Here is a 41350-nt window from a genome sequence, read left to right as displayed (position 1 = left end):
TTTCGTCGATGCCTCGCTGGGCTTCGGGTTCCTCAAGGCCGCCCAGATGCCGCTGACCAAACGCGAACTGAGTGTGCTGTCCCTGGCGGCGGCCGGTGCGACCATCGCGGAGATCGCCGGAAGCCTGCACCTGTCCTACGGCACGGTCCGCAACTACATGGCGTCGATCACCCGCAAGACCGGCGCGCGGAACCGCATAGACGCCATCCGCATATCGCGGGGCGAGGGGTGGGTGTGACCGGGCCGGCCGGGCCTAGCGGGGCAGCGGCGCCGGACGCGCCGCCCAGCCGCCGGCCAGGTCCCGGTACAGGGCCGAGGCGCGCAGCAGCTCGGCGTGGGTGCCGCAGACGGTGCGCGCGCCGTCCATGACGAGGATCCGCTCGGCGCGGCGGGCGGAACTGATCCGGTGCGCGACGACGATCAGCGTGCCGCCCGGACGCGCCGCGAAGGCCCGCTCGGCGCGCGCTTCCGCCGCCGCGTCGAGATGGCAGGTCGCCTCGTCCAGCAGGGCCAGCGGGGCGGCGGAGAGGTAGGCGCGGGCCAGCGCGATCAGCTGCCGCTGGCCCGCGGACAGCTCCGCTGGGGCAACCGTGGCGCCGGGTCCGCCCAGTGTCTTCAGCAGCGGGGTCAGCCCGACCGCTTCGGCGGCTGCCATGAGTTCGGCCTCCGGCACGGGATCGTTGCGGAAGAGGGTCAGGTTCTCGGCCAGCGTGCCGGTGCTGACGTAGGCCTCCTGGGGGATCAGCACGGTCGCCCGCGGCGCGGGGGCGGGGTGGCCGTACACCCGGATGGTGCCTTCCTGCGGGGTGAGCAGGCCGGCGACGAGGCTGGTGAGCGTGGACTTTCCGATGCCGCTGGGGCCTACGACGGCCAGGTGGGCGCCTGCCGGGAGGGTGAGGTCGAGGCCGTTCAGGACGGGTTCACTGGCGGGGCCGTAGGCGAAGGTCACGGAGGTGAGGGAGAGGGCGGGTGGGGACTGGGGGATCGCGGTCGTCGGGCGGGTGCGGGTCGTGTGTGGCTGGGCGCGCCCCTTGGGGTGTTGCACGGTCAGTCGGCGGAGTACGACCGCCAGACGCGAGCCGCTGGTGCCCAGGCCGTGGACGAGGTTGTTCAGGGCGGGGAGCAGGGACTGGGTGACGTAGGCGAGCGCGCCGACCAGGGCGCCCGGGGTGACGCCGTGGCCGAGCAACCAGGGCGCGGTGACCAGGAGCAGGACCGCCGGTAGCTCGCCGCCCACCGCCAGCGCGGCGACGCGGGCCGCGCTCCAGCGGGCCAGGGCGCGGGCGGCCCGCAGTTCCGCGTCGGTGCGCCGGGCCACGGCAGCGGCGACGCGCTCCTCGGCACCGGCCGCCGTGACGTCCCGCAGCCCCGGAAGCACCTCGCCCAGCTCCTGGGCCAGCGCCTCGTCGGCGACGAGGAACGCCTCCTGACGGCGGGCCAGCGGACCGAGTGCCGCGGCGAACAGGGCCACCCCGGCGAGCAGCGGAGGCAGCACGACCACGAGCAGCAGCGGGGCCAGCGAACACAGGCCGATCAGGGCGCCGGCGGCGGTGAACAGGAACGAACGGGTCACCATCACCACACCGGCGAGCGTGTCCCGGGCGATCTCCACCTGCTGGGTGAGCCCGGACAGCGCACCCGCGTCCGCCCCCCGGACCCCGCGCGCGACCACCGCGGTCACCAGCCCGTCCCGGACCGGTTCGACCAGCGCGGCGACCACGCCGTACACCCGCCCGGTCCCGTACGCCCCGGCACACACGGCGAGCCCCGCGGCCCCCAGCCACAGCAGACCGGTGCGGGTGTGACCGGTCAGGAACCCGGCGTCCAGGGACCGGGCGAGGGCGTAGCCGACGAGGAAGGTCTGTGCCGCCTCCAGCGCCGACCACGCGCCGAGCCGGACCAGCACCCGCCACCGCGCCCGCAGAAACCGGCAGGCCTGCCGTCGCAGCGGCGTCGCACGACCGCCGCCCGGACCACTCTGTCCGACCCCGTCCACCGCCCCGGAACGACGCTCCCCGTCACCCACGCCCGTCACCTCCCGCTCCCGGCGACGCATGGCCGCTCCCCGGTGTGGTTGTGGGTACGTCCGCCGAACCGCGGCGGGGTCGTGCCCGAGGCCCGGTGCGTGGCGGCGCTCGCCTCGCGGCGTATCGGGTCGCGCCCCGGCCCGGGCCGTCGCTCGGCCATCCCTCGGCACCGTCATCCGCCCCGCACCTCCGTACCGGCCCCGCTTCCCACCTCGCCAGCGCCCCCGGTCTCGTCAGCGTCTTCGCGCCCGGACTCGTCCTCGCCGGTCCCGGGCTCCTGTTCCTCCCCTTCGGCCCCGAAGACCGCCCGGTACTCCGCCTCCCGCCACAGCTCACGGTGGGTTCCGAGGGCTCTGACGCGGCCGGCGTCCAGCCAGGCGACCCGGTCCGCGCGGGCTGCGGTCGTTGCGCGGTGGGCGATCAGGAGGCGGGTGCGGTGACCGTCGGCGGCCAGCAGGGTCTCGGTGATCCGGTGTTCCGTGACCGTGTCGAGGCTGGACAGGGCGTCGTCGAGGATGAGCAGCCGGCCGCCGTGCGCGAAGGCGCGGGCGAGTCCGAGGCGCTGGGACTCGCCGCCGGAGCGGGGCGCGTCGGCGGTGCGGGTGGCGTAGCCGTCGGGGAGGCGGCGCACGAAGTCGTCGGCGTGGGCGCGCCGGGCGGCGCGGCGGACGGCGGCGGGTGTGGCGGCGGTGAGCCCGAAGGCGATGGTGTCCTCGATGGTCGTGCCCCGCAGGGCCGGGCGCTCGAAGGCGTAGGCGACGGCGGTACGCAGCTCGGCGTGGGCGAGGTCGCGCAGCCGGACGCCGTCGAGGAGGACCTCGCCCGCGTCGGGGTCGGCGAGCCGGCCGGCGATCTGCGCGAGCAGGGACTTGCCGGCGCCGGAACGGCCGACCACGGCCAGGGAGGTGCCGCCCGGGACGGTCAGGTCGACGCCGTCCAGGACGGTGCGTCCGCCCCGGAGCGCGGTGACCGCCCGCAGCTGAAGCCGTCCGGTGCCGGGCGGCAGCCGTCCGGTGCCGTGTCGGGGCGCGGGCTCGGCCAGCACCTCGGCGAGCCGGCCGGTGGCCGCGCGGGCCCGGCCGAGCGCGGCCAGCTGCCCGATGAGCGCGCCGACGCCGGTGGCGAGCGCCGCGTACCGGGAGGCGGCCAGCACCTCGCCCACCGACAGGCGGTGCCGGGCCAGCAGCAGCCCGGCCACCGCCAGCACGCCCAGGTTCAGCAGCGGTGCCACGGTGACCGCCCGCGCGGCGGCCCGCCCCTGCACCCGCCACATGCGGTGCCCGGCGCGCGACAGTTCGGGCAGCGGCGCGAGGATCCGGGCGGTCTCGCGGTCCTCGACGCCCGCGGCCCGGATCGTGCGGAAGCCGCCGACGGCCTCCGCCAGCGCGCCGGCGATCCGCCCCTGCACCCGCTGGTAGTCGGCCACGCACGCCGTGGTGTCCCGGGCGAAGGCACGCAGCAGCAGGGCCAGGACCGGCGCACCGGCGAGGAACACGGCCGCCAGCCACGGGTCGATGAGGCCGAGCGCCACCACACCTCCGACGGGCCCGGCGAGCGCGGCGAGCAGCGCGGCCAGCGCGCCCGGTGCCGTCCCGGCCTGTACGGCGTTGCCGACCAGCCGCGCCACCAGGTCCCCGGCGCCGAACCGGGCCGCCGCACCCGGGCCCAGCGCCAGGACGTGCCCGGTGAGACGCCGGCGCAGCCATGCGGTGGCCTGGGCGTCACAGGTGCCGGTGAGCACCCCGGCGCAGCCGTCCAGGACGGTCAGCAGCAGGACGACGCCGGCGCAGCCGCCGACCCAGCGGGCGGCCGGGGCGCCGGCCAGCAGCAGGTCCAGGGTGCGGCCGAGCAGGGCGGGCAGCAGCAGGCCGGCTGCCGTGGCGGCCGTACTCACGGCGCACAGTGCGGCACAGCGGGCGCCGCCCTGGCGCAGCACCGCGCGCGACAGGGCCCGGCCGGACGGGGAAGCGGCGCTGCCGGGGCGGGAGTTCATCGGCTGGGGCCTCGCTCGGGTCGGACATGCACGGGAAGGCTCCGGACGGCCCCACCCATGCGGGAGGGGGCTGTCCGGAGCCGTGGACTCACCGGCCCGGTCAGAGACAGATGAGAATGCTCGCCGCGGAGACACAGGAGAGCAGGCTCACGGTGCTCGCGCCTGTGTGGCCGTCCGTCTCGGAGTCGAGGGTCTGCAGGTCGAGAAGTGCCATGATCGTTGTCCTTTCCCTGGTTCGGGGACGGGGTTGTGTCACGACTCCGTCAGGTCGCGGAGCCGCATCTGCGGGGCCGCCGGTGGCGGCGGGAGGAAGGGCAGGTGCGCGGTGCGGGCGCCGTCGCGTGCCGCGGCGAGCGCGAGCAGGCAGCCTGCCGTGCCGGTGGCCAGGTCCATGGAGAGCCGCATCATCTGGTGCCCGGGGAAGGCCAGTTGGCCCTGGTAGTCCATCGCGAACCAGCCGAGCCCCGCGATCTGCTGCTCCAGCCGCTCCTGCCCGGCGCCCGGCGCCGAGGTGCGGGCAAGGTGCAGGATCATTCCGGCGCGGCCCTGGAAGAGGCCGGGCTGGGCGTAGAAGCGGGAGGTGGCGGCTCTCAGGATGGCGGCGCGGGCGCGTTCGAAGTCGGCGTCGTCCGCGCGCGCCAGGTAGTCGTCGAGGACCAGCCCGATGCCCGCGCTGCCGTCGCCGAGGTAGGGCAGCGTCCGCCAGCCCTCGTCCACCTCCAGGCCGCCGCCCGCCTCCTGGAGGACACAGCGGTCCAGGTCGCGGCGGAGTGCCTCGCCCGCCGCGCTCAGCCAGCGGCCGTCGCCGGTCCGCTCGTACCGGCGCAGGAGGAACAGCGCGGGCCCGGTCGCGCCGCGCAGCAGTCCGGCGCGTCGGCGCGAGGTGTCCGGGACCGGTTCGGCGAGTCGCTGTACGAGGATGTCGGCGGCCTCTGCGGCGTGTTGCCCGAGGGCCGGCTCGCCGGCCTGGTCCGCGAGCCGGTCGAGGACCAGGCCGAGCCCGGCGAGTCCGCCGTGCAGGTCGGAGGCGAGGTTGCGCCAGTTCTCCCGCAGGATGCCGTCGACCAGGTCCAAAGCCCGCTGTCGGCGCCCGAGTCGGTCCAGCACCAGGGCGACGCCCGCGAGACCGTCGTACAGGCCGAGCGGGGTGCCGGGCGGCGGCGGGGCGGTGTGGGCCAGCAGCCAGCGCTCGCCCTCGTCGTAGCGGCCGGCCCCGGACGCCTGGAGCGCGTACAGCACCCCGGCCGCGCCGTGCGCGAGCCCGAGTCCGCCGCCGTCCGAGAACTGGGCGATGTCACCGGGGAAGAGCCGGTCGTCGCGTTCCGGCGTGGCGGAGGCGAGGATCGCCTTCACCATCGAGTCCCGGCTGTAGGGCCAGTCGCCGGGCACCACCGGCGGGGCCGGCCTGATGCGCGTCCCGCTCGCGCCGTCCCGGGTGATCTCCGCGACCGCCTCGTCGAGGAAGGCGCGCGGCACGCCCGGGAACTGCTCGGCGATCACCTCGGCGAGATGTGCGGCCTTGCCCCGGTCCACCACGAACAGCGTGGTCACCGGCAGGAACAGGGCGAGCCGCAGACAGGCCAGCGCGTAACGGTCGACGTCGGTGCCGCGGCGGTCCGGCGGGGCGAAGAATCCGGGGTGGGCGACGGTCTGCCGGGCGTTCTCCTCGGCCATGGCGGCGGCCTCGAAGTCGATGAGATACACCGACTGTTCGTCCTCGGCCACCATGATGTTGAAGACATGCAGGTCGTTGAAGACCAGCCCGCGCTCGTGCACCGCCGCCACCGCGCGCTCCACCGCCGCGTTGATCCGCAGCGCCCACGCCGTGTAGGCGGCGACCGCGTCCGGGGCGGGGTCGGGGGTGAGCAGCGGATGCCGCTCGGCGAAGAAGGAGTTGAGGGTGCGGCCGGCCAGCTGGTCCATGACCAGGAACCGGTGCTCGCCGAGGGTGAACCAGTCCCGCACCTCGGGCACCACGCCGGTTCCGGCGACCCGTTCCAGAGCCGCCTTCTCCCGCTCCAGCCGAGCCACCGCGTCCGCGCCGTCGGCGGCGAGCCCCGCGTGCGGCCGGGCCTCCTTCAGCACCACCCGCCGTCCGTCCCGGCTGTCGGTGCCGGCGTACACCCCGCCGCCGTTGGAGAAGTGCAGCGCCTTGTCGATGCGGTACGGCAGGTCGCCGACCGTCGTGGTGTTGCGGGCCGCCAGATGCGGCTGCAGGAACTCGGGCAGCGTCACCCAGTCGGGCACCTGGAAGGACGGGGCCCGCCGGTCCGGCACCAGCCGGCCCGCGCCGTCGGCGACCGCGAGGACCAGCGAACCGCGCTCGTCGACGACGTACCGGCGGGCGAAGGCGCCGTAGCGGACATAGAGCGGACCGTCGTGCCAGCGCAGGTCGGTGAGGATGTACGGACCCTCGAAACCCTCCAGCAGCGCGCCCAGTTCACGCAGCGTCCGCTGCAGCTGCTCCTCGTCCGCCGGATAGACCGTGACGAACTTGCCGCTGGTGTCGCGGCCCGCGTACTTGGCGTTGCGCAGGTGCAGCAGATGCGGGCCCGGCACGAACTTGAAGGGGATACGGCGCGGCACGCAGTAGTCCCACACGATGCCCGCGATCCGCTCCGCGTTCGCGGCCGTCGCCGAGGAGTGGATCTTCCAGCCCTGCGCCGGCGAGGGAAGCGGCGTGCCGTCGGTGTCCACCGGCGTCAGCGTCAGCCAGTCGCCGGAGCGCGCCGCGTGCCAGCCCTCCGGGACCTTTCGGCGCGCCGTCGCGAACAGCGGTGCCGCCTCGCCGCCCGCCCCCGGGAGCCGGTCCGGCGTGTCGTAGAAGTGCCCGTCGGCGAGCGCGTACACCTCGTACCGCTTGTCCATGCGCCTCCCGCCCCTTCTCGTGTGACCGGAGAAGACACTCGCAGGAGCCGGGTGGTCGCGGACAGTCACGACTGTCACAAGGACACCGTGCGGAACTCATAGGTCAAGATGCGTTCGGCGACTTTCGAACGAACCGGGCGCACCGGAGCACCCGCAGCGTCCACAGGGGCTGCGCGGCAGGCCCGCACGCGCTGTAATGGCGAAGTGGTCAGTGAGGGCGCTGCGATCAGCGGAACGAGAACGGCGCCGGAGCGTGCCGAAGCCGCCCTGGACACACTCACCGCGGCACCCGCCACGCCGGACCGGCTCCGCCGGGTCCTCGAACAGGCGCTGGTGTTCGCCGCGGCGGCCTTCGCCGGGGTGTACACGCCCGGCGACGACCCGTCCCAGCTGTGCCTCGCCGAGTCGGCGGGCCTGCCGCGCACGCTCTACGGACTCCGCGACGGCTATCCGGCCGCCGGCGCCTCCCCGGTCGCCGAGGTCCACCGCACGGGACGCCCGCGCTGGCTCGGCCCCGAGGAGCTGGCCGGCTTTCCCGAGGCACGGCGCACCCCGTCCGCGGACTTCTCCGTGGCCGTCCTGCCGCTCGGCGCGGCGGGCGGCGGCTGTCTGCTGGCCGTCAGCGAGCACCCCGGCGGCTTCGGCAGCGACGACCGCACCTGCCTGGAGCTGATCACCCGCGCGGTCGCCGTACCCTCGCCGGCCGCATCCGCCGGCGAGGGCGGCGAGCTGCCGCCGGACGCCTTCAGCCTGGCCATGGACAGCGGCCGGATCGAGGTCGGCGAGGAGATCCTGCGGCTGTTCGGGATCGGCCGGGACACCTTCGACGGCCGGGTCGAGACCCTGCTCGGGCACGCCGTGCCCGAGGATCTGCCCGCGCTGATGTCCGTCGTGGAGGCCGACCACATGTCCATCGGCGACCGCGAGCTGGAGTTCCGCATCCTGCAGCCCTCCGGCCCGCCCAAGTGGCTGCGGCTGCGCGGCCGGCTGCTGCCCGGCGGCGACGGCCGCGCAGCCCGGCTCGTCGGCACCGTCGCCGACGCCTCCACCCTGCGCTCCGACGTCACCGACGTAGCCCGGGTGCAACGCCTGGCCGCCGCCCTCGCCACCGCGGGCACCGTCAAGGACGTGGGCAAGGCCGTCGTCGCCGCACTGCGCGGGCCGCTGCAGGCCGACCGGATCGCGCTCGCCGAACTGGAGAACGACCGGCTCGTCGTCACCGTCCTCGACCCGCCCGAAGCCGAGGCCTGGCCCGAGCTGTGGCGCAGCGAATGGCGCACCGAGTGGCCCGACGCGCCGGTGCGCGCCATGCCCACCCTGGCCGCCGCGCTGCGCGAGGGTCGCGCCCGGATCTGGCCGGCCGGCAGCCCGCTGGAACCCGCCCTGGCCGAGGTCGGCCCCGGTGGCCTTGCCGTGCTGCCGCTGCCCGCCGGCGGCCGCATGGCCGGCGCCTGTCTGATCGGCTGGGACCGCCCGCACGACTTCGGCCCCGACGAACGCGCCCTGCTCACCGCCTGCGCGGGCCTGGCCGGCCAGGCCCTGCTGCGCGCCCACGCCTTCGACGCCGAGCACGAACTCGTCGGCATGCTGCAGCGCACCCTGCTGCCGCGCCGCCTGCCCCGGCTGCCCGGCGCGGTCGCCGTCGCGAGGTACCTGCCGACCACGGCCGGTCTGGAGGTCGGCGGCGACTGGTACGACGTGATCCCGCTCGCCGACCACCACGTCGCCCTCGTCATCGGCGACGTGCAGGGCCACAACGCGGGCGCCGCCACCCTGATGGGCCAGATGCGCACCGCGCTGCGTGCCTACGCCACCGAGGGCCACACGCCGGACGTGGTCGTGGCGCACGCCAACCGGCTGCTGCTGGAGATGGAGACCGACCTCTTCGCCACCTGCGCCTACGTCGACGTCGACATGGAGGAGGGCACCGCCTGGTGTGTGCGGGCCGGCCATCTCCAGCCCGTGCTGCGCCACCCGGACGGCACCGCCGAGATCGTCCGGGCCGAGGGCGGACCGCCGCTCGGCGTGCTCGGCCAGGCCGAGTTCCCGATGACCCCGCTGCGGCTGCTGCCCGGCACGGTGCTCGCGCTGACCACCGACGGGCTGGTGGAGTCGGCGGACGCCGACATCGACGTCGGCATGGACCGGTTCGCCGCTCAGCTGGCCGCCGCCGACCCGGTGCACCTCGGGCTGGTCGCCGACGCGCTGCTCACCGGCGCCCACCGCGGCGACGACGTGGCCCTGCTGCTGATGCGCTACGACGGCATGGCCGTACGCCCGTTGCGCGAGAGCTGGACGGTGTGGCGGGTGCCGGAGGCGGTGCGGCACGCCCGCCGCTTCACCCGGCGCACCCTGCGCACCTGGGGTGTCTCGCAGGACACCATGGACACGGCCCTGCTGGTGGTCTCCGAACTCGTCACCAACGCCCTCGTGCACACCGACGGCCAGGTCCGCCTCGACATGAGCCTGATCAACCACCGGCTGCGGCTTGCGGTAGCCGACTCCTCCCCGCGCAGCCCCGTCAAGCCCACCAGCATCGGCTGGGAGGCCACAGGCGGCCGGGGCATCCTCCTGGTCGAGGCGGTGTCGGCGGCCTGGGGCACACTCCCGGTCAGCGGCGGCAAACAGGTATGGGCAGACGTCGTACCCACCGGCTGACGACCAGGGCCTGGCCTCGTTTCGGCGTCTGGCTTCCCTCGTCGGTCTTGTGTCCGGCATCAGCCTCGTGGGGTCGGCTCGTGTGGGGCGGTGGCGGCGGTGGCCGGTCTTGTTCGCGTCGGCTGATGGCCGGGGCCCGCTGGTGCGGGGCGGCTGGCGGTCGCGGTCGGCCTCGTTTCCGGCGTCTGGTACCCGCCGTCGGCTCCGTGCTCGGTGGCCGGTGGGCTTCGTGCGTTGCGGCTGACGGCCACACGGGTGCGTTCGTGGGGGCGTTTGAGCAGGTTGGAGAGGCATATCCGGAAAGCGGTGCCTAGGGTCGATCGGTGTGGCTCACACCTTCGAAGAACTCGTGCAGAAGCAGCGCGCGGCCGACGCGGCCCACACCACGGTCGAGGAACTGCGGGACGCCTACGGCCCGCCGGCCGAGCGGGGCATGACCGGCGCCCAGTCGGGCACCTACGAGACCGCGCTGCGCGCCTGGCGTGACCTGGCCCGGGACGTGCAGACCGCGCTGAGCGAGTACGCGAAGGACACCGGCCGCCCGCGCCCCGAGGTCGAGGCCGAGGTGGCCCGGGCCGCGGCGGAGCCCGAGGACGCATGAGCCGTGCCGGCCGCCGCGCCGAGCGGCTCGTGGACGCCGCGGACGCCCGGCTGCCCGTGCTGGAGGGCGGCTCGCTGCTGCGCAAGGCGTTCCCCGACCACTGGTCCTTCCTGCTCGGCGAACTCGCCCTGTACAGCCTGCTGGTGCTGATCCTGACCGGCGTCTGGCTGACCCTCTTCTTCCAGCCGGAGATGCGCGAGGTCGTCTACGCGGGCCCCTACGCTCCGCTGCGCGGAGTGCGGATGTCGGCCGCCTTCGACTCCACCCTGCACATCAGCTTCGACGTGCGCGGCGGACTGCTGATGCGGCAGACCCACCACTGGGCCGCGCTGGTCTTCGTCGCCGCGATCGGCGTGCACATGCTGCGGATCTTCTTCACCGGCGCGTTCCGCCGGCCGCGCGAGCTGAACTGGGTCGTCGGGCTCACCCTGTTGGTGGTCTCGCTCGCCGAGGGCTTCGCCGGCTACTCGCTCCCCGACGACCTGCTCTCGGGAACCGGGCTGCGCATCGCGCAGGGCATCATGCTGTCGATCCCGGTCGTGGGCACGTACGTGGCCTTCCTCGTGTTCGGCGGCCAGTACCCGGGCCACGACATCATCACCCGCCTCTACCCGGTGCACGTCCTGCTGCTTCCGGGTGCCCTCATCGCCCTGGTGGCCGTACACCTGATCCTGGTCGTGCATCTGAAGCACACGCAGTGGCGGGGGCCGGGCCGCACGCAGCGCAACGCCGTCGGCAAGCCGTTCTTCCCGCAGTTCACCGCCTCCTCCGGCGGCCTGGCCGTCATCGTCACCGGCCTGCTGGTGCTCCTCTCCGGCCTGGCCCAGGTCAACCCGGTCTGGAACTACGGCCCCTACCGCCCCGACCAGGTCTCCACCGGCTCCCAGCCCGACTGGTACGTCGGCTTCCTGGAGGGCGCGCTGCGGCTGGTCCCGCCCTGGGAGACGAACGTCGCGGGCCACACCCTCATGTGGAACGTCCTGCTCCCGGCGGTCGTCCTGCCGGGCCTGCTGTTCACCGTGCTGTACGCCTATCCGTTCGTGGAGCAGCGGCTGACGGGGGAGTGGCGGATCGAGCGGCATCTGTGCGACCGTCCCCGCGAGCGGCCCGTCCGCACCGGGCTCGGCGTCGCGGGCGCCGTCTTCTACGGTGTCCTGCTGCTGGCCGGCGGCAACGACGTCATCGCCCAGACCTTCCGTATCTCCGTCAACGCCCTGACCTGGGTGCTGCGCGTCTGCCTGGTCGTGGCACCGGTCCTCGCCTTCCTGGTGACCCGGTGGCTGTGCCGGGCTCTCGCGGCCGCCGAGACCGAGCGGCTGGCCGAGGGCGTGCCCACGGGCGAGATCCGGCAGAGTCTCGCCGGCGGCTACGAGACCGACCACGAGCCCGTCCGGACTTTCAGGCCCGGCGCCCCGCGCAGACCGCTCACCGGTGCGCGTACTGGAACACCAACCCGTACACCCCGCGAGCCAGAACCCCCAGGCCGATGAGGAACAGCCACAGCCCGAACACCACCCCGGCCGCCGTCACCGCGGCACCGAGCGCGGTGACGACCGGCCACAGGCTCTCGTCGGGGAAGAACGCCACCGGCCCGGCCGCATCCGCCACTTCCGCCTCGGTGCGGTCCTGGGCCCGCGTCCCCCGCCGCCGGTACTGGATCAGACAGAAGAACGCGACCAGCGCGGCCATCCCGCACGCCACGACCAGCGCGACCGTGCCCGTCTCGTCCCCCGACCACACCCCGTACAACGCGGCGGACCCGCCGAAGAACACGGCGACCCCGCCGAACAGCATCGCCTCCGCCTTCACCGGGCGCCCTCCTCCTCGGCCCACCGCACGACCTCCGGATGGTGCAGGTCGAAGGCGGGCGACTCCGAGCGGATCCGGGGCAGCGCCAGGAAGTTGTGCCGCGGCGGCGGGCAGGACGTCGCCCACTCCAGGCCGCGCCCCCACCCCCACGGATCGTCCGCGGTGACCCGCTCGCCCCTGACGGAGGTGCGCCACACGTTGTAGAGGAACGGCAGGGTGGAGACGCCCAGCAGGAACGCGCCCGCCGAGGAGAGGGTGTTGAGCAGGGTGAAGCCGTCGGCGGGCAGATAGTCCGCGTACCGGCGGGGCATACCGGCCTCGCCGAGCCAGTGCTGCACCAGGAAGGTCAGCTGGAACGCGGGGAACAGCAGCCAGAAGTGCACCTTGCCGAGCCGCTCGTCCAGCATCTTCCCGGTGAACTTCGGCCACCAGAAGTAGAACCCGGCGAACATCGCGAACACCACCGTGCCGAACAGCACATAGTGCAGGTGCGCCACGATGAAGTAGGTGTCGGTCAGATGGAAGTCCAGCGGCGGCGAGGCGATCAGCACGCCGCTCAGCCCGCCGAGCAGGAAGGACACCAGGAAGCCCAGCGACCACAGCATCGGCGTCTCGAACGACACCGAGCCGTTGGTCATCGTGCCGATCCACGCGAAGAACTTGATACCGGTGGGCACCGCGATCAGGAACGACATGAGGGAGAAGAACGGCAGCAGCACCGCGCCGGTGGCGAACATGTGGTGCGCCCACACCACCGCCGACAGCATGGTGATCGCGATCGTGGCCCCGACCATCGGCAGATAGCCGAAGAGCGGCTTGCGGGAGAACACCGGCAGGATCTCCGAGACGATCCCGAAGAACGGCAGCGCCACGATGTAGACCTCCGGATGCCCGAAGAACCAGAACAGGTGCTGCCACAGCAGCGCGCCCCCGTTCGCCGCGTCGAAGACATGCGCTCCGAACTTCCGGTCCGCCTCCAGCACCAGCAGCGCCGCCGTGAGCACCGGGAACGCGGGCAGGACCAGGATCGAGGTGAACAGCACGTTCCAGGTGAAGATCGGCATCCGGAACATCGTCATGCCCGGGGCGCGCAGGGACAGGATCGTGGCGATGAAGTTCACCGCGGTCAGCGTCGTCGAGACCCCCGAGACCGCCAGCCCCATCACCCACAGGTCACCGCCCGCGCCGGGGGAGAAGTAGGCGCTGTTCAGGGGCGCGTAGGCGAACCAGCCGAAGGCCGCCGCCCCGCCGGGCACCAGGAATCCGGAGACCACCATCAGGCCGCCGAACAGGTACATCCAGTACGACAGCGCGTTCAGCCGGGGGAAGGCCAGGTCGGGCGAGCCGATCTGCAGCGGCATCACGGCGTTGGCGAACCCGGCGAACATGGGGGTCGCGAACAGCAGCATCATGATCGTGCCGTGGATCGTGAAGAACTGGTCGTACCCCTGCTGGCTCAGGAACTGCAGACCCGGCCGGGCGAGTTCCGCGCGCATCCCGAGGGCGAGCAGTCCGGCGAGCAGGAAGAAACAGAACGCCGTGACCATGTAGAGCCGCCCGATCACCTTGTGGTCGGCGGTGGAGACCCAGCGCAGCAGGGTCCGGCCCGGACGCGGGGCGGGTGCCGTGTAGCGCTCGACGACCGTGTAGGTGTCCGACATTTCCGGTAGTTCCGTCATCGCGGGTGACGCTACCCCCCGTGCCCTGAGGCCTCCTGTGCGCCACGCCCTCGCCCCGCCCGTCGCCGCCATCCAGTCGTACAGGCGGAGGCGGGATTCGGCCCAGCGCGGTTAGGGTGGCGCGACTGAAGGCTCCGGTGGTGCGGAACTCCTCGACCAGGGAGCGGACCCCGCCAACGACGACGTTGCAAGGTGCGGATCCGTTCATGAATCTCCTCGTCACCGGCGCCGCCGGGTTCATCGGCTCCCGGTACGTCCGTATGCTGCTCGCCGCCGACCCGCCCGGAGCGCCCCGCGTCACCGTGGTGGACAAGCTCACCTACGCCGGCACCCTCACCAACCTCCCCTTCGGCCACCCCCGCCTCGACTTCGTGCACGGCGACATCTGCGACGCCGCCGTGGTCGACAAGCTGATGGCCGATGCCGACCAGGTCGTGCACTTCGCCGCCGAGTCGCACGTCGACCGGTCCATACAGGGCGCCGGGGAGTTCGTGCGCACCAACGTCCTCGCCACCCAGACCCTGCTGGACGCGGCCCTCAGACACGGCGTCGGCCCGTTCGTGCACATCTCCACCGACGAGGTCTACGGCTCCATCGACACCGGCTCCTGGCCGGAAACCCACTCGCTGGCCCCCAACTCCCCCTACTCCGCCTCGAAGGCCTCCGCCGACCTGCTGGCCCTCGCCCACCACCGCACCCACGGCCTGGACGTCCGTGTCACCCGCTGCTGCCGCTCTACGGCGACGGGCGCAACGTCCGCGACTGGCTGCACGTCGACGACCACTGCCGCGGCATCGACCTCGTGCGCACCAAGGGCCGCCCCGGCGAGGTCTACAACATCGGCGGCGGCACGGAACTGAGCAACAAGGAGCTGACCGGACTGCTCCTCGACGCCTGCGGCGCGGACTGGGACCGGGTGGCGTACGTCCCCGACCGCAAGGGCCACGACCTGCGCTACTCGGTCGACTGGAGCAAGGCCCGCGACGAACTCGGCTACCGTCCGCGCCGTGACTTCACCACCGGGCTCGCCGAGACCGTCGCCTGGTACGAGGACCACCGCGCCTGGTGGGAGCCGCTGAAGGAGCGGAGCCCGCGATGAGGCGGCCGGTCACGCGGTGGGCGTGGCCGCATGCCGACCCGGCGGTCAGGCTCGGGTCTTGGCGAGCAGTTCCAGCACCTCGGCGGTGGTGCCGCTCTCGCCGAGCCGCGGGAAGATCCGCTCGACGCTGTTCGTGTGCGCCTCGGCGTCCGCGTCGGCCATCGCGTCGGTGGCGAGGGTGACGTGGTAGCCGTGGGCGTAGGCGTCGCGCGCGGTGGACTCCACGCCGATGCTGGTGGCGATGCCGGTCAGCACGATCTGGGTGATGCCGCGGCGGCGCAGCTGGACGTCCAGGCCGGTGCCGTGGAAGGCGCTCCAGTTGTGCTTGGTGACGCGGATGTCGCCGGGGTGGCCGGACAGTTCGTCGACGATGACATCCCAGCCCTCGGCGAAGGCCAGGCCCCGTGCCTGGCGCTCGGTGCGGCCGGGGACGGCGTCGGCGCCGTCGGCGGCGAAGGAGACGCGGACCAGGACCACGGGCAGGTTCCGGGCACGGAAGGCGTCCGCGAGTTCGGCGGTGCGGGACACGACCTCCGAGCCGGCGTACGGCTGGGTCGGCATCGCCGTGATGCCGTTCTGCAGGTCGATCGCGACGAGGGCGGTACGGGGGTCGAGCGTGGTGAGCGACATGAGTCAGTCAGGCCTTTCCAGGGGTGGTGGTGCGTCGGGTGGTGAGCCGGCCGAGGGAGCGGTCGGGCAGGGTCGTCGCCAGCAACAGCACGGAGCCGGCGAGCATGAACAGGGCCAGGCCGTGCAGCCCGGCCGTGTCGGCGCGGTGCGGGTAGAACGCCGCGGTAGCGGCGGACGAGCCCAGCGCGCCGAGGTATGTGAAGGTCCGCAGCAGCCCGGCCGCGGAGGCGATCCGCTCCGGATCGGCCTGCCGGTACAGGGCGTTCTGCGCGGCCAGGCCGATGAGTCCCTGCGGGATGCCGAGTACGACGCCGACCGCGAGCAGCAGCCACAGCGGACTGCCGGACCGCACCAGGAGCAGCAGGGCGCAGCCCGCGATCTGCAGCGCGGAGCCGATGAGCAGCTTGGCGCGCACCGCCTCCCGGCGTCCGGTGAGTGTGGACACGGTCAGCGCGGCCACCGACAGCGGCAGCAGCACGAGCCCCGCACCGGAGGCGCTGAGTCCGCGGCCCTGCTCCAGCCACTGGGTGTAGCCGTACATGAAGGCGTAGGAGGTGGTGTAGGCGAGCAGCTGGCGCAGATAGGTGGTCAGCAGCGGGCCGTTGCCGCCGAGGACGCGCAGGTCGATGAAGGGGTCCGGCACCCTCAGCTCGCGCACCGCGAAACCGGCGGCGGCGACGGCCGACAGCACCGGCAGATACCAGCGGCCTGTGCGCGGGTCCATCAGGAACAGCATCAGCGCCACCAGCAGCAGCGCGAACAGGACCATGCCGGTCAGGTCGACGCCGCGCCGCCGGGTCGCTGACCGCGGCAGCCGCAGGGCGCCGAGCACCAGGCAGGCCGCCGAGAGCGGCACGTTGACGGTGAACACGGCACGCCAGCTGCCCAGGCCGATCAGCAGTCCGCCGAGCGCGGGCCCGACGACGGCCACCGTCTGGTTGGCGACGGCGAGCGCCGTCAGTACCCCGGCGGGGCTGTCCTGACCGGTGCGTTCGGCCTCGCTGCGGGTCAGCCGCATGGCCGCCGGGTACGCCGCCGAGGTCCCTAAGCCCAGCAGGACGCGGGCCGCGATCAGCGCGCCCAGTGCGGGGGCGAGCGCGCCGAGCAGGCCGGCGATGCCGACCAGGGCCGTACCGGCGAGATAGAGCCTGCGGGGGCCGTACATGTCCACCAGGCGGCCGATGACGGGCTGCCCGACGGCCGTGGCCAGATAGAGCGCCGAGACCAGCCACGCGGTCTCGGCGGGCGGGGCTCCGAAGGCGACGCCGATCGGCACCAGGGCCACGGCGATCATCGAGGAGTTGACCGGGTTGAGGACCGAGCCGACGAGCATCGGCGGTATCAGCCGGCGGTCGAATCCGGCGGGGGAGGGGCGGGCGGCTCTCCCGGTGCGTGCGGTGAGTCTCACCGTCACTGCTGCGACAGCCGTTCCATCAGCTCCAGCGCCGCGAGGACGGTCTGCCGCTCCTCCTCGGTGTAGCGGTCCTGGAAGGCGCGGGCCAGCCACTCCTCGCGGACCTGCCGGTTGCCTTCTATGCGGGCCCGTCCGGCGTCGGTCAGCGTGACCAGCTGGCGGCGGCCGTCGTCCGGGTCGGGGGCGCGTCGGATCAGTCCGTGCTGGTCCAGGGCGGCCAGCGTGGTGGCCATCGACTGCGGGCGTACGCCCTCGGCGGCGGCCAGGGCGCTCGCCGTGGCGGCGCCGTGCTTGCCGACCAGGGTGAGCGCCGACTCCTGCGACGGGCTGAGGTCGGTGTTCTGCGCGACCTCGCGGATACGGCGCCGCAGCCGGCTGAACACCACGCGCAGATCGCGCGCGGCGCGGGCGGCGGAGTCGGAGATGTCGGCCATGCGTCCCACGCTAGGACCGACAGCCGAAACTGTCCAGTCCAGGCTGTTTAAATTACTTGTTCAGTTCTCCTGTTCAGTTCTCCTGTTCAGTTTTGCCTGGTGAACTGGCGGGTACCCGCCCGTCCTCGGACCGCTCGCAGTGACCGCGTGGGCAAGGGAGGCGACCATGCCGTCCACCGTCGTCATCACCGGTGCCAGCGCCGGGATCGGCCGCGCCACCGCCCGGCTGTACGGTCGGCGCGGCGCGAACGTCGTCCTGGTCGCCCGTGGCGAGGGCGGCCTCGGGGAGGCGGCCGACGAGGTCGCGGCCCTCGGCGGACGGCCCCTCGTCCAGCCCGCCGACGTCGCCGACCCGGCCCAGGTGGAGGCCGTCGCCGAGGCCGCGGAGAACGAGTTCGGACCGGTCGACGTATGGATCAACTGCGCCTTCGCGACCGTGTTCGCGCCGTTCGACGAGATAACCCCCGGCGAGTTCCGGCGCATCACGGACGTCACCTACCTCGGCTTCGTCAATGGCACCCGCTCGGCCCTGACCCGCATGCTGCCCCGCGACCGGGGCACGATCGTGCAGGTCGGCTCGGCACTCGGGGAAAGGTCCATCCCGCTGCAGTCGGCGTACTGCGGCGCCAAGCACGCCGTCAACGGCTTCACCTCCGCCCTGCGCACGGAACTGCTGCACCGCGGCAGCCACGTCCACGTCACCATCGCCCAGCTGCCCGCCGTCAACACCCCCCAGTTCGCCTGGGTCCGCTCCCGGCTGCCCCGGCACCCCATGCCGGTGCCGCCGATCTACCAGCCGGAGGTCGCCGCCCGCGGCGTGCTGTACGCGGCCGACCACCCCCGTCGCAAGCAGTACTACGTCGGCGCCACGACCGCGGCCACCCTCTGGGCCAACCGGCTCGCCCCGGCCCTGCTGGACCGCTACCTCGCCCGCACCGGCTACGAAGCCCAGCAGACCGACCGCATCCCGCCCACCGGCCTCGACAACCTCTTCGCACCCGTGGACCGGGACCCCGCCGAGGACCGCGGCGCCCACGGCGACTTCGACGACAGCGCCCACGCCCGCTCCTGGCAGGAGACCCTGCTCCGGCACCCCGCCGCCACCGCCGTCGGCACCGGCGCTGCCCTGCTGGGCGCCGTACGCGGAATCCGCCGGCTCACCGCCCGGCCCGCCTAGGCTGAGCGCGTGCGCCTCCTCCTGATGTCGGACACCCATCTGCCGAAACGGGCCAAGCGGCTCCCGGACGCGCTGCTGGCCGAACTTCCGCACGCCGACGTCGTGTTCCATGCCGGCGACTGGGTCGACACTGCCACCCTGGATCTGCTGGAGAGCCACAGCCGCCGGCTCATCGGGGTCTACGGCAACAACGACGGCCCCGAGCTGCGCGCCCGGCTCCCCGAGGTGGCGTACGCCGAGCTGGGCGGTCTGCGCTTCGGCGTCGTGCACGAGACCGGCTCCGCCCAGGGCCGCGAGGCCCGCTGTGCCGCCCGCTTCCCCGACCTCGACGTGCTGGTCTTCGGCCACAGCCACATCCCGTGGGACTCCACCGCCCCGACCGGCCTGCGCCTGCTCAACCCCGGCTCCCCGACCGACCGCCGCCGCCAGCCCCACCGCACCTACCTGACGGCCGCCGTCGCCGACGGGGCACTGACCGAGGTGACCCTGCACCGCCTGCCCGAGCGCTAGCGGGCCCGCTTCCCGCGGGGATCCCAGCCGGTGGCTCTCGGCTCGGCGTGCCCTCTCCGCCTGCGTCGTAGCAGCCGTGCGGTCACCGCCACCAGTATCGCGATCGCTGCCGCCACCGCCGCCGCGCGCTCGGCCAGCGGCGGCCCCGCGGCGCGCAGCAGGTCGAGCGGCTGGGGCTCCTCGTCGGCAGGGGCGGCCGGTTCCTCCGTAGCAGGCTGAGGACGCGTGGCCAGCCGCTGCGCCAGGCAGTTCGCGAACTGGCCCACCAGGCGGTCGCCGACCTCCGCCAGCACCCCGCGCCCGAACTGTGCCGGGCGGCCGGTCACCGCCAGGTCGGTCCGGACGGACACCGCCGTGCCGCCGCCGTCGCGTTCGGTCAGCGTGCCGGTGACCGTCGCCCTGGCCGTGCCCTGCCCGCGGGTCTCCCGGCCGCTCGCCACGAGGACCATCCGGTGCGCCGCGGCGTCCTGCTCCGCGAAGAACGCCGTGCCCCGGTAGGTCACCGTGACCGGGCCGACCTTCACCTTCACCGAGCCGGTCACGGTCTCGCCGTCGTAGTCCTCCACCACCGCGCCCGGCAGACAGGGCGCGACCCGTTCGATGTCGAGGAGTGCGTGCCAGGCGTCGTCGACCGGGACCGGGACGGTGAACTCGTGGTGCAGCTCCATGACATGCTCCCTTCGGAGGCGTCAGACGGCGGTCGGGTGGATGGCTCCGACGGTGGTGGTCAGGGGCGCGCCGCTGCCGCCCCAGCGCAGGGCGACGATCTCGGCGGCGACGGAGACGGCGACCTCCTCGGGCGTACGGGCCCCGAGGTCGAGGCCGAGCGGTGAGCGCAGCCGGGACAGCTCGGCCCCGGTCAGACCGGCTTCGGTGAGCCGTTCGCGCCGCTCCTCATGGGTGAGCCGGCTGCCCATCGCCCCGACGTAGGCGGCCGGGCGGCGCAGGGCCTCCTGCAGCAGCGGCACGTCGAACTTCGGGTCGTGGGTCAGGACGCAGATCACCGTGCGGTCGTCGGTCTCGGTACCGGCCAGATAGCGGTGCGGCCAGTCGACCACGACCTCGGCGCCCGCCGGGAAGCGCTTGGGCGTGGCGAAGACCGGGCGGGCGTCGCACACGGTGACCCGGTAGCCGAGGAAGTCGCCGATCCGGGCCACCGCCGCCGCGTAGTCGATCGCCCCGAAGACCAGCATGCGCGGCGGCGGCGCGAACGACTGCAGGAACACCGTGACGGCGTCCTCGCGGCGCTCGCCGTGCGGCCCGTAGTGTCTGAGCACCGAGGCGCCGAGGGCGAGTTCGCCGCGCGCGTCGGCGGTGACGGCGACATCGAGGCCGCTTGCGCCCAGCGTGCCCGCCGCCCGGTTCGGCCAGACGGCGAGCGTGGCACCGCGCGGTGCGGGCCCGTCCACCACCGTGGCCACGGTCACCGGCTCGCCCTCGGCGACCGACGCGGCGACCGCGCCGAACGCCGGATCCGACGCCGGGGTCACCGGCCGTACCAGCAGGGTGATCTCCCCGCCGCAGGTCAGCCCGACCGCGAACGCGTCCTCGTCGCTGTAGCCGAAGGTCGCAAGGCGCGCCTCGCCGTTCGCCGTGACCTCCAGAGCGAGTTCGAACACCGCTCCCTCCACACAGCCCCCGGACACACTGCCCACGACCTCGTCGTCCGGGCCCACCGCCATCGCGGCACCGGGCCCGCGCGGTGCGCTGCGGCTGACCGCGACGACCGTGGCCAGCCCGAACGGGATCCCGGCCGCGTGCCAGCGGGCCAGCGCCGGCAGAATCTCACGCACGATCCGCTCCTCTCACCCGATCCGCATCGGTCACCCGGTCGGCATCGGTCACCCGGTCCGCATCAGTGACTCGGTCCGCGGCCGTCGCCCGGTCCGCACCGCGTACCACCGCCGCCAGCCGCTCCAGCGCCGCCAGGCTGTGCCCCGCGACGAAGGCGTCCACGCTGGGCAGCGCCGCCGCCATCCCGGCGGCCAGCGGCGCGTAACCCGGGCGCGCCTTGCGGGGGTTCGCCCAGACCACCTGGTGCGCCAGGGCGTGCAGCCGGCGCATCTGCTGTCCGAGCAGCTCCGGATCGCCGCGCTCCCAGCCGTCGGAGAGCAGGACGACGATCGCCCCGCGAGCCATCCCGCGCTGCCCCCAGCGGTTCAGGAACTCCCGCACCAGCTCGCCGAGCCGGGTGCCGCCGCGCCAGTCGGGCACGGCCGCCGCGACGGCCGCCATCGCCAGATCGGGGTCGCGGTGCGAGAGTTCGCGGGTCACCCGGGTCAGCCGGGTGCCGATGGTGAACACCTCCGTGCGGCCCGCGCGCACCGCCGCGTGCGCGAACCGCAGCAGCGCGTCGGCGTACGGCGCCATCGAGCCGCTCACATCGACGAGCAGCACCACCCGGCGGGGCCGCTCCACCCGCGCGTGCCGGCGCAGCCGGGCCGGTTCCCCGCCCCGGCGCAGCAACTCCCGCACGGTGCGCCGCGGATCGACCTCGCCGCGCCGGGCGGGCCTGCGCCGCGCCGAACGGCGCGCCTGGCCGCGCAGGGCGAACGCGGCGAGCAGACGGCGCAGTTGGTCCCGTTCGGCGCTGTCCAGCGCGGCGAAGTCGCGGTGCCGCAGCACCTCGGCCGGGCTGGCCTGCGCGGCCACCGGAGGTCCGGGCGGTTCGCCCTCGCCCGGCGCGCCCGCACCCACGGGCGCCGCCCGCGCGACGAGCCGGAGCCGGGGCGGGGGAGCGGGCGGCGCCAGGCGAGCGGTTCGCCCGGCAAAGGACCCGAAGTACGCGGCGAACACCCGCTCGTACCGCTCCAGATCGTCGTGCCCGCCGCACAGCGTCGCCCGCCCCGCCTCGTACACGTCCGCGCGCACCCCCGGACGCAGGGCGGCCACGGCGCGCAGGAACGCGTGCAGCCGCTCGGTGCTCGCGTCGACGCCCGCCGCCCGCAGGGCGCGCACGAACCCGAGCAGCACGGCATCCGCCCCGAGCCGTCCGGCCTCCGCCCCGGGCAGCTCGTCAGGCCGTACGGCATCCGGTCCCGGCGGAGGGCCCGCCCCGCCCGCGGCCGTGCCCACCGCGCTCACCCGCCCCGCGCCGCGAGGACCGCCGCGAGATCGAGCCCCCGCGCCCGGTCCGTGTCCTCCCGGTACTTCAGCACCGAGCCCAGCGTCGCCACCGCCAGCTCGGCGTCCACCTCGCTCGCCCCCAGCGCGTCCAGGGCCTCGGCCCAGTCGAGGGTCTCGGCGACACCGGGCGGTTTGAGCAGGTCGGCGCCGCGCAGCTCCTGCACCAGCGCGGTCACCTGCTCCGCCAGCCGCGCCGACACCCCGGGCAACCGGCGCCGCACGATGGCCAGTTCACGGGCGAAGGAGGGATGGTCGAACCAGTGGTAGAGACACCGCCGCTTCAGCGCGTCGTGCACCTCCCGGGTCCGGTTCGAGGTCAGGACGACGACCGGCGGGTCCTCCGCGCGCAGCGTGCCCAGCTCCGGGATCGTGACGGAGTACTCGGACAGCAGCTCCAGCAGGAACGCCTCGAACTCGTCGTCGGCCCGGTCGATCTCGTCGACCAGCAGCACCGCCGGCTGGGTCTGCAGGGCGCGCAGCAGCGGCCGGGCGATCAGGAAGCGCCGGTCGTACAGCTCGCTCTCCAGGCGGTCCGCGTCCGTGACCCCGGCCGCCTCGGCTGCCCGCAGGTGCAGCAGCTGGCGCGGGAAGTCCCAGTCGTACAGGGCCTGCGAGGCGTCGATGCCCTCGTGGCACTGCAGCCGGATCAGCGGAGCGCCGAACGCGTCGGCCAGGGCGGCGGCGAGCGCGGTCTTGCCCACGCCCGCGTCGCCCTCGCAGAACAGCGGCCGGTGCAGCCTCAGGGCCAGGAAACAGGTGACGGCCAGCCCTTCGTCGACGAGGTATCCCGTCTCCTCGAGGCGGGCCCGCACCTGCTCCGGGTCGTCCATGGTGATGATCGGTGCTCACCCCATTCCGCCGGCGTTCAGCACCGCCCGCCTGGTCAGGACGCGTGCGAGGTGCTCTCGGTACTCGGGCGAGGCGGACACGTCCTGGGCCGGCCGGGTGCCCTCGGCCGCCGCCTCTGCGGCCCGGGCCACGGCCGCGGGGCCGTCCGCACCGGACAGCGCCTCCTCGGTCCGGGTGGCGCGCAGCGGGGTGGAGCCCATGTTGGCCAGCCCGATGCGCGCCTTGGCGATGTGCCCGTCGTCGCGCCGGACCAGGGCCGCGACGCCGACGATCGCCCAGGCCTGGGCGGCCCGGTGGAACTTCTCGTAGTGGAAGCCCCAGCCGCCGGTCTTCGGCACCCGTACCTCCACGAGGAGTTCGTCGGGCGCGAGCGCCGACTGGAGGTAGTCCAGGAAGAACTCCCGGGCCGGGATCGTGCGCCGGCCGTCCGGCCCGGCGGCGACGAGTTCGGCGTCCAGGGCCAGCGCCACCGCGGGCAGGTCGCCGGCCGGATCGGCGTGTGCCAGCGAACCGCCGAGGGTGCCCCGGTGCCGTACGGCGGGGTCGGCGACCGTGGCCGTCGCCGCCGCCAGCAGACCGGCGTGCCGGCGCACCAACGGGTCGCGGATCACGTCGTGGTGTGTGGTCAGGGCGCCTATGACGAGGGTGTCGCCGTCCTCGCGCACCCCGCGCAGCTCCGGGATCCGGCCGACGTCCACGACCAGTTCCGGGAAGGCCAGCCGCAGCCGCAGCAGCGGCAGCAGGCTCTGCCCGCCGGCCAGCACCTTCGCCTCCTCGCCCGCGTCGGCGAGGGTGTGCACCGCCTCGTCGACGCTGGTGGGGCGGGCGTAGTCGAATGCCGGGGGAATCATGCCGACGCCTCCTTCACCGCGCGCCACACACGCTCGGGTGTGCAGGGCATCCGCACGTCGTGCACGCCGAGCGGCCGGAGCGCGTCCACGACGGCGTTGACCACGGCGGGTGTCGACGCGATCGTCCCCGCCTCGCCCACGCCCTTGACGCCCAGCGCGTTCGAGGCCGCCGGTGTCTCCGTCCGGTCGGTCACGAAGTCGGGCAGATCGGCCGCCGACGGCACGAGATAGTCGGCCATGGTGCCGGAGACGAGGTTGCCCTCGTCGTCGTACACGGCCTCCTCGTACAGCGCCTGCGCGATGCCCTGCGCGAGTCCACCGTGCACCTGCCCCTCGACGATCATCGGGTTCACGGCCCGGCCGACGTCGTCGACGCAGACGTACGACCTGATGCGCGTGTGCCCGGTCTCGGTGTCGACCTCGACCGCGCACAGATGGGTGCCGTGCGGGTAGGAGAAGTTCTCCGGGTCCACGACGTGCTCGGCGTTGATCGTGGGTTCGACGCCGTCGGGCAGGTCGTGGTTGGTGAACGTCTCGAAGGCGATCTCCTGGATGGTCCTGCGGGCTTCCGGGGAGCCCTTCACGGAGAACACGCCGGCGCTGAACTCCAGGTCCTGTTCGCTCGCCTCCAGCAGGTGCGCGGCGACCTTCCGTGCCTTCTCCACGACCGTGCGCGCGGCCCGGTGCACGGCCTCGCCGCCGACGGCCAGCGACCGCGAGCCGTAGGTGTCCATGCCCTGCGGGGCGGCCCGGGTGTCGCCGTGCACCACCTCGACGTCCTCGAAGGGCACACCGAGCGTGTCGGCGGCGATCTGGCTCCAGCAGGTCTCGTGGCCCTGCCCGTGCGGGCTGGTGCCGGTGACGACCTCGACTTTGCCGGTGGGCAGCATGCGGATGCTCGCCGCCTCCCAGCCGCCGGCCGCGTACCTGAGGTCGCGCAGCACCCGGCTCGGCGCGAGCCCGCACATCTCGGTGTACGTCGACACGCCGATGCCGAGCCGTACCGGGTCGCCGCGCTCGTTGCGCTCCCGCTGCTCGGCGCGCAGGTCGTCGTAGCCGAACAGCGCGAGTGCCTTGCCGGTGGCCGCCTCGTAGTCGCCGCTGTCGTAGGTCAGTCCGGCGATCGTGGTGTACGGGAACTCCTCGTGCCGGATCCAGTTGCGGCGCCTCAACTCGACCGGGTCCAAGCCGAGTTCGGTCGCCAGCTCGTCCATGATCCGCTCGATGGCGAAGGTCGCCTCGGGGCGTCCGGCGCCGCGGTAGGCGTCGGTGGGCGTGCGGGTGGTGAAGACGCCGATGCAGGTGAACTCGTAGGAGTCCATCTTGTAGATCGCCGGGTACATGAAGGCGCCGAGGATCGGGATGCCCGGGGTGACGAGCATCAGGTAGGCGCCCATGTCGGCGGTGAGGCCGACCTTGAGGCCGAGCAGCCTGCCCTCGCGGGTGGCGGCGACCTCGACGTCCTGGATCATGCCGCGGCCGTGGTGGGTGGCGAGATAGCCCTCGGAGCGGGACTCGGTCCACTTCACCGGCCGGCCGAGCCGGCGCGCGATGGCCAGCGCGAGCACCTCCTCGCCGTACACCTGCAGCTTGGAGCCGAAGCCGCCGCCCACGTCCGGGGCGATCACCCGCAGCTTGTGCTCGGGGATCCCGGTGACCGTGGCCAGCATGATGCGCAGGATGTGCGGGATCTGGGTCGCCGAGTAGACCGTGTACTCGCCGGAGGCGGCGAGCGGGGTGACGACGACCGCGCGCGGCTCCATCGCGTTGGGGATCAGCCGCTGCTGGTGGTAGCGGCGCTTGAGCGTGACATCGGCGCGTTCCCGTACCGCCGCGAAGCTCTCGCCGGTGGCCAGCGGCCAGGTGTAGCAGCGGTTGGTGCCCTTGTCGGCGTGGACCAGCGGGGCGTCCTCGGCCAGCGCGGCCTCCAGGTCGAGGACCGGGGGCAGCGGGTCGTAGTCGACCTCGATCGCCTCCAGGGCGTCGGCGGCCGCGTACCGGTCCCGGGCGACCACGACCGCCACCGGGTCGCCCGCGTAGCGGACCTCGTCGACGGCGATCGGCGGATGGCCGGGCAGCACGATGTCCTCGGTCACCGGCCAGGCGCAGGGCAGCGAACCCAGCCCCTCGGCGAGGTCGGCGCCGCTGAACGCCGCGATGACACCGGGGCGTTCGAGGGCGGGGGAGACGTCGACGCGGGTGATGCGAGCGTGGGCCAGCGGGCTGCGCAGGATGGCCAGGTGCATGAGTCCGGCCACCTGGATGTTGTCGGTCCAGTTCGTCTGGCCGGTGATCAGCCGGGCGTCCTCCTTGCGCAGCCGGCTCCGCCCGACCTCGCGTTCGACGGCCTGGTCGGTCATGCCGAGACCTCCTCGCCGACCGGGGGGCCGGGTGCGGAGGCGGCCTCGGGAGCCTGGTGCCCGGCGGCCGCGAGCACCGCGCGGACGATGTTCTGGTAGCCGGTGCAGCGGCAGAGGTTGCCCTCCAGGGCCTGCCGGACCTCGTCCGGGCCCGGGTGCGGGTTCTCGCGGAGCAGGTCCCGCGCCGCCATGATCATGCCCGGCGTGCAGTAGCCGCACTGCAGTCCGTGCTGCTCGTGGAACGCGTGCTGCAGCGCCGTCCACTCGCCGTCCCGCGCGAGCCCCTGGATCGTCGTCACCTCGCACCCGTCCGCCTGGACGGCGAGCACCGAACAGCTCTTCACGCTCGCCCCGTCCAGGTCGACCGTGCACGTCCCGCAGTTGGAGGTGTCGCAGCCGATCGGGGTGCCGGTGAGGCCGAGGCGGTCGCGGAGGTAGTGGGCCAGGAGGAGACGGGGTTCCACGTCGTCCTCGTACGTGGTGCCGTCCACGTTCACCGAGATGCGGGTCATGTGCCCTCCAGACCGTGCGGGAGAGGGAGATCGGCCACCTGAAGTGATGAAATCAGCCATATGGCGTGATGTACGTCACCCTACGACCGCGCTCTGGCCGCGGCGAGCGCGAGCGCTGTGGCGGGCTTTTGTTGAGCGTTAATCCATTGCGGCTCGTCGTCGCCGTCTGCTGCACTGCGCGGTACCCGTCGTCACACAGAGAGGGCCAGCGATGCGAGCTGCGTGCATGTCCACCCAGGAAGGAATCCACCCCGTGCCGAAGGACATCACGCTCAGTGCATCTGCTCAACCTCGGAATTCTCGCCCATGTCGACGCCGGTAAGACCAGCCTGACCGAACGGCTCCTGCACACCGCCGGAGTGATCGACGAGATCGGCAGCGTCGACGCCGGCAACACCACCACCGACACTCTGGCGCTGGAGCGGCGGCGCGGCATCACCATCAAGTCCGCCGTCGTGTCGTTCCCGCTCGACGGCGTCACCGTCAACCTCATCGACACCCCCGGCCACCCGGACTTCATCGCCGAGGTCGAGCGGGTGCTCGGCGTGCTCGACGGCGCCGTGCTGGTCGTGTCGGCCGTCGAGGGCGTCCAGGCTCAGACGCGCGTGCTGATGCGCACCCTGCGCCGGCTGGGCATCCCCACCCTGATCTTCGTCAACAAGATCGACCGGCGCGGCGCGAACGGCTCCGCCGTGCTGGAGCAGATGACCCGCCGGCTGGCCGTGCCGCTCGTCCCGATGGGCGGGCCTGCCGCGCCCGGCACCCGCGCCGCCCGCTTCGCGCCCGGCCTCACCCCGGCCGCCGCGGAGGTGCTCGCCGACCACGACGACGAGCTGCTCGCCGCCTGCCTCGACGGCCGCGTCGACAGCGGCCGGCTGCACACCGCGCTGGCAGCCCAGACCCGGCGTGCGCTGGTCCATCCGGTCTACTACGGCTCGGCCCTCACCGGAGCGGGCGTGCCCGACCTGATCGCCGGCATCGAGCGCCTGCTGCCCACCGCCGACGGCGACCCCTCCGGCCCGCTGTCGGCCACGGTCTTCAAGGTCGAACGCGGCCCGGCCGGGGAGAAGGTGGCCTACGCCCGAATCTTCTCCGGCACCCTGCACATCCGCGCCCGTGTCCCGTTCGGGACCGGCACCGACACCGACGGCCACAGGGAAGGGCGGGAGTCGGAGGCACGGGAAATGGGCCGGGTCGCGGACGGTCGGGGTCGGGCTGTCGACGACCCGGTGGGGGGTCCCGTCGCCCGCAAGGGTGGTGCGGGAGTGTCCGCTGCCGGTGGCCGTGGGAGCGGGGAGGTTCTCGATGGGCGTCCGGAGGGCTCCGGCGGTGGCGGCTTGCCGGAGGGTGGGGGCGTAAGGCGTCGTCGGGAGAGGCCTGCAAGTGGTGTCCCGGCAGAAGGCCGGGGTGCGCGGGGGTGGTCGGAAGGGCGGGTCACCGGGCTCCGTGTCTTCGAGCGGGGCAGTGACATGCGGCAGGACAGCGCCGGTGCCGGGCGGATCGTGAAGGTGTGGGGGCTCGGTGGGATCCGGATCGGGGATGCGCTCGGCCGGCCCGGGGCGGCGTACGAGCATCACTTCGCGCCCCCCACCCTGGAGACCGTCGTGGTCCCCGGCCCCGGTACGGACCGGCGCTCCCTGCACCTCGCGCTCACCCAGCTCGCCGAGCAGGACCCGCTGATCGGCGTCCGGCACGACGAGCTGCGCGGGGAGACCTCGGTGTCCCTCTACGGCGAGGTCCAGAAGGAGGTCGTCCAGGCGACCCTCGCCGAGGAGTACGGCCTGGATGTCGCCTTCCGCGAGACGACGACCCTGTGCATCGAGCGGCCGGTCGGCAGCGGGCACGCGGTGGAGTTCAACAAGAAGGACGCCAACCCCTTCCTCGCCACGGTCGGCCTGCGCGTCGACCTCGCACCGCCCGGCTCCGGCGTCGCGTTCCGGCTGGAGGTGGAGCTGGGCTCGATGCCGTACGCCTTCTTCAAGGCCGTCGAGGACACCGTCCGTGAGACGCTCGGCCAGGGACTGCACGGCTGGCAGGTTCCCGACTGCACGGTCACCATGACCCACTCCGGCTACTCGCCCCGGCAGAGCCACGCCCACCAGGGCTTCGACAAGAGCATGTCGAGCACCGGTCACGACTTCCGGGGCCTGACCCCGCTGGTCCTGGCCGAGGCGCTGCGCCGGGCGGGCACCCTGGTGCACGAGCCCCTGCAGCGCTTCCGCCTCAAGGTCCCGGCGGACACGCTCGGCGCGCTGCTGCCGGTGCTCGCCCGGCTGGGCGGCGTACCGCAGACCACCGGCGCACTCGGCGCGGCCTGTGTGCTCCAGGGCACGGTGCCGGCCGCCCGGGTGCACGAGCTGGAGCAGCGGCTGCCCGGGCTCACCCGGGGTGAGGGGGAGCTGGAGACCGCCTTCGAGCGCTACGCGCCGGTCACCCGGGGCACCGTCCCCGAGCGGCCGCGCACCGACCACAATCCGCTGAACCGGAAGGAATACCTGCTGAACGTGGCGGGCAGGGCGGGGGACCGCACCGACTGAACTGACGATAAGTTAACTTACTTGTGAGTCAGGTGTATTGACGCTGTCCGGAGCGCGTCGGATTGTGGTGGACATGCCGAATTTCCGGGTGCGTGTGCTGGTTGTCCTGGTCGTCCTCAGTGGATTCCTGGCGGTGGCGGGCTTCCCGCCCGCCACTGCCGCCACCCTCGCCCAGCCTTCCGACTCCCTCTGGTTCGACGGCGCCCCGCTCACCGTGCAGGGCGGCCGCTTCACCGACGGACAGGGGCGCGAGATCGTCCTGCGCGGCTACAACGTCTCCGGCGAGACCAAGCTGGAGGAGAACGGCGGGCTGCCCTTCGCCTCGGTGGCCGACGCCGAGAAGTCGGCGACCGCGCTACGCGCCCTCGGCGGCGGCAACACGGTCCGCCTCCTGCTCTCCTGGGCGCACGCCGAACCCGTGCGCGGCCAGGTCGACACCGGATATCTGGCCGCCGTCACCGCGCAGATGCGCGCCTTCCTCGACGCGGGCATCCGTGTCTTCCCCGACTTCCACCAGGACCTGTACTCCCGCTACCTGTTCAACACCGGCAGCTGGTACACGGGTGACGGTGCCCCCAAGTGGGCGGCCGATGCCGGGAGTTACCCGGCGGAGTCCTGCGGCGTCTGCCTCTTCTGGGGCCAGAACATCACCCAGAACGCGGCCGTGCGGCAGGCCCAGTACGACCTCTGGCACAACGCCCACGGCCTCCAGGACGCCTTCCTCGCCACCGCTCGGACGACCATGGCCTACCTCCAGCAGCACCTGAGCGGGCCCGAGTTCGCGGGCATCGCCGGCTTCGACCCGTACAACGAGCCCTATGCGGGCAGTTACGACTCCGGGCAGACCTCCCGCACCTGGGAGAAGGATCTGCTGTGGCCGTTCTACGAGAGGTTCCGCGCCCGCATGGACGCCGCCGGCTGGCAGGACAAGCCCGCTTTCGTGGAGCCCAACCTCTTCTGGAACGCCAACATCTCCACCCAGAGGCAGGAGGGCGGCCTGCTGGACGCGGGAAACCTGGGCCCGGACTACGTCTTCGACACCCACTTCTACGACCAGAAGGCCATCTCCGGCATCCTGATGTGGGGCAAGGCCGCCGACGGCCAGTACGCCGCCGACTTCGCGACCGTCCGCGACCGCGCCTCGGCCGCCGGCACCGCGGCCGTGGTGAGCGAGTTCGGCCACCCGCTCTCCGGCACGGTCTCCGACAAGGCGCCGACCGTGGACAAGGCCATGTACCAGGCCCTCGACTCCCGCCTCGCGGGCGCGAGTTGGTGGTCGAACCCGTCCGCCTCGGGCCCGGTCCTGTCCGGCACCCAGTGGCAGTGGGACCTCTACAGCGGCCGGCATCACGAGCTGATGAACGGCAACCCCGGCAAGGTGCTCACCTCCGGCGACGCCTGGAACGACGAGGACCTCTCCGCCGTACGCCTGGACGACTCCGGCAACGTCACCCTGCGCCAGGACGCCCGGCTGCTCGACCGCCTCTACCCGAGCGCCACGGCCGGTACGGCCCTAGCCTTCACCTACGAGGACCGCTCCCGCGACGGCTCCACGACCCTCACCTGGAACCCGGTGCCCGGTTCCCTGCCGAACGTGGCACGGCTGGTGGGCTCCGGCCAGTACGGGCTGCTCGTGTGGCGCTCCGGCGACGGCACCGCACCCACCGAACTGCACCTGCCGGCGTCCTTCCCCGCCGCCTCGACCACCGTCGTCTCCGACCTGGGCGCGCTCGGCGCCCCGCCCGCCTACACCGGCGCCGCCCCCCCGGTCGCCGTGGCCCCGGAGCCGGGCGGCACCGGCAGCCGCCGGCTGCTGCTCACCGACACCGACTCCGGAGCCCTGCACTACGCGCTGGTGACCAACGGGGCCACGGCCCCCTCGGCGGGCCTGCTGACCGCGGCCCGGTCTGAGCTGGGCGCGTGGGCGGCGGCGCACTTCTGAGCCTTCCGGGACTCTGGGCCTTCCGGGACTCTGAGACTTCCGAGACTGGGACTTCCCTGACTCCGGGACTTTCGTGCACAAGCCGTACGGCCCCCGGGAGGAGTGGGGTCGCCCCGGAGGCCGTACGGCGCTCAACTCCCCTTCGGGCCCGTCCAGTCGGCCTGGACATGCCCCAGCCGGACGCGCTGCGGATGGTCGCCGACCGGCACGGACAGCACCTTCTGCCCGGTGGCGAAGTCGATGGCCGTGATCTGGTCGGCGCCCGCCTCGGAGATGATGCAGTCCTTGCCGTCGCCGCTCACGGTCGCCCAGTAGGGCGTCGACGCGGTGATCAGCGGGCCGACGTCGAAGGAGGCCCGGTCGACCACGGTCGCGTAGTTGTCCATCGTCCCGGCGACACACAGCTTGGTGCCCTCGGGGTTCATCGAGATGCCGTGGTGGCGCGAGTCCAGCAGCCAGGTGGTGCGGTCCGGGTTGGTCGCCGGGTTCTCCGGTAGTGTCCTCACCCGGGTGATCTTGTCCGTGGCCACGTCGTACTCCAGGAAGCCGTTGAAGAACGACACCTGGAAGTACAGCTTGGACCAGTCGGGCGTGAAGGCGGCGGGCCGGACCGCGTCGGAGAAGTCCTTCAGCCCGATCGCGTCCAGCCGCTGCCGCATGTCGATGGTCCTGACCTGCTTGAACGTGGTCGCGTCGACGATGGTGATGTGGCGGTCGCCCTTGGTCCAGTCCCAGCCCGGGGCGTCGAGGGAGGTGGTCACCTCGCCGATGGACATGTTCCAGATGTACTTGCCGCCGTTCGTGAAGAAGTTCTCGTGCGGCTTGTCGCCGGTGTCGAACTCGCCCAGTTCCTTACCGGTGCTGATGTCCAGCACCTGCACCTTGTTCGCCGTCGAGGCCGAGACCGCGACACGGGTGCCATCCGGCGAGACCGCCATGTGGTCGGCCCGGTAACCGGCCACCGGGAAGCGCCAGTTGACCTTGTCGGTGGCCAGGTCGATGGAGACGACGTCGGCGAAGCTGGGCCGGGAGACGACCACGGACCGTCCGTCGGGCGTGGAGTACATGTCGTCCGCGTACTGGTCGTGTCCCTCGCCGACCTCGTTGCGGATGGAGGTGTAGTAGATCCACTTGATCGGGTCGGCGTTGATCTCGGCCAGCCGTTGCGCCTTGTCGGGGATGACGTCGATCCGGCCGACCTTCGCGAAGTCGCTGGAGGAGTTGATGACATCGGCGGTGCCGTCCCAGTTGTTGCCGACGAACAGCACCTCGCGCAGGCCGTCGGAGGCGCCGCTCGCGGCGGAGGCGGCGGTCGCAGGGCCGGCGGCGGTCAGGGCGAGGGCGGCGGCCACGGAGCAAAGGTGCCTGGTTCTGGAGGCAGGCATGACTGCTCTCTTTCCTCGGGGGAATCTGAACACGGGTGCATTCACAGTGAACTTACTGAAAAGTAAGGAGGGGGCGCCCTTCTCGACAAGATGTGTGCACGACAAGATTGGGTGATCGGTCGGCGGACGGAAGGGGAAACGTGACGGGCAGGCTCAAGGCGCCGACGGGCCGCTACCGCGGCAGATCCGCGAAGGAACGGCAGGCCGAGCGGCGCCGGCGCTTCCTGGACGCGGCCCTGGAACTCTTCGGTGGCACACCCGGCTACCGCGGCACGACCGTCGCCGCGCTGAGCCAGGCCGCCGGCCTGTCCACCCGTCAGTTCTACGAGGAGTTCCGCACCCTGGAGGACGTCCTCGCCGCACTGCACCTGGAGGTCAACGGCTGGGCGGAACAGGCGGTGCTGGACGCCCTGGCCACGGCGGACGGGCTGCCGCTGGCCGGGCGGGCCGGTGTGCTCTTCCGCGCCTACGCCGGTGACGTCACCTGCGACCCGCGCCGCACCCGGATCGCCTTCGTGGAGATCATCGGCGTCAGCCCCCGCCTGGAGGAACAGCGCCTGACCCGCCGGGCCCGCTGGATCGACCTGATCCGCGCCGAGGCGGACGCGGCCGTGGCACGCGGGGAGGCGGCGCCCCGGGACTACCGGCTCGCCGCGGCGGCCTTCGTCGGCAGCGTCAACGGCCTCCTGCACGACTGGAGCGCCGGCTGGGTGGACGCCACGCTGGACGAGGTGGTGGACGAGCTGGTGCGGCTGCTGCTGGGCATGCTCCGGCCGGAGGGCTGGCGGCCCCTGCCCGGCTGACCCGGTCCCCTGCCCCGCCCGTCGGCCCAGGTCAGGGAGGGGGCCATGGGGCTCGGCGCGCGCGATGGGCCAGGAGCTGGTCTGCTGGTGCGGGGGCGTCGTAGCCGTGCTCCGGGACGCGGGCCGCACCGGACGACACAGGAGAGAAGATGACTACCTACCGAGTCGCACAGGTGACGACCGCGGGCGGATCGTTCGAGCTGGCCGAACGGGACGTGCCCGAACCGGGGCCCGGCCAGGTGCGCATCGCCGTCGAGGCGTGCGGCATCTGCCACAGCGACGCGATGTTCGTCAACGCCGCCGTGCCGGGCGTGACGTTCCCCGAGGTCGCCGGGCACGAGATCGCCGGGAGCGTGGAGGCGCTCGGCGAGGGGGCGCAGGAGTGGGGCTGGCGGGTCGGCGACCGGGTGGCGGTGGGCTGGTTCGGCGGCAGCTGCGGCCACTGCAAGCCCTGCCGGCAGGGCGACTTCATCGTCTGCGCCAACCTGAAGGTCCCCGGCTGGGCCTACGACGGAGGCTTCGCGGAGAAGGCCGTCGCACCCGTCGACGCCCTGGCCAGGATCCCCGACGCGCTGGCGGCGAGCGACGCCGGGCCGATGGCCTGCGCCGGCGTGACCACGTACAACGGCCTGCGGCACAGCTCCGCCCGGCCCGGTGACCTGGTCGCGGTGCTGGGCCTCGGCGGCCTCGGCCACCTCGGGGTGCAGTACGCGGTGGCGATGGGCTTCGAGACCGCGGCGATCGCCCGCGGCGCCGAGAAGGCCGACTTCGCCAAGCAGCTCGGCGCCCACCACTACATCGACAGCACCTCCGGCACCCCGGTCGCCGAGGCCCTGCAGTCCCTCGGCGGCGCGAACGTCGTGCTGGCCACGGCCGGGAACTCCGAGGCCATCACGGCCACCGTGGACGGCATCGCTCCGCGCGGCGAGCTGGTGGTCATCGGCGCGGACCCCGAGCCGATGGGCATCAGCCCGCTCCAGCTGATCATGGGCGCCCGGGTCGTGCGCGGCCACCCCTCCGGCACCGCGCAGGACGTGCAGGACACCATGGAGTTCAGCGCCCTGCACGGCATCCGCCCGATGACCGAGACCGTCCCGCTGGACGACGTGGACGCGGCCTACGGGAAGATGCTCGCCGGCAGGGCCCGCTTCCGGATGGTGCTCACCACCGTCTGACCCCGGGCGCCCGCGGACCGGCCCTGGCTCAGCCGCCGAGCCGGTCCAGCGCCGCCAGTACCGGGGCGGCACCGTCCTCGTCGCGGATGCGGACGCCCAGCGCGCGTGCCCGATCCCGGTACACCGGCTCACGGGCGGCCCGTACCAGGGCCGAGGCCAGGGCGCCCACGCTCAGGCGGCGCAGCGGTACGACGTCCGGGGCGACCCCGAGCGCCATCAGCCGGGCGGACCAGAACCCGGCGTCGAACTGCACCGGCACCGGCACGGCGGGCACCCCGGCGCGCAGCCCCGCCGCCGTTGTCCCCGCCCCCGCGTGGTGGACCACGGCGGCCATCCGCGGGAAGAGCAGCGCGTGCGGCACCTCGTCGATGGTCAGCATGTCGTCCCCGGCGGCCGCAAGCCCGCTCCAGCCGCGCTGGATCACCCCGCGCAGCCCGGCCCGCCGCAGCGCCGAGACCACCTGGGCGCTGAGCCGCCCCGCGTCCGGCACGGTGGCGCTGCCCAGCCCGACGAAGACCGGCGCCGGCCCGGCGTCGAGGAACTCCCGCACGAAGTCGGGGAGTTGAGTGTGCGTGTCGTACGGCCACCAGTAGCCGCTCACCGTGAGACCGGTCCGCCAGTCCCGGGGCCGCGGCACCACCAGCGGGCTGAAGCCGTGGTGCACCGGCCAGAGCCGCCGCTCCCGGGCCCGCCGTGCGGCACCGGCCCGCATCGGGGGCAGTCCGAGCCGTCTGCGCACCCCGGGCAGGGCGCCGGCGAAGATGTGTTCCGTGGCGAGGCACACACCATGTCCGGCGACCCGGTTGGCCGCCGGCCCCCAGGAGCCGCCGCCGAGTACGGGAGGCGCGAACTCCCTTGTTCCGGCGATGGGCTGGAGATAGACGCCCATGCTCGGCACCCGCAGTCCCTCGGCGATGGTGTGGCCGAGCGGTGCCAGCGAGGCGGACAGCAGCAGCGCCTCGGCGCCCCGGGCGGCCGCGAGCAGGTCCTCGGTCATCCGCCCCACCACCCGGCGCGCCAGCTCGGCCAGGCGCAGCAGCTTCCCGGCGTCGCTGGCGCTGCGGTGCAGGCCCCGGCCGCGCGGCGACTCCAGCTCCGCCCGTGGATCGACCGGCAGGGCGTGGAACCGTATGCCGGATCCCGCCACCAGCGGCTCGAAGCGGGCGTGGGTGACCAGGGTGACCTCGTGCCCGGCCCGGGCGAGCCGATGGCCCAGTCCGGTGTAGGGGGCCACATCGCCCCGGGATCCCGCCGTCATGATGGCAACACGCACGACGGACAGTATGGCCGCATTCCGCCCCGCGTGACGTCAACACCCCGGCTGCGGCGGCGGGTTCACGTCTGTCGCAGCCGTTGACTTCACTCCCGGGCGGCTCTACGGTCGGCGCGCGACATGTTCGATTATCCGATCTGCGTTCGATATCTCGACCATAGTGTCGACCCTATGGATCAGCGTGGAGTCCGTCCCGCACGCGGAGGCGCCGATGTACCCCCCACCCCGTCCGCTCGCCGAGGCCCTCGTACGCCGCCGCAGACCCGCCGTCGTACGGGCACTCGTCCTGGCTCTCACCGCGGCCGCCGCCCTGCTCTTCGCCCAGCCGGGTCCGGCGCAGGCCGCGACAACCCGTCAGATCCCGGTGCCCACCGCGCCGATGGGCTGGGCCTCCTGGAACAGCTTCGCCGCGAAGATCGACTACAGCGTCATCAAACGGCAGGTCGACGCGTTCGTCGCGGCCGGCCTCCCCGACGCCGGATACAAGTACATCAACATCGACGAGGGCTGGTGGCAGGGCACCCGCGCCAGCGACGGCACCATCACCGTCGACACCGGTGAGTGGCCGGGCGGGATGAGCGCCATCGCCGACTACATCCACAGCAAGGGCCTGAAGGCGGGCATCTACACCGACGCCGGCAAGAATGGCTGCGGCTACTACTACCCGACCGGCCGCCCCGCCGCCCCGAACACCGGCAGCGAGGGCCACTACGACCAGGACATGCTGCAGTTCTCCCGGTGGGGCTTCGACTTCGTCAAGGTCGACTGGTGCGGCGGCGACGCCGAGGGGCTGGACGCGGCGACGACGTACAGTTCGGTCAGCGCCGCCGTCACCAAGGCCGCCCAGGCCACGGGCCGCCCGCTCACCCTCTCCGTCTGCAACTGGGGCAGGCGGAACCCCTGGAACTGGGCGCCGGGCCTCGCCCCGATGTGGCGCACCAGCACGGACATCGTCTACTACGGCAACACGCCCTCGCAGAGCAGCATGCTGTCCAACTTCGACCAGGCCCTGCACCCCGCCGCCCAGCACACCGGTTACTACAACGATCCCGACATGCTGATGGTCGGCATGCCGGGCCTCACCGCAGCGCAGAACCGCACCCATATGGCCCTGTGGGCGCTCTCCGGCGCCCCGCTCCTCGCCGGCAACGACCTCACCGCCATGTCCGACGAGACGGCCGCGATCCTGAAGAACCCCGAGGTCGTCGCCGTCGACCAGGACCCACGCGGCCTGCAGGGCGTCAAGGTCGCCGAGGACACCACCGGACTCCAGGTGTACGGCAAGGTCCTCACCGGCACCGGCAACCGGGCCGTGGTGCTCCTCAACCGCACCTCCGCCGCACAGGACATCACCGTCCGCTGGTCCGACCTCGGCCTGACCGGAGCGACGGCCACCGTCCGGGACCTGTGGGCACAGAGGAACACCGGTTCCTACGCGACGGGTTACACCACCCAGGTACCGGCCGGCGGCTCGGTGCTGCTCAGGGTGAGCGGAACCGAGGCGGCGAGCAGCGGCTACAGCGCCACGTCCACCGGCAAGTACACCGGTGTGACCGCCACGAGCACCGGCCTGCACGTCCTCGACATCGCCTACACCAACACCGCCGCCACGCCGGTCACCGCGACCCTCCAGGTCGACGGGCAGACCCCGACGACCGTCTCCTTCCCGCCCACCGGCTCCGCCCAGGGCACGGTCTCGGTCCAGGCGCACCTGACCGAGGGAGCCGCCAACTCCCTGGCGTTCACCGGCGGTCCAGCCCTCGGCACCCTCACCGTGCACCCGTTGCCCGGCACCGACGGCACCCTGCTCGCCGGCACGCAGTCCGGCCGCTGCGCCGACGTCAACGACAACACCCTCACCAACGGCACCCAGGCCGAGCTGTGGGACTGCAACGGCGGCGCCAACCAGGCCTGGACCCACACCTCCCGCAAGGAACTCGTCGTCTACGGCGACAAGTGCCTCGACGCCTACAACCTCGGCACCATCAACGGCACCAAGGTGGTGATCTGGGACTGCGACGGCCAGGACAACCAGAAGTGGACCGTGAACGCCGACGGGACGATCACCAACGTCCACGCGGGCCTGTGCCTGGACGCGTACGACGCCGGCACCGGCAACGGGACGCCACTGGTGCTGTGGAGCTGCAACGGCGGCGGCAACCAGAAGTGGTCACTGCGCTGACATCTCCCGGGCGGCGGCGAGCACCAGCAGGCCCGTCGCCGCCAGCAGGGCACCGCCCAGCACGCACCAGGCCACCAGCCGCTGCCGCAGCGCCCGGTACCGGGTCTCGTACATCTCCCGCAGCTCCTCGGCGCGTTCGGCGGTCCGCCGCCACGACGTGCGGGCCAAGGTGAGGTACTCCTCCTCCAACTGCCGCCCCGGGTCGTCGCGTTGGGTGTCGGTCATCCAGCCCGGCCGGCAGGCCACGCGGGCCGCCGCGGTACGGCCCTCCTCCCGTGCTGCGGCGAGCAGCAGATGGCCCTCGATCTCCTGGACCAGCGTCCGTCCGTCCCCGATGCTCACCGCGCAGTCAACTCTCGCTCCCGCAAGGGCACTTCGGGATGGTGCAGGTCGAACGCCGGGGACTCGCTGCGGATCCGCGGCAGCGTGAGGAAGTTGTGCCGCGGGGGCGGGCAGGAGGTCGCCCACCCCAGCGAACGGCCGTAGCCCCACGGGTCGTCCGTCTCGACCCGCTCGCCGTACTTGGCCGTCTTCCGGACACGAACCGGACATGAGCAACGACGAGATCTTCGCCGCTGCCTATCGCGAGCACTACTGGGCGGTCAGCCGCTATGTCGCGCGGCGACCGCCCGGGCGGGCCGACGAGGTGGAGGAAGTGGTGGCGGAGGTGTTCACGGTCGCCTGGCGGCGCCGGCGCGACCTGCCGGACACGCCGCTGCCCTGGCTGTACGGGGTGGCCCGGAACTGCCTGGCGAACGCGGTACGCGGTACGCGGTTACGGGCGCCGGCGCAGGCTGGTGGACCGGCTGGGCAACGACGAGACCGCGCACGGCCGGCACATCGTGGAGAGCCCGGACACGGAGGCGCCGGGTGCCTGGGTGCACGAGGCCCTCGACCGGCTCTCCCCGTCCGACCGGGAGGTGCTGCGCCTCGCGGCCTGGGAGGAACTCGACGCCGAGCAGATCGCGGTGGCGCTGGGCTGCGGCGGACGCGCGGCGGCGATGCGCCTGCACCGAGCCCGCCGCCGGCTGCGCGCCGAGATCGACCGTATGCGCCCTGCGGCGCGCACCCCGGGCACACTGCCCGGCCCACCCTCGGGCCCCGGGCGGTCGAACGACCCGCCACCTTCAGCACACGGCACGCCTCCCTGGGCGGCGGCGGACGAGTCGTTGTCCGGGACGGGCACGCTTGTGGGGACGGCGGTGGACGCGTCGCCGTCAGGGCGCCGCGCACCTGCCGGGACGCCGGCGAGCGCCGAACCGCCGGGGCAGGCGCCCGGTGCCGGCAGGCGGTCGGCCGATCCGGCCCGTGCCGATGACGAGAAGCCCGCCGGGGAGAGCGGTTCCGGTCGGCGCTCGTCGCATTCCGCTTCCGCCGCCCCCGTCGGCGTACCCCCGCGCAAGGACCCCCGCCATGCCTGACGAACTCGACCTCCTGCGCCGAGCCGACCCGGTTCCGCCCCATGGTCCGCACTTCGGCGACGGCCCGCTGGACCACCGCGCCGAGCGGCGGCTGGAGTTGCTGCTGCGCGGGAACGACGACCGCCGCTCCCGGCGTCGGACCCCGCGCCCCCGGCTGCTGTGGGGCCTCGCCGCCACCGCCGCCGTCCTCGCGACCACGCTCACCGTGCTGCTCGGTGGCCAGGGCAGCGCGCCCGCCGTCGCGGCACCCCGCCCGCGGGCCGTCCGGGCCCACTCCACGGCCGTACCGCTGGACCGCATGTGGCCGAACTGGCCGCCGCGGCCGCCGCCGGCGGTTCGCCCGTACTGCGCAAGGGCACCCATGTGCAGTCCTGGAGCCACGGCATGAGCGACGACAAAGCGCCCGTGACCCTCCCTGAGGAACGCGTCGTGCGCTGGAACCCGGACGACAGCCACACCGAGGTCGTCGTGGCGACCGACCCGCGCCATCCGGGCCGCCCGGTCCTCACCGACGAGGGCGACGAGCCGCGCCTGGTGGCCGACGGCCACGTACGGTGCCGGACCACCTACCCGCCGAGCTGGAGCGACGCCCCGCCCGAGGCACGCCCCCCGCACGATCCGGCCGCCCTGCGGGCCTACCTCGCCGAGACCGCCCGCACCGGCACCGGCGGCCTGTCCACGTCCGAACTCCTCGACTCCGTCCAGGAGTTGCTGGACCACTGGACACTCGGTGCCGCGGAGTCCGCCGCGCTGGTCGGGGTCCTCAAGGACGCCAAGGGCCTGCGCCCCGCCGGGCAGGTGACCGACCGGCTCGGGCGCCCCGGACAGGCGTACGTGTACGACGTGCCCGGCGAGCGGCGCATGCTGATCCTCGATCCGCGCACCGGCGCCGTCCTCGGCCTGGAGTCCGCCTTCACCGCGGACGACCGCCGCTACGGGGTGAAGGCCGGGGACGTGATGGAGTACAGCGCCTGGATGCGCTGACCCCGCGCTCGTGCTGACCCGGACGGCCCCCGCGTGGGGACCTTTACGCGCCGAGCTGCCGTGCGGCGGCCTCGACGGTCTGCTCCAGCAGCGTCGCGATCGTCATGGGGCCGACACCGCCCGGCACCGGCGTGATCAGCGAGGCCCGCTCCACGGCGGAGTCGAAGTCGACGTCGCCGACGTTGCCCGGGTTGTAACCGGCGTCGATCACGACGGCACCGGGCTTGATGTCCTGCCCGCGGATCAGCCGCGGCCGGCCCACAGCGGCGACCACGATGTCCGCCTCGCGGACCGCCGCCGACAGGTCCGCCGTCCGCGAGTGGCAGTACGTCACGGTCGCATCCCGGGCCAGCAGCAGCATGCCCACCGGCTTGCCGAGGATCGCGCTGCGGCCCACGACCACGGCCCGCTTCCCGGCGGGCTCGACGCCGTACTCGTCCAGCAGCCGCAGGATGCCGCCGGGGGTGCAGGAGACGAAGCCCGGCAGGCCGAAGCTCATCGTGGCGAACGAGGCGAAGGTGACGCCGTCGACGTCCTTCTCCGGCGCGATCGCCTCGAACGCGGCCCGCTCGTCGATGTGGTCGCCGACCGGATGCTGGAGCAGGATCCCGTGCACGGCCGGGTCGGCCGACAACTCCCGCAGGGCGCCCACGAGTTCGTCGGTGGTCGTGGTGGCGGGCAGGGCCACGTGCCGGGACTCGATACCGGCCTTGCGGCAACGGTTCTGCTTCATGCGGACGTACGTCACGGACGCCGGGTCCTCGCCGACCAGGACGGTGGCGAGACACGGTGCGGCGCCGGTCCGCTCGATGAGGCCGGCGGCCTTCTTCGCGGTGTCCTCGACGATGCGGCGGGCGACGGCGGTGCCGTCCATGAGGCGGGCCTGGGTCATGCTGCACACTCCTGAGCTGGATCGACTCTCTTGCCCAGGCGCGCGGCAACCACCACGGACCGCTCCCCGGTGGTACTCCACCTCAGCGCCAGTCACGGCCCACCCCACCGCCAGCAGGTCCCAGTTGATGGTCGCCGAGAGCACGAAGGCGGGCGCCAG

Annotated in this window: 32 protein-coding genes, 3 pseudogenes and 1 riboswitch; of the genes and pseudogenes, 14 read left to right on the top strand and 21 right to left on the bottom strand. The window is 73.3% G+C overall.

What is annotated here, in order from left to right:
* The coding region (locus AB0L75_RS39945) for a helix-turn-helix transcriptional regulator (RefSeq protein ID WP_365191177.1) at positions 1-238 on the top strand (238 nt) is incomplete at its 5' end.
* Between the two features lie 15 nt (positions 239-253).
* On the opposite strand, the gene AB0L75_RS39940 is transcribed toward AB0L75_RS39945, so the two are convergent.
* From AB0L75_RS39940 to lanKC, 4 genes are all read right to left on the bottom strand, one after another.
* The gene (locus tag AB0L75_RS39940; RefSeq protein ID WP_365191175.1) at positions 254-2056 is read right to left on the bottom strand and encodes an ATP-binding cassette domain-containing protein; all 1803 of its coding nucleotides are present in this window, start codon (positions 2054-2056) and stop codon (positions 254-256) included.
* A gap of 143 nt (positions 2057-2199) precedes the next feature.
* Positions 2200-4020, bottom strand: a complete 1821-nt coding sequence (locus tag AB0L75_RS39935; protein ID WP_365191173.1) for an ABC transporter ATP-binding protein — start codon at positions 4018-4020, stop codon at positions 2200-2202.
* Positions 4021-4120: 100 nt separating this feature from the next.
* Positions 4121-4234, bottom strand: a complete 114-nt coding sequence (locus AB0L75_RS39930; protein ID WP_365191171.1) for a SapB/AmfS family lanthipeptide — start codon at positions 4232-4234, stop codon at positions 4121-4123.
* 38 nt (positions 4235-4272) lie between these two features.
* Positions 4273-6888: a class III lanthionine synthetase LanKC gene (gene lanKC, locus AB0L75_RS39925; protein WP_365191169.1), complete on the bottom strand. Its 2616-nt coding sequence runs from the start codon at positions 6886-6888 to the stop codon at positions 4273-4275.
* 204 nt (positions 6889-7092) lie between these two features.
* On the opposite strand from lanKC, the gene AB0L75_RS39920 reads away from it, so the two are divergent.
* The 3 genes from AB0L75_RS39920 to AB0L75_RS39910 all read left to right on the top strand — a co-directional run bounded on the left by AB0L75_RS39920 (position 7093) and on the right by AB0L75_RS39910 (position 11637).
* A complete protein-coding gene (locus AB0L75_RS39920; RefSeq protein WP_365191167.1) occupies positions 7093-9546 on the top strand; it encodes a SpoIIE family protein phosphatase in 2454 nt (817 codons plus the stop codon).
* Positions 9547-9871: 325 nt separating this feature from the next.
* Positions 9872-10147, top strand: a complete 276-nt coding sequence (locus AB0L75_RS39915; protein WP_365191165.1) for a hypothetical protein — start codon at positions 9872-9874, stop codon at positions 10145-10147.
* On the top strand, positions 10144-11637 hold the full coding sequence (locus AB0L75_RS39910) for a ubiquinol-cytochrome c reductase cytochrome b subunit (RefSeq protein ID WP_365191164.1): 1494 nt from the start codon (positions 10144-10146) through the stop codon (positions 11635-11637). The genes AB0L75_RS39915 and AB0L75_RS39910 overlap by 4 nt, the downstream gene beginning before the upstream one ends.
* Here the strand turns inward: AB0L75_RS39910 and AB0L75_RS39905 are convergent.
* Positions 11573-11956, bottom strand: coding sequence for a cytochrome c oxidase subunit 4 (locus AB0L75_RS39905; RefSeq protein ID WP_365191163.1), 384 nt, complete (start codon positions 11954-11956; stop codon positions 11573-11575). The two genes, AB0L75_RS39910 and AB0L75_RS39905, sit on opposite strands and share 65 nt — an antisense overlap.
* The gene (ctaD, locus tag AB0L75_RS39900; protein WP_365191183.1) at positions 11953-13617 is read right to left on the bottom strand and encodes a cytochrome c oxidase subunit I; all 1665 of its coding nucleotides are present in this window, start codon (positions 13615-13617) and stop codon (positions 11953-11955) included. The genes AB0L75_RS39905 and ctaD overlap by 4 nt, the downstream gene beginning before the upstream one ends.
* 224 nt (positions 13618-13841) lie before the next feature.
* Here ctaD and AB0L75_RS39895 point away from each other — a divergent pair.
* Positions 13842-14734, top strand: a pseudogene (locus AB0L75_RS39895) (dTDP-glucose 4,6-dehydratase).
* A gap of 45 nt (positions 14735-14779) precedes the next feature.
* Here the strand turns inward: AB0L75_RS39895 and AB0L75_RS39890 are convergent.
* From AB0L75_RS39890 to AB0L75_RS39880, 3 genes are read right to left on the bottom strand one after another with little or no spacing between them, the layout of a single operon-like run.
* Entirely contained in the window at positions 14780-15364 is a 585-nt protein-coding gene (locus AB0L75_RS39890) for a hydrolase (protein WP_365191162.1), read from the bottom strand.
* A 7-nt stretch (positions 15365-15371) separates the two neighbouring features.
* Positions 15372-16778, bottom strand: a complete 1407-nt coding sequence (locus AB0L75_RS39885; RefSeq protein WP_365191161.1) for an MFS transporter — start codon at positions 16776-16778, stop codon at positions 15372-15374.
* A complete protein-coding gene (locus AB0L75_RS39880) occupies positions 16775-17212 on the bottom strand; it encodes a MarR family transcriptional regulator (protein ID WP_365191159.1) in 438 nt (145 codons plus the stop codon). The genes AB0L75_RS39885 and AB0L75_RS39880 overlap by 4 nt, the downstream gene beginning before the upstream one ends.
* 166 nt (positions 17213-17378) lie before the next feature.
* Here AB0L75_RS39880 and AB0L75_RS39875 point away from each other — a divergent pair, with 166 nt between their 5' ends.
* Both AB0L75_RS39875 and AB0L75_RS39870 read left to right on the top strand, forming a co-directional pair.
* The gene (locus AB0L75_RS39875) at positions 17379-18389 is read left to right on the top strand and encodes an SDR family oxidoreductase (RefSeq protein ID WP_365191157.1); all 1011 of its coding nucleotides are present in this window, start codon (positions 17379-17381) and stop codon (positions 18387-18389) included.
* A 9-nt stretch (positions 18390-18398) separates the two neighbouring features.
* Positions 18399-18899: a metallophosphoesterase gene (locus tag AB0L75_RS39870; protein ID WP_365191155.1), complete on the top strand. Its 501-nt coding sequence runs from the start codon at positions 18399-18401 to the stop codon at positions 18897-18899.
* On the opposite strand, the gene AB0L75_RS39865 is transcribed toward AB0L75_RS39870, so the two are convergent.
* The 7 genes from AB0L75_RS39865 to AB0L75_RS39835 form a co-directional block, all read right to left on the bottom strand.
* Positions 18896-19567 (bottom strand): SRPBCC family protein, encoded by a 672-nt coding sequence (locus AB0L75_RS39865; protein ID WP_365191153.1) that lies wholly within the window; start codon positions 19565-19567, stop codon positions 18896-18898. The two genes, AB0L75_RS39870 and AB0L75_RS39865, sit on opposite strands and share 4 nt — an antisense overlap.
* Positions 19568-19588: 21 nt before the next feature.
* The gene (locus AB0L75_RS39860) at positions 19589-20692 is read right to left on the bottom strand and encodes an XdhC family protein (protein ID WP_365191151.1); all 1104 of its coding nucleotides are present in this window, start codon (positions 20690-20692) and stop codon (positions 19589-19591) included.
* On the bottom strand, positions 20685-21911 hold the full coding sequence (locus tag AB0L75_RS39855; protein WP_365191181.1) for a VWA domain-containing protein: 1227 nt from the start codon (positions 21909-21911) through the stop codon (positions 20685-20687). Before AB0L75_RS39855 ends, AB0L75_RS39860 begins: the two co-directional genes overlap by 8 nt.
* Positions 21912-21979: 68 nt before the next feature.
* Positions 21980-22855 carry a MoxR family ATPase gene (locus AB0L75_RS39850; RefSeq protein ID WP_365191149.1) on the bottom strand — a complete coding sequence of 292 codons (876 nt, stop codon included), beginning with the start codon at positions 22853-22855 and terminating at the stop codon, positions 21980-21982.
* Between the two features lie 15 nt (positions 22856-22870).
* Positions 22871-23725 (bottom strand): xanthine dehydrogenase family protein subunit M, encoded by an 855-nt coding sequence (locus AB0L75_RS39845; protein WP_365191148.1) that lies wholly within the window; start codon positions 23723-23725, stop codon positions 22871-22873.
* Positions 23722-26085 carry a molybdopterin cofactor-binding domain-containing protein gene (locus AB0L75_RS39840; RefSeq protein ID WP_365191147.1) on the bottom strand — a complete coding sequence of 788 codons (2364 nt, stop codon included), beginning with the start codon at positions 26083-26085 and terminating at the stop codon, positions 23722-23724. The genes AB0L75_RS39845 and AB0L75_RS39840 overlap by 4 nt, the downstream gene beginning before the upstream one ends.
* Positions 26082-26597, bottom strand: a complete 516-nt coding sequence (locus AB0L75_RS39835) for a (2Fe-2S)-binding protein (RefSeq protein WP_365191145.1) — start codon at positions 26595-26597, stop codon at positions 26082-26084. Before AB0L75_RS39835 ends, AB0L75_RS39840 begins: the two co-directional genes overlap by 4 nt.
* 275 nt (positions 26598-26872) lie before the next feature.
* Here AB0L75_RS39835 and AB0L75_RS39830 point away from each other — a divergent pair, with 275 nt between their 5' ends.
* Positions 26873-29134: a GTP-binding protein gene (locus AB0L75_RS39830; protein ID WP_365191143.1), complete on the top strand. Its 2262-nt coding sequence runs from the start codon at positions 26873-26875 to the stop codon at positions 29132-29134.
* A 73-nt stretch (positions 29135-29207) separates the two neighbouring features.
* Positions 29208-31076, top strand: coding sequence for a cellulase family glycosylhydrolase (locus tag AB0L75_RS39825; RefSeq protein WP_365191141.1), 1869 nt, complete (start codon positions 29208-29210; stop codon positions 31074-31076).
* Between the two features lie 131 nt (positions 31077-31207).
* Here AB0L75_RS39825 and AB0L75_RS39820 read toward each other — a convergent pair whose 3' ends face one another.
* The gene (locus AB0L75_RS39820) at positions 31208-32461 is read right to left on the bottom strand and encodes a YncE family protein (RefSeq protein ID WP_365191139.1); all 1254 of its coding nucleotides are present in this window, start codon (positions 32459-32461) and stop codon (positions 31208-31210) included.
* A gap of 140 nt (positions 32462-32601) precedes the next feature.
* Between AB0L75_RS39820 and AB0L75_RS39815 the strand changes: the two genes are divergently transcribed.
* Together AB0L75_RS39815 and AB0L75_RS39810 are read left to right on the top strand one after the other, a co-directional pair.
* Positions 32602-33264 (top strand): TetR/AcrR family transcriptional regulator, encoded by a 663-nt coding sequence (locus AB0L75_RS39815; RefSeq protein WP_365191137.1) that lies wholly within the window; start codon positions 32602-32604, stop codon positions 33262-33264.
* 149 nt (positions 33265-33413) lie between these two features.
* On the top strand, positions 33414-34439 hold the full coding sequence (locus AB0L75_RS39810; protein ID WP_365191135.1) for an alcohol dehydrogenase: 1026 nt from the start codon (positions 33414-33416) through the stop codon (positions 34437-34439).
* Between the two features lie 28 nt (positions 34440-34467).
* On the opposite strand, the gene AB0L75_RS39805 is transcribed toward AB0L75_RS39810, so the two are convergent.
* The gene (locus AB0L75_RS39805; protein ID WP_365191179.1) at positions 34468-35697 is read right to left on the bottom strand and encodes a glycosyltransferase; all 1230 of its coding nucleotides are present in this window, start codon (positions 35695-35697) and stop codon (positions 34468-34470) included.
* A 226-nt stretch (positions 35698-35923) separates the two neighbouring features.
* On the opposite strand from AB0L75_RS39805, the gene AB0L75_RS39800 reads away from it, so the two are divergent.
* Positions 35924-37894 (top strand): ricin-type beta-trefoil lectin domain protein, encoded by a 1971-nt coding sequence (locus tag AB0L75_RS39800; protein WP_365191133.1) that lies wholly within the window; start codon positions 35924-35926, stop codon positions 37892-37894.
* Here AB0L75_RS39800 and AB0L75_RS39795 read toward each other — a convergent pair.
* Together AB0L75_RS39795 and AB0L75_RS39790 are read right to left on the bottom strand one after the other, a co-directional pair.
* Positions 37883-38236, bottom strand: a complete 354-nt coding sequence (locus AB0L75_RS39795; protein WP_365191131.1) for a hypothetical protein — start codon at positions 38234-38236, stop codon at positions 37883-37885. The two genes, AB0L75_RS39800 and AB0L75_RS39795, sit on opposite strands and share 12 nt — an antisense overlap.
* Positions 38233-38427 (bottom strand): annotated as a pseudogene (locus AB0L75_RS39790) (cytochrome ubiquinol oxidase subunit I); the annotation flags it as partial. The pseudogene AB0L75_RS39790 and the gene AB0L75_RS39795, both read right to left, overlap by 4 nt.
* Positions 38428-38444: 17 nt before the next feature.
* On the opposite strand from AB0L75_RS39790, the pseudogene AB0L75_RS39785 reads away from it, so the two are divergent.
* Both AB0L75_RS39785 and AB0L75_RS39780 read left to right on the top strand, forming a co-directional pair.
* Positions 38445-38946, top strand: a pseudogene (locus tag AB0L75_RS39785) (sigma-70 family RNA polymerase sigma factor); the annotation flags it as partial.
* 528 nt (positions 38947-39474) lie between these two features.
* The gene (locus AB0L75_RS39780) at positions 39475-40299 is read left to right on the top strand and encodes a CU044_5270 family protein (RefSeq protein ID WP_365191129.1); all 825 of its coding nucleotides are present in this window, start codon (positions 39475-39477) and stop codon (positions 40297-40299) included.
* 43 nt (positions 40300-40342) lie between these two features.
* Here the strand turns inward: AB0L75_RS39780 and AB0L75_RS39775 are convergent, their stop codons facing one another.
* Positions 40343-41191: a bifunctional 5,10-methylenetetrahydrofolate dehydrogenase/5,10-methenyltetrahydrofolate cyclohydrolase gene (locus AB0L75_RS39775; RefSeq protein ID WP_365191127.1), complete on the bottom strand. Its 849-nt coding sequence runs from the start codon at positions 41189-41191 to the stop codon at positions 40343-40345.
* Between the two features lie 25 nt (positions 41192-41216).
* Positions 41217-41297, bottom strand: a riboswitch (ZMP/ZTP riboswitch).
* Between the last annotated feature and the right edge of the window lie 53 nt (positions 41298-41350).

Source organism: Streptomyces sp. NPDC052101, from assembly GCF_040680235.1.
Lineage (GTDB): Bacteria > Actinomycetota > Actinomycetes > Streptomycetales > Streptomycetaceae > Streptomyces.
Note: the sequence above shows the minus strand (reverse complement) of the source record. Positions and strands in the feature narration are given on the sequence as shown.

Excerpts from the sequence above, each read along its gene's own strand:
- AB0L75_RS39865 (WP_365191153.1), bottom strand. The coding sequence starts at position 19,567 with ATGGAGCTGCACCACGAGTTCACCGTCCCGGTCCCGGTCGACGACGCC.
- AB0L75_RS39890 (WP_365191162.1), bottom strand. The coding sequence starts at position 15,364 with ATGTCGCTCACCACGCTCGACCCCCGTACCGCCCTCGTCGCGATCGAC.
- AB0L75_RS39805 (WP_365191179.1), bottom strand. The coding sequence starts at position 35,697 with ATGACGGCGGGATCCCGGGGCGATGTGGCCCCCTACACCGGACTGGGC.
- AB0L75_RS39850 (WP_365191149.1), bottom strand. The coding sequence starts at position 22,855 with ATGGACGACCCGGAGCAGGTGCGGGCCCGCCTCGAGGAGACGGGATAC.
- AB0L75_RS39930 (WP_365191171.1), bottom strand. The coding sequence starts at position 4,234 with ATGGCACTTCTCGACCTGCAGACCCTCGACTCCGAGACGGACGGCCAC.
- AB0L75_RS39840 (WP_365191147.1), bottom strand. The coding sequence starts at position 26,085 with ATGACCGACCAGGCCGTCGAACGCGAGGTCGGGCGGAGCCGGCTGCGC.
- AB0L75_RS39935 (WP_365191173.1), bottom strand. The coding sequence starts at position 4,020 with ATGAACTCCCGCCCCGGCAGCGCCGCTTCCCCGTCCGGCCGGGCCCTG.
- lanKC (WP_365191169.1), bottom strand. The coding sequence starts at position 6,888 with ATGGACAAGCGGTACGAGGTGTACGCGCTCGCCGACGGGCACTTCTAC.
- AB0L75_RS39835 (WP_365191145.1), bottom strand. The coding sequence starts at position 26,597 with ATGACCCGCATCTCGGTGAACGTGGACGGCACCACGTACGAGGACGAC.
- AB0L75_RS39810 (WP_365191135.1), top strand. The coding sequence starts at position 33,414 with ATGACTACCTACCGAGTCGCACAGGTGACGACCGCGGGCGGATCGTTC.
- AB0L75_RS39845 (WP_365191148.1), bottom strand. The coding sequence starts at position 23,725 with ATGATTCCCCCGGCATTCGACTACGCCCGCCCCACCAGCGTCGACGAG.
- AB0L75_RS39820 (WP_365191139.1), bottom strand. The coding sequence starts at position 32,461 with ATGCCTGCCTCCAGAACCAGGCACCTTTGCTCCGTGGCCGCCGCCCTC.
- AB0L75_RS39880 (WP_365191159.1), bottom strand. The coding sequence starts at position 17,212 with ATGGCCGACATCTCCGACTCCGCCGCCCGCGCCGCGCGCGATCTGCGC.
- AB0L75_RS39825 (WP_365191141.1), top strand. The coding sequence starts at position 29,208 with ATGCCGAATTTCCGGGTGCGTGTGCTGGTTGTCCTGGTCGTCCTCAGT.
- AB0L75_RS39910 (WP_365191164.1), top strand. The coding sequence starts at position 10,144 with ATGAGCCGTGCCGGCCGCCGCGCCGAGCGGCTCGTGGACGCCGCGGAC.
- AB0L75_RS39875 (WP_365191157.1), top strand. The coding sequence starts at position 17,379 with ATGCCGTCCACCGTCGTCATCACCGGTGCCAGCGCCGGGATCGGCCGC.
- AB0L75_RS39775 (WP_365191127.1), bottom strand. The coding sequence starts at position 41,191 with ATGACCCAGGCCCGCCTCATGGACGGCACCGCCGTCGCCCGCCGCATC.
- ctaD (WP_365191183.1), bottom strand. The coding sequence starts at position 13,617 with ATGTCGGACACCTACACGGTCGTCGAGCGCTACACGGCACCCGCCCCG.
- AB0L75_RS39940 (WP_365191175.1), bottom strand. The coding sequence starts at position 2,056 with ATGCGTCGCCGGGAGCGGGAGGTGACGGGCGTGGGTGACGGGGAGCGT.
- AB0L75_RS39800 (WP_365191133.1), top strand. The coding sequence starts at position 35,924 with ATGTACCCCCCACCCCGTCCGCTCGCCGAGGCCCTCGTACGCCGCCGC.